Genomic DNA, 57,671 nt, shown 5'->3' with positions numbered 1-57,671 from the left:
CCCGGCAGCACGGCGAGCGGAATCCCGATCGTCAGGTAGCAGAGGAAGGTGAAAAAGACGACCGGAATGATCTGCAGGGTCGTCGACGCGGCTTTGCGCGGGGGCGCCAAATCAGCGGACATGGGGAAAATGCGGATGGAAAACGGCGGGAAAGGCGTGATTGTCCCATGGAACCGGTTTTTATGCAGAAGCTGAAAAGCCGTGCCGACAGGCGGAACACCCATTTTCTGCGCTTCTTACGGCCTTTTGTGTCCGGGAGCCGGGCTGCGGAGATCCAGTAATATTGCACGACGTTGACGGCCGTTCGCGCGCTAGCCGTGTCCTCGTCCGACCGTTCGTGCGTAGATAGGGGTGCATGAACGGCGGATTAGCTAGTCGAATACGTCCGATATTCGCAAATCGGCCCCGAAAACGCGCAATCGAGACACAGCAACATAAGCACAGCCGCACCGCAGCACGCCGATTTATCGATTCAACGATATATCGCCCATGCTCCTCTAGCTATGGGTTGCCAATTTTGGCAGTGATAGCTTTCGAACCGTCCACTCGAGCGGCACACGCCTTTTGCGAGCCGCAGCCAACGACGAGCCAGAAACCCATGAGCCAGCCGATCCGCTTTTACCACCGCAACGCGATTCGCGAAGTCAGCGACGCGGGCGTCACCCGCACCGTCCTCCAGCACCTGCGCGAAGACGCGCGTTGCACCGGCACCAAGGAAGGCTGCGCCGAAGGCGACTGCGGCGCCTGCACGGTCGTGGTGGGCGAGCGCAACGAGGCGGGCGGCGTGGACTTCAAGGCCGTCAACGCCTGCATCCAGTTCCTGCCGACGCTCGACGGCCGCGCGCTCTTCACCGTCGAAGACCTGCGCCAGCCCGACGGCTCGCTGCACCCCGTGCAGCAGGCCATGGTCGACTGCCACGGCTCGCAGTGCGGGTTTTGCACGCCGGGCTTCGTGATGTCGATGTGGGCGCTCTACGAAAAGCATGGCCACGAGCACGCGGGCCAGCCCAACCACGGCTGTGCCGCCAAGGGCGCGTGCAGTGTGCCGTCGCGCGACGAGATCGCCAATGCGCTCACGGGCAACCTGTGCCGCTGCACGGGCTACCGGCCGATCCTCGACGCCGCCGAGCAGATGTTCAAGGCCGATGCGCTGAAGCAGCCCATCGACGTGAAGGCGCTCGCCCAGACGCTCGCCACGCTCGAACGCACGGACACCTTTCACTACGAGAGCCGCGGCCAGCAGTACGACGCGCCGCGCACAGTCGACGCGCTCGCCGCGATCAAGGCCGCGCGCCCCGACACACGCATTCTCGCGGGCAGCACCGACATCGGCCTGTGGGTCACGAAGCAAATGCGCGAACTCGGCGACATCGTCTACGTGGGCCAGGTCGACGCGATGCGCCGCATCGACGTGAGGGACGCGTGGATAGAGATCGGCGCGGGCGTGAGCGTCGAGCGCGGTTATGCGGAACTCGCGAAGCATTACCCGGAACTCGAAGAGATGTGGCTGCGCTTCGCTTCGCTGCCCATCCGCAACGCGGGCACGATCGGCGGCAACATCGCGAACGGCTCGCCCATCGGCGACTCGATGCCGGGGCTCATTGCGCTCGGCGCGCGCGTGGTGCTGCGCGGGGGCGACACCGAGCGCGAAATGCCGCTCGAAGACCTCTACCTCGCCTACCAGAAGAAGGACATGGCCGAGCACGAGTTCGTGCTCGCGCTCAAGGTGCCCACGCGCACCGGCGCACGCGCGAACCTGCGTTTTCGCACCTACAAGGTCTCGAAGCGCTTCGACTCGGACATCTCGGCCGTGTGCGCCGCCTACGCCTATATCGCCGATGGCGACGTGGTCCGCGAGCCGCGCATTGCGTTCGGCGGCATGGCCGCAACACCCAAGCGCGCGACTCACGCGGAAGGCGTGCTCGCCGATGCGCAATGGCACGAAGCCACGGCCCAGGCCGCGATGATCGCGCTTGGCAAGGACTACGCGCCGCTATCCGACATGCGCGCGACGAGCGACTACCGCCTAGAAGCCGCGAAGAACACGCTGTACCGTTTCTGGCTCGAAACGCGTCCGCATAACCCGCTTGCGCCGCAAGCGCTCAATGTGCGCAACGTAGCGGCAGCCACGGCTTGAGACATTCAGGAACTGGAAGAGAAATACGGAGAACGAAACAATGAACCAGCAAGCCGAACCGTTCCTGGACGAGCTCAAGGCACGCGAGCCCTTCGCGCAAGTGCACGTTTCGCGCCCGCACGAGTCCGCGCATCTGCACGTGAGCGGCCGCGCCACCTATACCGACGACATCCCGGTCGTGGCCGGCACGCTGCACGCCGCGCTCGGGCTTTCGCAGAAGCCGCACGCCCGCATCGTTGCGATGAACCTCGCCAAAGTGCGCGCGACGCCTGGCGTCGTGGCGGTGCTCACGGCCGAGGACATTCCCGGCGTGAACGACTGCGGCCCGATCATCCACGACGATCCGGTGCTCGCCGATGGCGTCGTGCAGTACGTGGGCCAGCCCATGTTCATCGTGGTGGCGACGTCGCACGATACGGCGCGCCTGGCCGCCCGCCGCGCCGAAGTGCAGTACGAAGAGCTGCCCGCCGTGCTCACGGCGCAGCAGGCGCGCGCCGCGCAGCAGTCGGTGCTGCCGCCGATGAAACTTGCGCGCGGCGAGGCGTCCACGCGCGCCGCACGCGCCGCGCATCGGCATGAAGGCGAGATGCTGCTGGGCGGCCAGGAGCAGTTCTATCTGGAAGGCCAGATCGCCTACGCGGTGCCGAAAGACGACGATGGCATGCATGTGTGGTGCTCCACGCAGCACCCGAGCGAGATGCAGCACCTAGTCGCGCATGTGCTGGGCGTCGCCTCGCACAACGTGCTCGTGGAATGCCGCCGCATGGGCGGCGGCTTCGGCGGCAAGGAATCGCAGTCGGGCCTCTTTGCCTGCTGCGCGGCGCTCGCCGCCTGGAAGCTCCTGTGCCCCGTGAAGCTGCGCCCCGATCGCGACGACGACATGATGGTCACGGGCAAGCGCCACGATTTCCATTACACGTACGAAGTGGGCTACGACGATCAGGGCACGATCGAAGGCGTGTCGGTCGACATGACCTCGCGCTGCGGCTTTTCCGCCGACCTCTCCGGCCCGGTGATGACGCGCGCCGTTTGTCACTTCGACAACGCCTACTGGCTGCCCGACGTGTCGATCGCCGGTTTCTGCGGAAAGACCAACACACAGTCGAACACGGCGTTTCGCGGCTTCGGCGGCCCGCAGGGCGCGTTCGCGATCGAGTACATCATGGACGATGTGGCGCGCACGCTCGGCCTCGATTCGCTCGACGTGCGCCGCCGCAATCTCTACGGCAAGACGCGGAACAACGAAACGCCCTATGGCCAAATCGTCGAGGACAACGTCATTCACGAGCTGATCGACGAGCTGGTGGAAACGAGCGGCTATCACGCGCGGCGCGCCGCGATTCGCGAGTTCAACGCGAACAACGAGGTGCTCAAGAAGGGCATCGCGCTCACCCCGGTCAAGTTCGGCATTGCGTTCAACGTCACGCACTTCAACCAGGCGGGCGCGCTCGTTCACATCTATACCGACGGCTCGGTACTCGTGAACCACGGCGGCACCGAAATGGGCCAGGGCCTGAACACGAAGGTCGCGCAGGTCGTGGCGCACGAACTGGGCATCGAGTTCGGCCGCGTGCGCGTGAGCGCGACGGACACGAGCAAGGTCGCGAACACCTCCGCCACGGCGGCATCGACGGGCACCGACCTGAACGGCAAGGCGGCCCAGGACGCCGCACGCCAGCTGCGCCAGCGCCTCGCCGCGCTGGCGGCGACCACGTACGGCAAGGGCGAAATCAGCGCCGCCGACGTGGGCTTCGCCAATGACTCCGTGATCGTGGGCGAGACGATCGTGCCGTTCGAAACGCTGGTTTCGAAGGCGTATCTCGCGCGCGTCCAGCTCTGGTCCGATGGTTTTTACACCACGCCCAAGCTGTACTGGGATCAGGCGACGCTGCGCGGGCGGCCGTTCTACTACTACTCGTATGGCGCGGCGGTATCGGAAGTCGTCATCGACACGCTCACGGGCGAAATGCGCGTGCTGCGCGCCGATGCGCTGCACGACGTCGGCGCGTCGCTGAACCCGGCGCTCGACGTGGGCCAGGTGGAAGGCGGCTTCATCCAGGGCATGGGCTGGCTCACCACGGAAGAACTGTGGTGGAAGCCGGACGGCAAGCTCATGACGCACGCGCCGTCCACCTACAAGATCCCGACCGTGAACGACACGCCCGCTGAATTCAACGTGCGGCTCTTCAAGAACCGCAACGCGGAAGACAGCATCCACCGCTCGAAGGCCGTGGGCGAGCCGCCGCTGTTGCTGCCGTTCTCGGTGTTCTTCGCGATTCGCGACGCCGTGGCGAGCGTGGCCGACTACCGCTTCAATCCGCCTATGAATGCGCCGGCCACCGCCGAGGAAATCCTGAAGGGCGTGCGCGCGGTGCGGACGATGGCGCGCGAGGGGGCTGCGAAATGAATCGTCATCCTGAGCATTGCGTGCGCGTCGATGAAGCCGGGCGCGTGATCATCGGCCGCCGCAGCACGCCGGTGCCGCACTACGGGCCGATGCACATCGTGCTGTTCGGCGCGGGCCACGTGGGCCATGCGCTCGTCACGCTGCTCGGCATGCTGCCATGCGTCGTGCAGTGGGTGGACGAGCGCGACGAGCTGTTCCCCGACGAGGTGCCCGCCAACGTGCAGATCGAAGCGACGGACACGCCGGCCGCCATCGTCGACGAAGCACCTGCGGGCGCGTACTTCCTCGTGATGACGCACAATCACGCGCTCGACTTCGAGCTGACCGAGCGCATCATGCGGCGGCGCGATTTCGCGTGGTTCGGGCTCATCGGCTCGAAAACGAAGCGCGTGAAGTTCGAGCGGCGGCTCATGGAGCGCGGCGTGGAAGCCGAGCGGCTGGACGAGATGACATGCCCCATCGGCGTGACGGGGATCGTCGACAAGGCGCCTTCGTCGATTGCGGTGGCGGTCGCCGCGCAGCTCATGCAGATGCGGGTGGCGCAGCGCCCGGCGATGGTGAGAACGGTCGCGCTCGAGCGCGCCTGATTTCACGCTCCGCGCGAGCGGAACGGGCGCCTCGATGATGAGGGCGCCCGTTTGCGCTGAGTTTGCGTTATTTCAGGCGGCTTCGAGCGGCGGCGTGGGCGCCGCTTCGCTGGCCGCGCTCGCGGCCTTCCTCGCCCCGGCGCGCTTCGTCCCGCGCTCGGCGGTCAACGATCCCGATACCTCTTCGATCAACCCGCGCAACCATCCCACATCGCTCGGCCGGTCCGGCTGCGGATGCCACATCTGATAGCAGTGAATGCGCGGAAACGCAAACGGCGTCTCGACGACGGCAATGGGCATCAGCTTCGCGTAGTGCTGCGCGAAGCGCCTTGTCGTCGTGAAGATCAGATCCGATTGCAGCAAGACCTGCGGCACGAGCCCGAAATAGGGCAGCGTCGCGACGATGCGGCGCTCGGCTTTCGCCTTCGCAAACCCCAGATCGATCGCGCTCGCATGCGAGCCCGTATAGGGCGTGGGTGCGAGATGGGGAGCTGCGAGATAGGCGTCGCGCGTGAGTTCGCGGCGCGCGAGCGGATGGTCCGCGCGCATCATGCAGACGACCTTGTCGGAGAAGAGGTCGCTGCGCGCGAAACGCGGCTCGGGCTTCGGCCAGTTGCCGATCACGATGTCGAGTTCGCCCGCGTCCAGCGCGCCGTGATGATCGAGCGTGGGCGAGAGCGAGAGGATCTCTAGCCGCGCCGCTGGCGCCGTCTCCCGAAAGCGCGCGATCAGCGTTGGCATGAAGAAGTCGTTGAGGTAGTCGGGGGCGGCCAGGCGGAACGTGCGCTTCGAGCGCTCCGGATCGAAGTCGCCGTGCGGCGTGGCCACGAACTCCACGTCGCGCAGCACGCGCTGCGCGTGCTGCAGCAGCGACTCGCCGTACTCGGTCGGCACCATGCCGGTCTTGCCGCGCACGAGGATCGGATCGCCCAGGATCTCGCGCAGCCGGCGCAGCGCCGTGCTGATGGCGGGCTGGGTCTGGTTCAGGCGCAGCGCGGCCTGCGTGACGCTGCGCTCGACCAGCAGCGTGCGCAGCACGCGCACCAGCCAGATGTCGAGGGTGAGGGCGTTATCGTCGTCCATGGGGTGTGGCGGGCAAAGGCGCGTGCGCGGCGACGCACAGCGTTGCGCGCACGGATTCAGCCATAACCATATGCCTGCTCGCGCGCCACCGCCATAGGGCGCGCGGCATGACCGGCATCAGAAGGACGCGCGTTGCATGTTTCTGCGGCGCGTTGACGGTTACTCGGTAACCGGCTTCACGAGCCCCGAAGGCAGTGTGCTGATGCGCTTGACCTCGCGCGAGTCGAGCCAGTTCGGGCTGCGTGCGCAGTAGAGCACCATCGGCAAGGCGTCCTCGCCCCAGAAGAGCTGCTTGTTCATCCAGAACGTCGGCACGCCGAATACGCCCATCGCGATCGCGTCGTTGGTGTTGCGGCGCAACTGCGCGCGCACGGCTTCTTCCTCGATCAGCGATTCGCCGTGCGCAATGCCCACGCGCTCGCAAAGCTGCTCGAAGCCCTCGTCGCTCGACGGGTCGCGTCCCTCGCGCCAGATGAAGCGGAAGATCTCGCGCACGCACGCGAACTCGCCGCCCGCCGCGATGGCGAGCAGCATCGGCCTGACCGAGTCGAACGGGTGAGCGGGCGGCATCTTGAACGGAATGCCGAGCTGCTCGGCGCGAAAGAGCGCGTGCCGGTACGTGAAGACGCGCTTGGCCGGAACCGCGGAGCTGAACGGCTGGCCCCAGTGACGGTACAGCTCGGAAAGCAGCACGGGCGTCGGCACGAAATCGAAGCCGGGCCACTTGTCCTGCTGTTCCAGCAACAGATACGAAAACGGCGAAACGAAGTCGTAGAACCAGGCCGGCTGGCTGGCATCGATGCCGTCGATCATGCTGTTCCTCCGCTCTAAGGCGATATCCGGGCCATTGCTTGCATGGCCCATTGTTCGGTTCAAAATGCGTGCAGCGGCGCTAATGCGTGCGCTCGCCTGTTTCATTGCTGCCGCCTTCGTTTGCATGGCTCGCCTCTGTACCCGCTGTGCCTGCGTCGTTGCTACTGCCTTGCGGCGCCTCTGCTTCTTCGGCGCCTTCCGCTGCCTGCTCTTCTTCGGCCCCGACACCTGCGTCCGGCGCTTCGCGCGTGCCGGACAGGCGCGCGCGCACGAAGCCGATATGCTCGCGCAGCACGTAGAACTGCTCCGCATAGGCGAGCGGCATTTTCATGCCGTTCACCGATTCCTCGATCTTGTCGAGCTGGCGGATCAGCGCCCGGCGCTCGGTGGGCGGGTTGTCGGCCATCGCGGCGCGCTCGAGTGCGATGAGCGATCCGTACCAGCGATAGATGCGCGATTTTACCCGCCAGGCGTAGAGCGAAGGCACGATCCGCAGGCCCGGAATCAGCACGACGATGATCGGCACGAGCAGCACCACGAGTCGGTCGGCGAGGCTCGCCACCCAGAAGGGCAGCACGCGGTAGAGGAAGCTCTTGCCCGACTTGTAGTAGCGCGCGGCGTCGGCGCTGATCGGGAAGTCCTGGGCGCGCGGCGCGGGGAATTCTCCGGCGCGCTGCAGCAGTGTGGAGCGGCCGTGCACTTCCTTGGCCGCTTCGATCAGCAGGTCGGAGAGCGCGGGATGCAGCGAGTCGCGCGCGACCAGCTCGGCCGTGGGCGCGATGAAATGCAGGGGCGCTGCCGGCAGGTTGCGGCCGAAGTCGAACGCGCCCATCGGGATCGTGATGGCCGTGAGGAACGGAAAGCGCCGCGCGTAGGCGTCGGCCTGGACGAAGTCGAAGAAGCGCACGCCCGGCATGCGCATGAGGCGGCCCATGACGGGCGGCTGCGCGGAGTCGCCCGCGAGAATCGCGACGTCGATCTTGCCGGCCACGAGTTCGCGCGCGGCGTCGTCGCCGGAAAGCGGCACGAGCCTGGTCGGGCCGCCGGGCTCGATGCCGTTCGCCTTGAGCAGCGTGAGCGCGAGTTCGCGCGTGCCGCTGCCCTCGGCGCCGATGGCGATGCGCTGGCCTTCGAACTGCGAGAGCCGCGTGGCGACGGGGCCGTGATAGAACACCACGAGCGGCACATAAGCCACGCTGCCGAGCGAGACGAGGCCGCCTGGCACCTTGCCCGCGAGGCCGTCCTGCACGAACGCGACGTCGACGTTCGACTTCGGGTCGGCGAGACGCTGCAGGTTCTGCGCCGAGCCTTCCGATTCGAGCACGATCAGCGTGATGTTGTTGCGCGCGAGGATGGTCTTGTACTTTTCCGCGGCGTTCCAGAAGGTGCTGCCCTTGGGCCCGGCGCTCATGGTCAGCGTGCTGGGCGGCGCGGGCTGGATGAGGCGCACCGCGAGCCAGATGGCCGCCGCGCTCACGAGCAGGATGGGACCGAACGTGACGGCCAGGTCGCGCCACGAGATCGCCACGAAGCGCGCGACGAGACGGGGAGGAGGTTTGCGGCCGGTACGGGACTTCATCGGGGTGGGGCGGGCCTCGGGTGGTTCGGGAGAGTGCGGGTCGGGTCCGCGTCGGGTCCGGCGCTGGCGCCGGGTCGGCTCAGGCACGCGTGTCGCGCGGGCTCTGTGGAGCCGATGGTACATGAGAATCGGCGTTGCGGCGGCATGCCCGCATGCCTCGCGGGACACCTTAAGCGCATGCCGCATGCCCCTGAGCTAAACTCTTTGCGCTCGCGCCACAGCCAGGCTAAATTGTGATTCGCCTGCTGCGCCTGGCATGGCGGGCTCGCATGAGCACCAATGCACCAACGCATGAGCAAACGCATAAGCAATGCATAACAAACAGGAAACGGGCGCAGACCTGTCCGGGTGGGCGTACCAAGCGGTGTAATTCGCCGTCCTTTCATCCTTGCCTCTCGCATCGCGTCCAGACCCTGGCCGTGCACACGCGCATTGCGCGCTGTGCGCTGTCCTCGGTAGTGGTACGAAGCCGTCAGACCGTGGCTGACGGGCGGCCTTCGAGCCGTCCGCCGGCAAGGCCGACGGTCCTATTCCAGGCAACACCCCGCAACAACGCGAAGACACAAGGAGAAAACATGAAATCAGTCGCTATTCTGAAGACGCTGGGCGCGGCACTCTGCCTGTCGGTGGCTTGCAGCGCGTCGTACGCGCAAGACAACTCGGCGAGCGCACCCGCGGCGACGACCTCGGCCGCTCCTGCGACGTCGGCCAAGAAGGCCGACCGCAAGCTGGGCTACTCGGTGCGCAAGGCGCTCTCGAAGAGCCAGGACCTCGACGTTTCGAAGATCAACGTGCGCTCCCACGGCGGCGCGGTCACGCTGACCGGCACGGTGCCGGATCAGGGCCAGATTGACAAGGCTGGCGAGGTCGCGCAAGGCGTGGCCGGCGTGACGTCGGTGTCGAACAAGCTGACGGTCAGAGTGCCGCAATAAGCGCTGCGCGCGCCCGGGAAACGGGGCGTCTACTGCAAGCGATAGCAAAAAGCCCGGCCTCTACAGGCCGGGCTTTTTTATGCGCGTATGGCGGGCAGGGGCCCAGTGGCGGGTGTTCGGGGCCTGTTCTCGCTCCGGGCCGCCAGCTTGTACGCGTCGCGCGTGAACCTGCGGGGCGGACCGCTCCCCGCATGCGGCTTCGCCATGTTGCACTGCAGCCGCCAAAGTGTAGTTTGACACACAGTCTTCCCGCGGTTCGGGGTATACCGTGGGTATCGCGCGTCTTTCCCGAGGTCGAGCGCGGCCTCATCGCTGGAAAGCAGGAAATCGCCATGACCATTCATACCTACACCGACTTGCCGCTCGTCGACCGGGCGGCCTTCGAGCTGGCCTGTGCGCGGCACGGCTTTGCGCCCATGCAGTTCGACATACGCGGCGAAGCCGATCCCAACGACCCGGAGCACGGCGACATGCTGATCGTGCGGCGCGGCGCCTGGGCGCAGGCTTACCGCATCGACGCCCGCGGCCAATGGCTGCGCCAGTTCGAGGTCGATCTCAACGGGAGATTTTTCCGCCAGGCACCCCACGTCTGAAGCGCACAAGGTGCGCGGCGAGCGTGGCGTGCGCCGCGTTCAGGAGAGCACGAGCCGCACGCCCACGAGGGTGAGCGTTGCGGCGAGCAGCACGCGCAGCAGCTTTTCGGGCGCCCTGGAGGAGAGCAGGCTACCGATCGCGATGCCGGGCAGCGAGCCGCACAGGAGCGAAAGCAGCATGTGCCAGTCGATCGAGCCGAGCAGCCAGTGGCCGGCGCCCGCCAGGAGCGTGAGCGGCACGGCGTGCGCGACATCGGAGCCGACGATGCGCACCGTGGGCAGCGCCGGATAGAGCAGCAGCAGCACGGTGACGCCGATGGCGCCCGCGCCCACCGAGGTGAGCGAAACGAGCACGCCGAGCACCGCGCCCGTGAGAATCGTGAAAAAGAGCGTGCGCGCTTCGCCCGGCCCGTGGCGGTGGCGCGAGGCGAACGCAGCGAGCTGCGGGCGGAAAATGAGCGCCACGGCCGTGATGAGGAGCGCGACGCCCAGCACGGCCTGGATCAGATGCCCCGCGCGCGGCGTATCCATGCCATAGCGGTGCAGCAGAATCAGCGTGATCGTCGCCGCGGGCACGCTGCCGGCCGCGAGCCGTAGCGTCACGCGCCAGTCCACCGAACCCTTTAGCCCGTGCACGAGCGTGCCCGCGGACTTGGTCGCGGCCGCGTAGAGCAGGTCGGTGCCGACTGCCGTGGCTGGATGCACGTTGAAGACGAGGACCAGGATCGGCGTCATCAGCGAGCCGCCACCCACGCCGGTCAGGCCGACCAGAAATCCGACAAACAGGCCGGACAGCGAATACAGCAGATCGATATGGGGGAAGGACATCGCGCGCGAGGAGGCCGGTTCAGGGGGGGGCTACGCCGTCGCCTGCCGCGTCGAGAACAGCGCGCGCCGTAAGCGGCGCGTCAGGCTGGACAACGGCCAGGGCTGGCGGCGAAAATCCGCATTGTCGCAAAACCCGCGGCTTGGCGCAGGGTTAAGCGAAATCGGCCGCGCTGTGCCTGGCTTTCAATTGCCTTCGCACGCTCCCATAGGCAGCATGCGGGCCAGATGTCGGCTCGCACTCACGCGCCTTCAGCGCCACTTCGCGCGCAGGCACGTGCCGAACAGCGCCGCGCGGCACTGGCGCCACCATAACCAGAACCCGACATGAATCCCGGCATCCTCTACGCGTTCGCTGCATTCGTTCTCTGGGGGCTCTTCCCCATCTACTTTAAGACGCTGCATCAGATCCCCGCACTCGAAATGCTCGCGCACCGCATGGCGTGGTCGCTCGTGTTCGTGGTCGCCGTGCTCGTCGTGCGCCGTCACTGGCGCTGGCTTGGGCCCACGCTGCGCGACCGTCGCCTGCTCGCGCGCTTCGTGGCGAGCGCCGTGCTGCTCTCGGCCAACTGGGGCATCTATATCTGGTCCGTCAATGCCGGGCACATCGTCGAGGCGAGCCTCGGCTACTTCATCAATCCGCTCATCAACGTGCTGTTCGGCTATGCGTTCCTGCGCGAACGACTGCGCCCCCTGCAATGGGCCGCCGTGGCGCTGGCCACCGCAGGCGTCGCGTGGCTTACCTGGCAGAACGGTGCGCCGCCCTGGATCAGTCTCGCGCTCGCAGTGACTTTCGGCGGCTACGGGCTTTTGCGCAAGACCGCGCAGCTCGGGGCGCTCGAAGGCCTCGCGCTCGAAACCGTGCTGCTCTTTCCCGTTGCGGTCGTTTATCTGACGATCGTTGGCCTTGCCGGCGCGAGCCACTTCACGCATGCCTCGCGCGGGCTGCAACTGCTGCTCGCGGCCTCCGGCCCGATCACGGCGGTCCCGCTGCTCCTCTTCGGCGCGGCCGCGCGGCGCATTCCGCTGTCGATGCTCGGTCTGATCCAGTACGTCACGCCCACGCTGCAGTTGCTCACCGGCGTGCTCATTTACGGGGAGCCGTTCGGCGCGGTTAGCGCCGTCGGTTACGGCGCGATCTGGGTCGCACTAGGCGTGTATTCGCTCGAAGGCGTGCGCAGCCTCGTGGCTACGCGCGAGCGCCGCGCGGCGTGAGGGGGCTGGGCGGCGCTGCGCTGTCGGCCATTGGCTGACCAGCCGGCGGCGCGGTAGGATGCCAGGACGATGGCCGCACGGTCGTTAGCAGCAGATTTGCGTGGATCGGATGCGCGAGTCAGTGGCGACCGGCGATGCCTTAACCCTCTGTCAATCCTCAGTGGAGTGCCCCGCGCATGAGTATCGAAGCCGTTCGCCGGTTCGAGGAAGAATTCGCGCCGCGTATCGCGGCGAAGCTGGCGAAACAATTCGGCCCTTCTGTGCACGTCGATGTCGTGCCCAACGCCGGGCACGGCCATCCCACGCGCGTGCGCCTGCGCGGCGTCGCGAACGAGCACCGCCATCCCTATGTGTATCCGCTTAACGTCTCGCTGACCTGGGACACCGAGGAGATCGAGCGCCTCATGGAGCGCGGCGGCGAAGCGCGCTTCGAGCACTACCTCGAAGCGACCGGGAGGAAGCTGGCGTCATGGGAGTCGGCGCGCTCTGTCGATTTCGCTTCGCGCACGCAAGGCGAGCCCGAAGTGCTGCTAGGCGGGCTCGATTTCGAGGGCTAAGAGCACCCATGGCGCTCAAGTGTCCTCAACCGCGCGCAGCCCGCGTGAGCCACTCGCGGCCCTTGAGCATGCCCCACCAGTAGAAGCTCGGCAGCACGCTCGCCTTGAGCAGCCACATGAGGCGGCGCGGGCGCGTGGGGTCGAGCGGGAAGGTGGGCAAGAGGCGCCCGCCATAACCGAACTCGGCCAGCACGACCTTGCCCTTTTCCACGGTGAGCGGGCACGAACCGTAACCATCGTAGCGATACGCCAGAAGCGCGCCCGCACGCGCGGCGAGCAGGTTCTCGGCCACGATCACGGCCTGCTTGCGCGCGGCCGCGCCGGTCTTGGCGTTCGGCGCCGAGCACACGTCGCCGAGCGAGAACACGTTGGGATAGCGCGGATGCTGGAGCGTGGCGTGATCCACTTCGCACCAGCCGGCTTTGTCGGCGAGCTGGCTGTCGCGAATGAAGTCGGGCGCGACCTGCGGCGGCACGGCGTGCAGCATGTCGAAGCGCTTTTCCACACGCGTGACGTTGCCGTTCGCATCCTTTACTTCGAAGGTGGCGATGCGCGCCGGGCCATTTACGGCCACGAGATTCGACGAGAACGCGAGGTTCGCGTTATAGCGCTTCACGTACTCCATGAGCGGCGGCACGAAGGTCGCCACGCCGAACAGCACGGCGCCCGCGAGATTGAACTCCACGTTGACCTGGCCGATCACACCCTGGCGTTGCCAGTGGTCGCAGGCGAGATACATGGCTTTTTGCGGCGCGCCCGCGCACTTGATCGGCATGCCGGGCTGGCTGAAGAGCGCCGTGCCGCCCTTCATCTGCTGCACGAGCTGCCAGGTGTAGGGCGCGAGGTCGTAGCGATAGTTCGAGGTCACGCCGTTCTTGCCGAGCGTTTCCGTGAGGCCTGCAATGCGCTCCCACGCGAGCCGCAGTCCCGGCGCCACGATGAGCTGACGGTAGGCCACGCGCACGCCGCTGTCGAGCTGCACGACGTTCGCGTCCGGCTCGACGCGCGTGGCGGCCGCGCGAAACCACTTCACGCCCGCGGGCATCACGCTCGCCATGGGCCGGCGCGTTTTCGCCACGTCGTATGCGCCGCCGCCGACTAGCGTCCACGCGGGCTGATAGTCGTGGTGATCGCTCGGCTCGACGATGGCGATCTTCAGGCTCGGCTCGCGGCGCAACAGGCTCGCGGTGACGGCGATGCCCGCAGTGCCGCCGCCGATCACGACGACGTCCCAGGTTTCGCCTTCCCACGCGCAAGCCGCCGTCGCGGCGCGCGCGGCGTTCGTGGTTTGCGCGGCCTGGGTGGGCGCGCCTTGCTGCGCGAGCCGATAGAGGCTCGTGGCGCGGTTGCCGCTGCGGCAGTACGCGAGCACGGGGCCGGGCAGGTCGATCAGCAACTGGCCGAAACGCGCAGCGTCGTCGGCGGTGATCTGGCTGGGCTTCACCGGCAGATACGCGAACTGCAGGCCGAGCTGCGAGGCCGCGGCGCGCAGCGCCTGCGACGTGGGTTGCGAGTCGCCGCCCTCGCCATCGGGCCGGTTGCAGATGATCGAGCGATAGCCCGCCGCCTGGATGGCGGCAAGGTCGTCGGGCGTGAGCTGGTCGGCGCTCGCGAAGCGGGCGTCGTGTTGCGTGATTTGCATGTGGTTTGGGTCCCGAGGCTGGTGCGGCATCGTGCTGCCGTCGTACTTTTTAATGCGGTTTAGTGCTGATCGATGCGGCTTCTTGCGAGCGGCGGCGCTGCTCCAGCACGGCGAAAATTGCCATGCCCGCGAGCATGGCGGCGACGAAGAGCCAGGCGCGCGGCTGGCCGCCGCCCGCGGCGACGAGCGCGGGGCCGGGGCAGAAGCCCGCGAGTCCCCAGCCCGCGCCGAACAGCAAGGCGCCGCCAACCAGCCGTGCGTCGATGCGCCGTGACGTGGGCAGCTGAATCGGCGCGCCGACGAGGCTCGACGCTCGCTTGCGCGCAAGCCAGAAGGCGGGCGCGGCGAGCGCGATGGCCCCCGCCATCACGAAGGCGAGCGAGGGGTCCCAGTTGCCGGCGAGATCGAGAAAGCCGAGCACTTTCGCCGGGTTGGCCATGCCCGAGACGAGCAGGCCGATACCGAACAGCACACCGCACGCGAACGCGCTAATTTTTCGCATTTCAGCCTCCGCTCAGGTGACGCACCGCGAACACAGTGGCGAAGCCCGCCGCCATGAACGCGCCCGTGGCGACGAACGAGCGTCGCGAGCCGCGCGCGATCCCGCACACGCCGTGGCCGCTCGTGCAGCCCGAGCCGTAACGGGTGCCGATGCCGACCAGCAGACCCGCCGCGACGAGCGTGAGCATCGACGCATCGATCTGCATTGCCGGAAGCGCCGAGTGCAGTCGCCACAGCAATGGGGCGGCAACGAGGCCAATGACGAACGCGGCATTCACGCCGCGCTCGCCGCCCGAGCCCGGCAACGATCTGCCCAACAAGCCACCCAGCAAGCCGCTGATACCGGCGATGCGGCCGTTCACGAGCACGAAGAGCGCGGCCGCCGCGCCGATCATCAGGCCGCCCGCGAACGAGGCGTAGGGCGTGAAGTGGACGAGGTCGAGGCTCATGCCGGATGGACCTTGAGCCGCCCGCAATAGAGGCTCGAGAGCGTCTGCATGACCTGGATGACCTCGGGGCTCGCGAGGCGGTAGTAGATGTATTTGCCTTCGCGACGCGTATCGACGAGGCCTTCGTCGCGCAGCTTGCCGAGGTGCTGCGAAAGGCTCGGCTGATGCACTCCCACCAGCTCCTCGAGCTCGCCGACGTTGCGCTCGCCTTCGGTGAGCTGGCAAAGCAGCAGGAGACGGTCTTCGTGGGCAAGCGCCTTGAGCAGTGCGCAGCACTTTTCGGCGGATTCGCGCAGGGCCGCGAGCGCTTCGGGAGTGAGTGGTGAGTTCATGGGTCGCCCCGTCGGACGAGGTAGCAGGTCAATGCGCCAGATTATACTTTGTCTAAATACATTATATAAATTTATAATATGTGTTTCAATAGAGGGTCACCCGTGTGGAGTCCTCGATGTCCAACCCAACCCAGCTACAAACACCCGAACCAGGCGTCGAGCCCTTTTTCGACCCCGTCACGGCCACGGTAACCTACGTCGTGCACGCCGGGCGCGGCACCGCCTGCGCGATCGTCGACCCTGTGCTCGACTACGATCCGAAATCGGGCCGCACCTCCACGGAATCGGCCGAGCGCGTGATCGCGTTCGTGCGTGAATACGGGCTTCGCGTCGAGTGGCTGCTGGAAACCCACGCGCACGCCGATCATCTTTCGGCGGCGCCGTATCTGAAGGCGCAACTGGGCGGGCGCATTGCGATTGGCGAGCACATTCGCGACGTGCAGGGCGTGTTCCGCGCGGTGTTCAATCTGGGCGAGACGCTCAGCGCGGACGGCAGCCAGTTCGACGTGCTGTTCCAGGACGGCGAGACGTTCCAGGTCGGCGCATTGGAGGCGCGCGCGCTGCACGTGCCAGGCCATACGCCCGCCGACCTCGCGTACCAGATCGGCAATGCCGTGTTCGTGGGCGACACGCTCTTCATGCCCGACGTGGGCTCGGCGCGCTGCGACTTCCCGGGCGGCGACGCGCACACGCTTTACCGTTCGGCGCGCAAGCTGCTCGAGCTGCCGGGCGACACGCGGCTCTTCATGTGCCACGACTATCCGCCGGCTTCTCGCGGGCCGTGTTTCGAGACCACGGTGAGCGCGCAGCGCAGCGGCAATATCCACCTGAACGAGACCGTGAGCGAAGAGGCGTTCGTGCAGATGCGCACCGCGCGCGACCGCACACTCGCCATGCCGAACCTGATCCTGCCGTCGATCCAGGTGAACATTCGCGCGGGCCGCATGCCGGAGCCCGAAGCCAACGGCGTGCGATATCTGAAGATACCGATCGACGCGCTTTGAATATGTGCGGCGTGAGCTCCGCAACGTGCGTCCGGAAGCGCGGGAAAATGTCTTTGATCGATTGCTGTCTGCGCACTTCGCTGTTCAGTTAGCAGTTAGCAGCTAGCAGTCACAGTTGGCGTCCTCGTTGACTGGCACGTCGCGGGCCGGTTCCTCCTGCGAGCCCGTGCGAGTATCGGCCGCGCCGGCAGTGCGCGATCTGCGCAAGCGTATCGCTGGGACAGCGTGCAACAGACGACGCGCGCGCTTGTGCAGCGGCCAGTCGACGAACTGGTAGAGCGCGGCGCCCATCGCCGTGGCCGCGATCATCGTGAACGCTACACCGAGCGGCGCGGTCGGATCAAAGCCGCCGATAGCGTCCGGCAGCAGCTTGCGCGCAGCTTCCACACAGTATGGATGGCTCAGATAGATGGCATAACTCGCATTGCCGATGAATATGGCTGCGCGTGTCAACGAGCCCGAACCCATCGCCGGTTCCAGGCTCAGTGTGCTGCCGATCAGTACGAAAGCAGGCAGGCCGTAATAAAGCAGCGGCGCGTTGGAAAGGTTGTGCCAGTTGATGTAGGCCATCCACGCGTAGGCCGCAACCGCGATGCACCCCGCAATCGGCAGCTTGATTCGGACTCCCGATTTCCAGATCTGGTAGGCGATGAAGCCAAGCGGGAACTCGAATAAACGCTGATTCGTATAGAACGCGGTGAATACGCCATGCGAGTTCGATGCCTTCGCCGCGCAAAAGATCGCAAGGATCAGCGCAGAAGTGAACAGCAGGCGGCGACGGCGCACCAGCATCAACGCAACGGCTGTGACCACGTAAAACAACATTTCGTAGTTCAGCGTCCAGCCGACGAACAACATCGGGAATATCTGACCACTTTCCTTGCGATAGGGAATGAAAAACAGCGACTTCAGCAGATTCCCCAAGTCGGCCGTCGTCGAATTCAACAACGCGGGAGCGGCGAGCGCACCGAGGAATACGCCAAACGTCAGGACCCAGTACAGCGGCACGATCCGGGCAATGCGGTCCACGAGGAAGCGCTGGGTGGTCAATTCCGGGTTGTCCAGCACGAGGGCGATGACGAAACCGCTTATCACGAAGAAAATGTCGACGCCGAATTCACCGAGCGTATGTCCAGTCGGCGACATGATGTGAAAGAAGATGACCGTTGTCGCCGCAACAGCGCGCAGCACGGTAAGGGACTTTAGCTTTTGCATGGTGGAGGCGCGGTCGGCGCGTTCGCCAATGGCGGGCGGGACGGATGCTCTGCGTTTGATCGCCGCTATTCTGACATCCCCGAAAGTCACGCGAATGTGTACTTTTGTGTGTGACCGTACAGAAGGCAGCAATTAGTTAAAGGGTTACCTTGTCCGAAAATCGAAAGCATCTGTCCACACAACCTGGCTTCAGCAAATTACATTGGGACCCAGTTCGATACCCGCCTTCGCGCAAGCCGTTGCGCGAAACCTGAACCCACGGAGTCCCGCCATGAAAGCCATCCAGTTCAAGACCTTCGGCAAGCCCGAGGTGCTCGAGTACGTCGATCTGCCCACGCCCGCACCCGATGCCGACAGCGCACTCGTGCAGGTGCGCGCCGCTTCCGTCAACCCGAGCGACGTGAAGAACGTCTCCGGCCATTTCGAGCACACGGTGCCCCCGCGGGTGCCGGGGCGCGACTTCAGCGGCGTGGTGGTGGCGGGCCCCGCGGAGTGGCTCGGCGCAGAAGTCTGGGGGACGGGCGGAGACATCGGTTTCACGCGCGACGGCACGCACGCCGAGTTCATCGAGGTGCCTGTGGCCGCGCTGACGCGCAAGCCCGCGGCGCTCTCGCACGCACAGGCCGCGTCGATCGGTGTGAACTTCGTGGTGGCGTGGCTGGGCACCGTCGACTACGCGCGCCTCACCAAGGGCGAAACGATCGCCGTGATCGGCGTGTCGGGCGGCGTGGGCGGCGCGGTCGCGCAGATCGCGAAGGCGCGCGGCGCACGCGTGATCGGCGTGGGCCGCGAGGCGCCGCTTGCCGGTTCGCCGGCCGCGCGTCTCATCGATGCCTTCGTTCCCATGAACGAGCACACGGCAGAACGCGTACGCGAACTGACTGGGGGAACTGGCGCGGACGTGGTCTACGACGCAGTGGGCGGCGTGGCGTTCGAACTGGCGCTCTCGCTTGCGAAGCGGCGTGGCCGCGTGGTCGAAATCAGCGCGACGGGCAAGCGGCGCGTCGATTTCGATCTCATCGACTTCTATCACAACGAGACGCAGTTGCTCGGCGCCGATAGCGCGAAGCTCGGCGTGGCCGAATCCGCGCCGCTCATGCGCGCGATTGCCGAAGCGTTCGCCGCGGGTCAGTTCGAGCCGCCCGTCGTGGCCGCGCAATTTCCGCTCGCGCGGGCACGCGAAGCCTACGAGGCCGTCGCCGCGGGCACGGCTGGCCGCGTCGTGATCGACATGGCGTGAGCGCGCGACGACGAACGGGAGACGGAGATGAAGGGCTATCTAGTGTCGTTCGCGGTCGGCGCGCTCGCAGGGCTGCTGTACAACGTGCTGCAGGTGAGATCGCCAGCGCCGCCGACCATCGCGCTCGTCGGGCTGCTCGGCATGCTGGCGGGCGAGAACGTCATCGGCGTCGTGCGCGCATGCGTCGCGCCTCTGGCGGGGTGAGCGAGGCGAGCGGGGCGAGCGGGGCAAGCCTCGCTCACCGCGCCGGATATCGCCCCGCGCGGACTGTGCCGACGGGCTGGCTCACGCCTCGGCCCGCACGAGCCGTTCAGGCAGACGCGTGCGCAGTTCGCGCGCGTCGAGCGCCGCAAGATCCTTGTCGAGCTCGAGCGTGACGAGGCTGCGCGTTTGCGCGTCGATCGCCTTGCGCAGCGCGCCGAGGAACGCGGGCGGCGCCGCGAGGACGAGCGTGCCGTAGCGCGCGTCGTTGCGGGCCTTCGCAAGCGTCGTCGCGATCTCGGCCGCGAACACGGTGGCTTCGTGGTCGTGCTGGCTGGTGTCGGGATCGGTCGCGCTGCGGCCGAAGCCGACGCGGTCGGTGGTGCGCCCCGGCTTGTCGGTCACGAGGTTCTCGTCCGACATGCGGCCTTGCAGATGGAGCAGCGTCTCGACCTCGTCGATGGCGCCCAGCGGGCTTTCGGCGGCGAAAATGCGCGCGGTCACACGGTTGGCGACGACAATCCAGATCGTTTTCGACATGTTCGACTCCCTGTCATGGCGCCCGGCGCATACGGCCGCCGAGCGGTTGAGTGGACTCGCGCCACGCGGCGTGAACACCAAGGGTAGCGCGCTTCGGGCCGCACGGCGCGGGAAATGCCGCCGCGCTCGTCGGCGCGCCCGTGGCGCTCGCGCGAGGCGCGAAAGTGTCGGAACAGCCAGCCGCGTGCCCGCTGGCGGCTTGCCCTTCCGTAATTCGGGAGGATGATTCTTGCCGGCGGTGGATTATCTTTTTCCGCGCAAGCGCCTAGCCTTTAGGCTCCGCAGCGCGCTGCACAGGAGTCTGACATGAGCCCGAACGACTCGACCGCCTCGACCCCCTCGACCACCGATCGCATCCTCCGTTATCCGAGCGACGTCGCCTTCACGCCGACGGTCAAGGCGATGCAGGAGCGCCTGGGTGCGCGCGAGCTCTATGCGAGCGTGGAGCGCGATCACGCCTGGGGCGTGGCGCTCACGCCCAAAATCCAGCAATTCATCGCCGCGCAGACGAGCGTTTTTCTGGGCACCGCGAATACCGAAGGGCAGCCGTACATCCAGCATCGCGGCGGTCCGGCGGGCTTTCTGCATGTGGTGGACGAACACACGATTGCGTTCGCCGATTTTATCGGCAACCAGCAATACATCACGCTCGGCAACCTCGCCGACAACCCGAAGGCTCACCTGTTCGTCATCGATTATGCGCGCCGGCGGCGCGTGAAGATCTGGGGCCGCGCGCGCGTCGTCGAAGACCCGGCGCTGGTCGAGGAACTGATGCCCGCGGGTTACAAGGCGCGCGCCGAACGGGTGATCGTCTTCACGGTGCACGCGTGGGACATGAACTGCCCGCAGCACATTCCGCAGCGCTTCGAGGCGGCGGACGTGCAGTCGGCACTAGACGAGCGCGAGGCGCGCATACGCGAACTGGAGGAGGCCGCCGCGCACCGCGAGGCCCGCGTACGGGAACTGGAAACGGAAGTCGCGCGGCTGCGCGAAGGCGCGGCGGCGTAAGCGGGCGCTCGCATCACGACCCGCCCGCAACCGGCTTACCTGGCCTTTTCCGCCGAGTTGGCGATGGCCTGACCGCCCTTAGAAAGGTCCTCGCCCGCGCGTGCGATGGTGTTGCAGGCGGCGAGTGTCACGGCGAACAGTGCAAGCGCAAACGCGAGATAACGGCTCATAGCGGCTCTGCCTGAACCGAACAGACGTCAAATTAGCGTCGAATGAGGCATGCGCGCCGTCGTTCCTTTCAATTTTACGCACGAAGCGGGGACACATGCGCCCAGGCTGCGCGCCGGCGCATCCGTAACATAGAGCCGTTTTCAGCGCTTGCGCGTCCTGCGCACGACGAGCCACTTCGGTGAGCGAAAGCGCACGATGCTCACGTACAACCACACGTAGGTGAGCGCGAACAGCACGACGAAGCAGAACAGGTGCAGCGTGTGCCGCCAGAACAGCGTGGCCGGAATCACGGCGATCAGGCAAAGCAGCCACAGGTAGGGCGACGTGAGCGAATTGCGCCGCGTGAGCTCGCGGGCGTTGCGCGCGCCCACCACCCAGCGCATGAGGCGCTTGTAGACGAGCATGTGCAGGTGCACGCCGTCGGGAATGCCGGGCGACATGCCGCGCACGAACTTCTTCCGGTAGATCGAGAAGCAGGTCTCGAAGATCGGATACATGAAGAGCAACACCGGATACCACGCCGACACGTCGCGGTTGCGCATGACGAGCAGGATCGACAGCTCGGCGAGCATGAAGCCGATGAAATACGCGCCGCCGTCGCCGAGGAAGATCAGGCCCGCCGGGAAATTCCACATGAAAAAGCCCAGCACGGCGCCCATCATGATGAACGACGCGGAGAGCACCACCGGGTCGTGCACCTGGAAGGCCACGTAGGCGAGCGAGGCGAACATCATGAAGGCAACCATCGAGGCGAGGCCGTTGAAGCCGTCGATGATGTTGATCGCGTTGGCGAGCGCCGCGACCGCCAGCACGGTGATGACGAAGGAAATCGCCGCGTAGGAAAGCAGAAAATCGAGCGGCGGCACGCTGATACGCGTGACCGCGATGCCGAGGAACCAGAATGCGAGCGCGGCGGCGGCCATCGTGCAGAGCAGGCGCGCAAGCGGCGAGACGCGCTTGGTTAGGTCTTCGATGAGCCCCGAGCCGAACGCGGGCAGCCCGCACGCGACGATGCCGAGTATGCCGCCCGAGACGGCCGGATACGCCCCGTGCAACTGCGCGGCCGCCACGATGAGCCCCGCGAGGATGCCCGTTCCGCCGATGCGCGGCACCGGTCGCACGTGAAATTTCTGCACGCCCACGAGATCGGAGTCGACGGAGAACCTTTCATGCAGATGCGCATAACGCACGATCAGCAGCGTAACCAGCAATGAAACGAGAAAGCCGAGGGCAAAACTGAGCATGAAAGGAAACCGCGACCGGAAGGAGGAATGCGCGATTATACAAAGGCGGGCACGGAGCAGGCCCGAACCTCCTGCGGTGGCGCGATGCGCCCGCTCCGGCCAGGAAATGCCTTGCCTGACAGCGCGCTCAGGATCCCGGCGTGTTCGCCGGTGTGATCTCGAGCAGGATGACGTGGTCGGGTACGTCCACGGTGAGTTGGCGCAGGTCTTGATGGCTCTCGATCGGCTGTGCCGAAGCGAGCGGATCATAAAGGTCGACACGCTTGGCCTTTTCGCCGAAGTCGAGATTGACACGCGCGGGTGGGCTGGCGAGCGGCGTACCCGTCGCCCGGTTCCAGATGAGCGTTTCGTTCCAGAGTACCAGCACGAAGCGGCCGTCCTTCTTCTGCAGCAGCAGGCTGTTTGCCGACTCCGGCATATCTGAAAGCGTATAGCCGAGCGTGTTGCGCGCCGCTGCGCTTGCGCGTCGCGCGGTGTTGGCGTTCAGGATCGACGTGAGATTGCGAATGGCGTAGGCCACCGGCTTGGGACTATTGTCGTTGCGAAAGAGCCCGTAATGCATTTCGTCGTTCTTGCGTGCCGGATCGGGTTTTTCGTCGAGCAGTTCATAGACATAGAGCCGCCTCACACCCGCCGCCGCCGCATCCATATAACCGTTGAGGACGCCCTTCGCCTGTGTGCGCTCGTCGACGCCGAGCATGTACCAGCCCGCCTGCGGCAATGAGAAGTAGCCGAACTCGGTGATGACGAGCGGCAACTGAAATCGCTGGCCGAGATGAATGGCCGCAAGCATCCACTTGTCGCCGTTCGCATTCCAGAGCGGCTGTTCGCCGTTTTGGGGGTAGACGTGCTGATTCGCGTAGTCGGCCGAAGCCGCACGCGTCTGGACTGACTTGGGGTCGAAGCCAGTCGCGTCGTAGACGGGCACGTCCTTAAGCTCCGGCATGCCGTGCACACGCTCGTAGAGGTCGCGTTGCACGGCGAGCCCGGCTGCCGCGCCGGTAAGCCCCTGGTAAGCGACTGGAAAGTTATTGAGTTCGTTGGGACCTTCGATGGCCGCAACGCTGCCGGGCACCTCGGTGTTCAGCAGCGCAACCTGTCCGATCTGCTTCTCGAAGTCCGCGCCCATCAGAAAGTTGAATCTCACGCCGCGCTGCGCGAGATAGACGTAGCTCGAGAATGGAATGGAGGAGCCCGGCGCGTAGTCGCGAACGTGGTGGATGCCGAGCCACGCCATATCGTCAGCGACGTTGTGCACATTGACGTACGCGCCGTCGGTGTAGCTGACGTGGGTGACGACGGCGAGCGTCTGGAGGAATGCCTCGGCCGGCATAGCATGCGTAGCGTCGCCGGCTTGTACCGCCGTTGCGCACACGAGCGCGCAAATACCTGCCGCCAGGCTTTCAATGGTACGCATGCCGAACGGCCGGGTCCGTTTCGCGTGGCTCGCGTGCCGCGAACTCGCGGTATCGGGGAGCGGGCGATGGGTGATTGCTACGGAATGCATCACGGCGTATTCCTCGCGTGGAGCGGTTGCCGGCCAGCGATTACGCGCGCTTGCTCGCTCCACGCCGGCATTTTCAATTGGCTTACCCACACCAGAGGCGCAGCCAGGAAGCATTTTGCCGCGTCACTGGCTACATCATGTGTGCGACGGCGAACGGATAGACATTCCGCGGGAGACTAGATTCCGTCTACCACAAATGTCGCGATCAAATAATGAAAATAGCGTCGATCCTCGCGATTTCCAGGGTAAACATTCAGGAATCCTTCATATCAATCAGCCGAACCGGGCGTTGCGAGGGACGTTGCGTTATGTGCGTTTGCGCACATAACGCAACGCTCGCATTGTGGCTTGCAGGGCGCCTCCCATGTAGCTGGGATCATCGAGCAGCGACGATCGGAAATTGTTGGTGGGATTGCGCACGGTTCCTGCGTCGCTCGCGCCGTAATGTGTTGTCGTGGGTTATCGGGGCAGCGCGACGGACGTATGGATCGCCTGAGACGGGGATTTCCGTTCGTTCGCCGGTGGCGGACGAGCGCGCCAGCCCATGAACGTCTGACGAACACGACACGCACTGGGGTAGGGAAATGTCAGAGTTAACGCAACGGTCAGAGTTTGCGCAACGTACGGTCGATATCGTGCTGCAACGTACGGTCGATGTCGTGCTGATCGTGGTGGGCGCCGTATGCGCCGTGCACCTGAATTTAAATTCCGGACAGGTCGCCGAGGTGCATCACCCCGATCCCACGCTGGTGGCGTTTTGCGCGGCGCTCGCCCTATCGGTCTTTCCCGCCTGCGGGACCTATGGCACACGTGGCAGCCGGTCGCTTTTCAGCGTCGCGGGCCGCACGGCGTTCGCCTGGCTCGCGGTGCAGCTTTGCGGACTCGTGCTGCTTTATGCGATTCACCACGATCATCTGCTGGCGTTGCCCTGGTTCATGTACTGGACATTGACGACGGGTATTTCCCTGCTGCTGTCGCACACGCTGTTCTTTTCTGAATTCAGCGTTCTGCGACTGACCCGTGAATGGTGGCACCGGGAAGCTTACGAGGTCGCCGCGCGCGACACGGTCCGCAGCGCCGTCATTGGGCATGCCTTGAAGCGCCTCTTTGACATCGTGGCGGCAGTGAGCGCGATCGCCGTGCTCTCGCCACTGCTCGTCGTGCTTGCGCTGCTGGTCAAGCGCGATGGCGGTCCGGCGTTATACGGCCATACGCGCGTAGGCCGTCATGGCAAGAAGTTCCGCTGCCTCAAGTTCCGGTCGATGGTAGTGAACTCGGAACAGGTGCTCAAGGAACTGCTCGAGCGGGACCCCGAAGCCCGCGCCGAATGGGAGCGTGAATTCAAGCTGAAGAACGACGTGCGCGTCACGCGGATCGGCCACTTTCTGCGCCGCTCGAGCCTCGATGAACTGCCGCAGCTCTGGAACGTCCTGCGCGGCCAGATGAGTTTTGTCGGCCCGCGGCCGATCATCGACCAGGAACTGGAGCGCTATGGCGAGGCGAGAAAGTACTACCTGATGGCCACGCCGGGTATCACTGGCCTCTGGCAGGTGAGCGGGCGCAACGACATCGACTACGCAACGCGCGTTTTGCTCGACGTTTCCTATGTGGAGAACTGGACCTTCCGCAAGGACATCGGGATTCTGTTCAAGACGTTTTTTGTCGTGATTCGCGGAACTGGCGCGTATTGAGTAGAAAACGGAGCGGGCGAGAGCGACTGGCATTTCGGGTATCCGGGCCACACGGCATGGTCTGGAACGCGTGTAAAGCGATTGGGGGTATTTGCGATGGGAAAAAACGCGATGGAAACGATCGAGGCCGCGTCCGGGCGTCTCGGGCAGAATTTCGGCGTGGCGAGAGCGCTGCGCCGCGGGGCCGCCTGTGCGGCGTGGCTGGCACTCGCCGCGTTGGGCGGCTGTGCGCTCGCACCGGGCATGTCGTACACGGCGTCGAACACGGGCGCCGGGTCGGCAGCGGGTACGACAGCTGGCGCGTCGGTGCCGGATAGCGTGGCAGCCAAGGGGTTCTCGGGCGCACCCTCCGGCACGCTCGTGGAGATCACCCGGGAACTGGTCGACAAGGAAGCCGCACAGCGGCCCAAGGGCATTCCCTCAGACGTGGAAAAGCTCTTTGCCAAGGCCATGCCGTACCAGATCGGTCCCGGCGATATTCTCACCATCGTGGTCTGGGACCACCCCGAGCTCAACCTTCCAGCGGGCGGCGGCGGCGGCGACGGCGCATCAAGCTCGGTCTCGGCCGGCTACACGGTCGATACCAACGGGTTTATTCAGTATGCGTATATCGGTCCGCTGAAGGTCGCGGGTCTTTCGGAGATGGGCGTGCGCGACATCCTTGCAGAGAAGCTCGCGAAATACGTACGTCAGCCGCAGATCACCGTGCGCATTCAGACGTACCGCAGCAAGCGCGTATATCTCGACGGCGAGGTCAAGACGCCCGGCGTACAGGTGCTCAATGACAGGCCGATGACGTTGCCCGAGGCGATTAACCGCGCCGGCGGCTTCACCGCCAATGCCGACCGCTCGCACGTTGCGCTCACGCGTGGTGACTCCACCGTCGATATCGACATGCCGGCGATGATCCGCAAGGGCTTCAATCCGGACCGGATCATTCTGGACGACGGCGACCTCGTGCGGGTCTTTGCGCAGACTGACAGCAAGGTGTTCGTCGTCGGCGAAGTCGAGCATCCCGGTGGCGTGATGTTCAACAACGGACATATGACGCTCAACGAGGCGCTTGGCAATGCTGGCGGGATCAGCCAGTCGTCGGGCGACGCCTCGCAGGTGTACGTCGTGCGCGGACGCGATACCAGCCAGCCGGTCGTGTTCCATCTCGACGCCAGCAGCGCCGCGGCGATGGCCACGGCCGATTCGTTCGATCTCAAGCCCAACGATGTCGTATTTGTCGATACGTCTACTCTCGTGAAGTGGAGTCGTGTCATCAGCCTGATTTTGCCGACTACCCAGGCCGCGGCGGCCAGCCGTGCAATTGGATACTGATGCCCACATGAACACGAACCACGTCAGTCGAACTGCTCGCTCTCGAGAGGACAAGATGAATCATCGCGACTACCTGCTTGAAGGGCCTCCCGCCGAGACGATCATGCCGATCGCCCCCGACGGCGGACATATGGGCAATCTGCTGGATACGCTGTACGCGGGCCGCAAGACGATCCTGATCGTCACGATTATCTTTACGCTGGTGGGCTGCGCCTATGCGCTCCTCGCGTCTCCTGTCTATCAATCGGACATGCTCATTCAGGTCGAGGAGAGCCCGAACGCCGCAAAATCGGCGCTGGCCGATCTGTCCCAGTTCGCGGTCAAGACCCAGGCTTCGGCAGAAATGGAGGTGCTGCGCTCGCGCATGGTCGTGTCGTCCGCCGTGGACGCGACGAAGCTGTATATCAAGGCGACGCCGCGCTATTTCCCCGTAGTGGGTCGCTGGGCCGCTCGCCACTTGAACCTTGGTAACTGGTCGGGATGGGGTGGCTACGCCTGGGGCGACGAAGCGATAGAGGTGGCGAAATTCGACGTGCCGGCTCGCCTGCAAGGCAGACCGTTCGTCTTGACCTACAGGGGTGGCGGCGCCTACACGCTCGAGGGCGGCGGTGTCACGCTCGAAGGCCATGTGGGCGAAACGCTGCACTCGCCGACCGTGGGCGGCGCGATCGATCTCGTTGTGAACCGCGTCGATGGGCGCCCCGGTACGGTCTTCAACTTGATGCGCCTGTCCGAACTGAGTGCAATCCAGGGGCTGCAGGCCGCGATCGCAATCACGGAAAAAGGCAAGGAATCGGATGTCATCGGTGTTTCGCTGGATGGCGAAGACCCGGTTCTCACCAGCACCATTCTCAATGCGATTGGCAACGAGTACATTCGACAGAACGCCCAGCGCACGCAGGAAGAAGCACAAAAGCAGATCACCTTTCTCGACCAGCAGCTGCCGCTGCTCAAGGCGCAGCTCGAAAAGGCCGAGAACGAGTACAACATGTTTCGCTCGGAGCACGGCGCGGTGAATCTCGGCGCCGAAGCCTCGGCGCTGCTGCAGAGTTCGGCGCTGGCGCAGCAGCGTATCTCGGATCTGCAACAGCAGCGTGCACAATTGATGGCTCGTTTCACCGACGACAATCCAGCCCTTGTCGCTGTAAACGGGCAACTGGCCGAGGCGGAGAAATCGCTGGAACACCTGGCTGGTCAGACCCGCGCGCTCCCGCCGGTGGAGCAGCAGGTAGTGCGCCTGCAGCGGGAAGTGACGGTCGACACGAACATCTACACGAATCTTCTGAACAGCCGCGAGCAACTGCGTCTGCTCAAGGCCGGCCGCGTTTCGAATGTACGCATGATCGACGCGGCGGTGCCCCCGGAGGGTCCGATTCGGCCGAAGCGCGCAGTTGCGGTGATTGCGGCGGTATTCACAGGTTTGTTTGCCGGCGCTGCGCTAGTGCTGCTGCGTCGTAAGCTGAATCGCGGCGTTTCCGTGGTGGAGGAGATCGAGGCAGGCACAGGGCTGGCTGTCTTCGCAGCGGTGCCACGCAGCCGCATCCAGCATGGGATTACGCGTCGCTTGCCGCACGGCGCACCGGGCACGAATACAGTGCTTGCGCATACAGCCGTGTTTGATCCGGCGGTCGAGAGCCTGCGCAGCTTCCGTAGTGCACTCGAGCATTCGCTGGAGAACGCAGCCAATCGTGTAGTGCTGCTGGCCGGGCCGACACCGATGGTAGGCAAGTCGTTTGTCTCGGTCAATCTGGCGGCGGTGTTCGGCGCGTCGGGCAAGCGCGTGCTCCTGATCGACGCGGATCTGCGGCGCGGCTCCCTGAACCTGCATATGGCAGTGCCGAGTATGCCCGGCGTGACGAACATCTTCGACCGCTGCCAAAGCTATGACCACGTGGTGAACCGCGACGTGATGCCGGGCGTCGACTTCGTCGCGACCGGAGGCTATGTGACTAATGCCAGCGAGCTGCTGAGAAAAGACGCTTTCACGAACTTCGTGGGCTGGGCCAATTCGACGTATGACCTCGTGCTGATCGACGCGCCGCCGGTGTTGCCGGTAGCCGACGCCGGAATCATCGGGAAACTGGCTGGCACGGTGTTCGTGATCGCGCGCCAGGGCGCGACGAGCGTGGCTGACCTGCGTGAGTCGGTGCGCCGCTTCGAGCAGGTTGGGGTGCCGATTCACGGTGTGATCTTCAACGACATGACTTCGCGGCCGGGACGTTACGGCGACGAGTACGCCGCGTACGGCTATACGAGCTACGGCTTCGCGAAGGACGCGAGAAGCGCGGGAACGGATTAGCGGGCTACTGCCAGCGGCCGTCTCCGCCAGTTCGCAGTCTTCCGGGATATGCGAAAAATGAACACTCTACGCGACATTCAAATCGTTGCAACAGCGAAAATTTTTCAGGCCTTCGGCAGGAGTGGCTATGGTCGCCGGCTGATAGAAGGCACGGGAAGCACTCGATTCGGAGCCGCGACGTTGGGATTGCTGCTGGGATATCGACGTAGCTTCCAGACCCTTCGAGAAGCCGAAAGGGCAGTAAAGCCTTACGGGAAAGGCGGACACGAGAGCAGCGAAAATGTGGACCTTCATATCAGTTTCCCGGCCAGACTGAGCGACTATGCCGCCTTCTATTACCTCCGGGATCGGTTGCCTGGCATTCAAAAGGTATTCGACCTCGGCGGGAATGTCGGCATTCTTTACTATTGCTATAAAGACTACCTGCCCCTGAGAGGGGACGTGAGCTGGACGGTTTACGATCTGCCCGAAACGATTTCGCGCGGACGAGCGCTGGCGAGCAGCAGGAACGTGAAGAATCTCCAGTTCACCGATGATTTCCGGCAAATCGACGGAACAGATTTATTTATTGCCAGCGGATCCCTTCATTACTTCGACAAGCCGGTGCCGGAACTGTTGACACAGGCGGCTCGACTTCCCGAATACGTCTTGATTAACCGGACTCCGCTTACCGAGGGGCAGGATTTCGCGGTCGTTCAAGACGGCGGGCACATCCGCGTTGCTTGCATGCTCTACAACCGCTCGAAGCTCATTGCCGATTTCCAGCGCCTGGGCTACCAGGTGTTGGGTGAATGGCAGTCGGCTGACTTCCGGGTTCCGGTGCTGGACCGGCCTTCCTCCAGCGTCGGTGCCTTTACGGGCCTATGGCTCGAACTGCGTTAGAGCGAATTTCACCCGATCCGTTTTCTCGATGGCCACGCTGTGCGCCATGTCGCCCGTCAACCGAAAGCATTCGGCAAACGCTGCGGCAGCTACTGTCCTGCGCAATCTGCAATCGACTGTTCAAAATCGACTTTGGTCGCGAGAGTTGGCATGACATGAGCGACGCCGAACATTCGTCGGTGCGAAGAGACGCCACACTGCAAGAAATATGAACGACATAGCGTGGCGCGTCAAATTCGGCCACGAGTGACGCCTTGGACTTTGGGATGAACAACGTGCATGCCCCGAATCTGATGATCAACGGCCGCTTCCTCGGTCGCCGAGCGACGGGTGTCGATCGCTTTGCGTTCGAGACCATCCGCGCGCTCGATCAATTGATCGAGTCGCGCGATCCGCGCGTCGCCGGATTGCGGACCGAGATCATCGTGCCCGAGGCGTTGGCCGAGATGTCGAACCCATTTCGTCACGTCGGCTTGCGCGCGAGTGGAAAGGGCGGCGGCCTGCGCTGGGAACAACTCGCGTTACCGCAGGCGGCACGTGGGCGCTTGCTGCTCAATCTTTGCAACTCCGGTCCGCTGTGGTATCGCCGCCAGATTACGGTGCTGCACGACGCGGCGCCCGCGCGCGTGCCCGAGAGCTACAGCCGCTCCTTCGTTGCCTGGTATCGCCTGATGGCGCCCCGGCTTGGCCGCATATCGCAACGTGTGATTACCGTGTCCGAATTCTCGCGGCGCGAGTTGTGCGATGCCTACCGGATTCCGGCGGAGAAGATCGGCGTCGTGCCGGAGAGCGGCGAGCACATGTTGCGTGTGCAGCAGGACGGCAGCGCAACGGGCGCAGTCACGCTCGACGAACGTCCATTCGTGCTTGCGGTGGGCAGTCTTAACCGTCACAAGAATTTTCAGCTCGTGGCCGAGGCCGCGCGTCTTATACGCGAAGCGCAGTTCGACATCATCGTGGTGGGCGGCGGCGATGCAAGAGTCTACGGAACGGGCCCGGATGCGTTACCCGCCTTTGTGAAGCATCTCGGCTACGTGAGCGATAGCGAACTCGCTGCGCTTTATCGGCGCGCGGCGTGCTTCGTTTATCCGTCACGCTACGAGGGCTTCGGATTACCGCCGGTCGAGGCGCTGGCGCTTGGCTGCCCGGTGATCGCTTCGCGGCTGCCCGCCGTGCAGGAGGCCTGCAGCGACGCGGTGCTCTACACGTCGCCGGACGATCCTGCGGAGCTGGCGAGCTTGCTCGAACGAATCACGAGCGACGCCGCGTTGCGCGAGAGTTTGCGCGAACGGGGCCGCTCGCGGACTGCGGAACTCACCTGGCGAGCGACTGCCACCAAGTTGATCGAGGAGATCTCGCCGTGGCTAATGTGACACTTGCATCCAATCTTGCGAACGATACTCGCCGTTTCGGCCGTGTTGCGCTCGTGCATGAGTGGCTTGTCACCTACGCGGGATCGGAGAAAGTCGTGGAGCAGATTCTTCAGCTCTTTCCACAGGCCGATCTATACAGCGTTGTCGACTTCTTCCCGGAGTCGCAGCGGCGGGTGCTGGGCGGCAGGCATGCAACGACTTCGTTCATTCAGCATCTGCCGCGGGCGCGCAAGTCGTTCCGCACTTACCTCCCGCTTATGCCGCTGGCGATCGAGCAGTTCGATCTTTCGTCCTACGACCTTGTGATTTCCTCGAGCCACGCCGTGGCCAAGGGCGTTTTGACCGGTCCGAACCAGGTGCATGTCAGTTATGTGCACTCGCCGATCCGGTACGCGTGGGATCTGCAGCATCAATATCTGTGCGAAGCCGGGCTGCAGCGCGGCATGAAAAGCTGGATCGTGCGTGCGTTGCTTCACTACATGCGTATCTGGGACCAGCGCACGGCGCATGGGGTGGATGCTTTTGTCGCCAATTCTGCATTCGTGGGGCGACGCATTCGCAAAGCCTACGGCAGCGAGGCCACGGTAGTTTACCCGCCGGTCGATGTGGAGCGGTTCGAGCTGGGTGAGCAGCACGAAGAGTTCTATTTGATTGCCTCGCGCATGGTGCCATACAAGCGGATACCGCTCATCGTCGAGGCATTTGCCGCGATGCCCGCGCGGCGTCTCGTGGTGATCGGTGACGGCGCCGACTTTGCACGTGTCAAGGCGTGTGCCACGCCCAATGTGACGTTGCTTGGCTATCAGCCCGATGAGGTCCTGGTGGACTACATGCAGCGTGCGCGAGCGTTCGTCGTCGCCGCGGAAGAAGACTTCGGCATTTCGGTTGTCGAGGCACAGGCCTGCGGCACGCCGGTCATCGCGCTGGGCCGCGGTGGATCGCGGGAGATCGTGGTGGATTCGCCGGACCCCGAGCGCGGCACGGGGCTCTTCTTCAGCGAGCAGAGCGTGGAGTCGATCGTCGATGCGGTGGAGCGCTTCGAGCGGCAGCCCCCGCTCAAAGCGGAAGTCTGTCGCCGCAACGCCATGCGCTTTACGGAAGAGCGATTCAAGCAGGAGTTCCTCAATGTAGTGGAACGCGCGATGGATGCAGACAAAGTGCATGCCGACACGCCGCCTCTGGTGCGGCGTTGGCACTCAGCCTGAGTTGGCGAAATAACGAGACCGTTCACGCGCGAATGCTGGATGAACGGGATGGGGGCTTACGCAAGTGGAATTGACGATATTCGGAGTCATCGTGTTCGTCACCGGGCTGGCGACGCTCTACGCGTCGTATCGCGGTGTGATTTACGCTATGGCGGCGTTTTCGCTGTTCGGCTGCACGCTTGCGATCAGCCTGGGCGGCATCGGCATATTGCCGGCGCAGTTCTTTCTCGCGTTCTTCGCCCTGAGGGCATTCAATCTCACAGGCGGAAAGGGGCTCGCCGAGGCGGTCAGGCAAGACAAGCCCGGGTTCTGGCTGCTATGCACCTGTTTATGGGGGGTGGCGGGAGCGATCCTGCTGCCGCGTGTGCTGAGCGGGGCGACACTCGTATTTCCGGTCGATCGCAGCAGCCAGTACATCATGTTGCAGCCGCTCGGCCCTGTTTCCGGCAATCTGTCCCAGACGGTCTACTGTATTAGCGATCTGGTGGTGTATTGCTCCATGTTTGCGTTCCTGAGATATCGTGGCGTTTACCGAACGCTCGCAAATGCCATCCTTTTTCTCGCCTCGCTCGACGTGCTAGCCGGGATGATCGACATCGTCACACACGCCGCGGGCATCGATGCGCTCTCGATCATCAAGACGGCGCAGTTCGCCGATTTGACAGGCGAGGAGATGGGCGGACTGGTTCGCATCAGCGGCACATTCAGCGAGACTTCGGGTTTTTCGGCCTTTACACTGCCGCTCTTCGTCTTTTGTCTGAATCTCTGGCTCGTGGGCTATCGTCCGAAGGTCGCCGGTCCGCTTGCGATCACGACGGCGATTCTCCTGCTGTTGTCGACTTCGGGTACGGCGTATGTCGGGTTAGGTGCGTATCAGTTAGTACTGCTGGTGAGCCGGCCTGGTCTTATCTCACGTGGGGCGAAAGTACGCAAACAGCGCATGTGGGTTATGTCGGCATGTGCTGGCTTGCTGGGCGTGCTCTACGTGATCCTTTTTCTGCCCGGGGTGGTGAAAGTGCTCGGGGATTTCGTCGACGCCGCGATCCTGAGCAAGGCGGGTAGTGACTCCGGCGTCGAACGAATGGGGTGGAATGCCCAAGGTATTACGAATTTCTTCGATACTTACGGAATAGGCGTTGGACTGGGCAGTATTCGCGCGTCGAGTTTTCTGGTCGTGCTGGTGGGAAGCCTTGGTGTCGTCGGAGTGGTGTGCTACGGGACGTTCCTTGGGAAGTCACTGCTGTTGCCGGTGCCTGCCCATTACCCGTTCTCGGAACGGGCCGTCTGTTATGCGGCGCGGCACGCCATGATCGCTACGTTGATCGTGGCGTCGGCTTCGCTTAGCGTGTTCGAGCTAGGTACTTGTTTCTATATATTTGCGGCCGCAGCAGGCGCGCTCTCGGCGCGTGTGCCGCGACGTGTGCCCGCGCGCGCCGCATGGGCTGTCAGGGGGGCTCATGAATAAAGTTCACGCGTCGTTTTCAAAATTCGAATTACTGGCGGTTTATTTCTCTTACGTGGTGCGCTACATCTATCCACTCATCCTGGTTCCTTATTACGGAAGAGTGCTGGGTTCCAGCGGCTACGCCGTGGTGCTAGCGGGGATGTCGCTGTCCAGCACGATCTGGCTGTGCGTCGATTTCGGCTTTTCCACCATCGGGGGACGGGATATCGTCCATACCGAACACATGAGTGAACGCGATTCCATTTTTCGGGATCAGTTCACGGCCCGGCTGCTGCTGTGTGTGCCGGGCTTGATCCTGGGCGCGATTGCGGCTTGCAGGTCGCAAATCATTTCCGGCGTTCCCGGGGTGAGCTTTTTTGTCGTTGTCGGGGGTCTGCTGAACGCTTTCAATCTGGGCTGGTATTTCACCAGCACGGGACGCCCGAGAACGAGTGTGATGATCGAAATGCTGGGGCTCCTCCTTTCGCTTACTCTGCTGTTTTCCTTCATTCGAAAACCGGCTGACATCGACCGCGTTTTCCCGGTGATTTTCGCTTCCAATCTGGCCCAGACCATACTGGCCTATTGGCTTGTTCGAAAGGAATACACCGGAGTGATTGCGTCTGTGCGGGCGGCCATCAATTTGATCAAGCGATCGGCCACGATCTTTATCTACAGTGGGACGGCGGTCCTGGTGCTCGTAGCGTCCACCTATATATTGTCGCTGTTGGCCTCGCCTGCGGAGGTAAGTGCCTTCGGTCTGTCGGAGCGCCTGGTTTCCGCCGGGCTGAGCATCATGGCGCCCGCGAGCCAGATTGTGGCGCCCAAGGTCATGTATCTGGTTACCCGTAATGAGGCGCGAGCTAATCTGATTGCTCGACGGACATTTGCGATCTTTCTCCTCGGAGCGATAGCCGGGGTGATCATCACGAAATCGCTTGCCGATTGGCTCGTACCGCTCCTGTTTGGGGCGGAATTCGCCCACGCGGTGCCCATTCTGAAAATCATGGTGCTCGTGATGCCACTCGCCGTTTGCACGCGGGTATTGGGCATGTATTTCCTGATTCCGCGCAAACTCGAGAAACTGCTTGCCTTGAGCGGTGTAACTGCCGCGCTGGTGAATCTGGCCGCGGCCATTCCCCTTGCCGGCAACTGGGGCGCGACAGGCATGGTGTTGGCGCGTTTGCTGGCGGAGGGTTCCTTGCTGCTTATGCTGGTCGTCGGCACCTGGCGAGCCGGACTGATCCGCGATATTTTTGGAATCGGGGAAGGGGTCTCGTGGCAGGCGAGATTCAGCAGATGGCTCGAGTAACGGCGGCTACGGTGCGCAAGACCTCCTGCAATGATCGACGAGGCGCCTGATGGATTCGAGCGTCAGTTCACGAATAACCAAGGTGACGCAAATGAGCCAGCCTTCCTTAAACGAAGAACCGCGAATCTGCCTGATCTTCGCCACGCGTGGCCGCGCGGAGATTCTTAAACACGTTGTCGCCTTCGTCGATCTGCAAACGGTAAGGCCCGATCTGATTATCGTGTCGTGCGTAACCGACGAGGACGTTGGCGATCTGGCGGTCCAGCCCGGATTGGTCGTGCTTAAAGGGAAGCCTGGGCTCACCGCGCAACGCAATCATGCCTTGAACCACGTGCCCGACGACGTCGACGTCGTGATTTTCCTGGACGACGACTTTCTGATGCATGGCGCGTGGATTTCGGAAGTGTTGAAAGCGCTGGACAGGGATCCCGCCATTGCCTGTGTTACCGGGACAGTCATCGCCGACGGCATCCATGGGCCGGGTTACTCCTTTGAGGAGGGGCGAACCATGGTGACCAGGATCGGCGAACTTCCGGAAGCCCTGGTCGTGACGCCGACAGGCGGTCCCTACGGATGCAATATGGCGTTCCGGGCCAGCAGCATCGCTGGCCTTCGCTTTGACGAGCGCCTCGTCCTTTATGGCTGGCAGGAGGATCGCGACTTCGGAGGACAGATCTGGAATCGCGGTGGGCTGGTCGTCCGAATCAATACGGCGCTTGGCGTGCACCTGGGCATCAAGCGCGGCCGGGTGTCCGGATGCAAACTCGGCTATTCGCAGGTTATCAATCCGCTCTACCTGGTGAAAAAGAAAACAATGCCTTTGCGTCCCGCACTCGATCACGTCGTGCGCAACGTCGCGAGCAATATTGTTCGAAGCGTTGCGCCGGAGCCGTGGATCGACCGGCGCGGACGTCTAATAGGCAATTTGATCGGCTTATGGGACTTTTTGCGAGGAAGGCTGACGCCTGAGCGACCCGAGACTCTATAGAAACTGCCGGGCGACTGCGATGAACAAACATTCCCATTTGGCGGTGCCCGATTGCCTGCGCGGCGTTGCAGCCATATCGGTCCTGCTCTTTCATCTCAATCACTGGCTTGGGATTCCCTGGTTGGCGCCCAACGCGGGCATTGCTGTCGACTTCTTTTTCGGTCTCTCGGGTTACGTCCTGTGTGTGGCCTACCGCGGCCGATTCGAAAGAGGGATGGGCGGCGCGCTCTTCGCGCGTATCAGACTCATCCGGCTGATGCCGATGATAGGCATCGGAACCCTGTTGAGTGCATCGTATCTGGCGGCGAGGCTGGTTCTGCTTCATGACGCCGACATTCATCCGGGTTGGCTTGCGGCCGCCACGCTCTTCGGTCTTTCGTGTATCCCGACGTTTGGTGCTCCCCACGCAATTGGCGGGCCGCAGGTGTTCCCGCTTAACGGCCCCGAATACACGCTATTTCTCGAACTCGTCGTCAATCTCTTCTGGATGCTCACGCGCCGGTTCGACGCAATGAAGTTCGCACTCGTCGTGGCGTTCACCGGCTATGCGCTTACCGCGGTGTTCGGAATGGGAGGTGACACGCCGCAGACTTTCCTCTCCGGCTTCCCGCGCGTATTTGGCGCCTACTATCTGGGCGTCCTGCTTTATCACACGGATGTGAAGTTCGGGTTGCTCTCGTTGAAGATCTGGAAATCACTTTTCCTGCCGGCATCCGTCGCGACCCTCGTGATCATGGGATGGAATGGTCAGGTCCCTTTCTTCGTACAGTGGCTGTGGGCTGCCGCGGTGATGCCGTTGCTGATCCTCGGCGGGTCCTCGTTTGCGCTAGCGGGGCCGGTGCGGACCGCCGCACTCGTATTGGGCGAACTGTCCTATCCGGTGTACGCGTTGCATTACCCGCTATTTGTCTGGCTCAATGGAATTTATCAGGAGTTGATGCACCGGAAGGATCCGCTTCTCGAGGCCGCCCTGTTCGTCCCGCTGATCCTGCTGGGCAGCTACCTCATCATGCGTTTCGTCGATACGCCCCTGCGAGCTTTTTTCGTCTCCCGGTTTGGCCGCTCCGCAGTCAAACCGATTCTCGAGAGTACGGCGGCTGATACCCCTATATGAGCCGATGTGCAGGAATTACCTGTTGCAAGATCGAGGCGGGGCAGGGGGTGTGAATTGGCTTCGACATCATATGATCGCCGGCGCGGGCCTGCGCAGCGAGCGTGCGGTAGCCAGCAGTGCCGCGCTCGCTGTGCCGATAGCATACCGGCTGGAGGTGCGTTGCCGCGCGTAACGCCGGCAGCGGCCTCGCTGAAGGACTCGCGGCGGCCGTTCTAGCAATAGTCCGACGGGCCAGCGGGACTTCATGTGAGAAAGACTGACGCTTGCGTGCACGGGAATGGTATGAAAAGGATCGCGTCGAAAACGATAGCGTTCAACGGCAAGTTCTTCGGGGCAGGGCCGACGGGCGTACACAAAGTGGCCGAGGAGCTCATCGCAGCGACCGACGCCTTGATCGCCGGGCAAGCCGCAAATGGCATGGATTACGCTGTCGTCGCCAGAGATGGCGTGCAGGTGCCGGCCTATCGCCATATTTCCTGCGTTCGCGAGAGCCCGTGGGCCCGCAGGATGCACAAGATCGCGTGGGAACAGTTTTATCTACCCTTAGCGAGCAGAAAGGGTTTCATTCTGAATCTCTGCAATCTCGGACCGCTGCTTCATCGCAATTCGGCGACGCTGATACACGATGCTCAAGTCTATTCCGCGCCCGAATCGTACTCCCTGTCTTTTCGGCTCTGGTACAAATTTCTGTTCTTTTTTATCGGGAAGCGGCACAAGATCATCTTCACCGTTTCTGAGTATTCCAAAAGAGAACTCGTGCACTATGGCGTTGCGCGCGCCGACAAGATTGTTGTCGTGCACAACGGCTGCGATCACGTCTTGCAAATCCGACCGGACGATAGGCGAATTGCGGTGTTGGGCCTCGATCCGAAGCGCTATGTTGTTGCGCTCGCGAACACCCAGAAGCACAAGAACATTGGCGTACTGCTCAAGGCTTTCGCGGGCGAACAGCTGAGACACGTCCCTCTCGTGCTGTTCGGCGGCGCGACGCGAGCTGATTTCGAGAGTCTCGGACATGACGTGCCGCCCAACGTTCGATTTACGGGGCGGATTACCGATGCGGAGCTCGTCGGACTGTTGACTAGTGCCGGCGCGCTCGCATTTCCCTCGCTAACCGAAGGGTTTGGCTTGCCGCCGCTGGAAGCGATGGCGCTCGGCTGTCCCGTAGTGGCCGCACCTTTCGGCGCGCTTCCGGAAGTTTGCGGAAACGCTGCGCTTTATGCCGACCCTCATAGCCCAGATGCGTGGCGAATGAATATTCTCTCTGTGCTCGACGACGAAGCAGTCCGGCAATCCTTGGTATCCGCCGGGCGCCGCCAGGCGGGCGGTTTCACGTGGAAGCGCGCGGCGTGCGACTTGTTCGAGACAGTGAAAGCCGTGACCGGCTGATTTCACGAAAGAAAGCGATTTGGGGGGCAAGCAATGTCTATAGATGTCGACTTCTCATTGGCGCTCAATGATCGAACCGGCAAACTATTTCTGGGCAGAGATATTATCTCGACGCTTGGCAGCAGGGTCGCGAGTATCCACTATGGACGATTCCACGAATTTCCAAGAAATGATCTGATGCGCCGTATCGCGGGCAGGCTGACCCACGAGGAAACCATTGCAAGGGTAAATAGCTCGCCGTTGGTTTCACTTTTGCCGGTCATCCGCGATCCACGTCCTACACTACATCTCGATCCGTTAAGCGTCGTTCGCCATCGTCTGGAAGCGCAGGACGTCGTGCTTTGCCACGATGTGGGGCCGATCACGCACCCCCAATATTTCGCGCCGGGTGTGGAGGATTTATACCTTCGGGCTTATGACCAGATCCGCAAGGTGAAGCCTCACATGGTATTTGTCAGCAAGACCTCTCAGAAGGAATTTCACGAGCTGTATGGTGATGACTTTGCCTCGTCGACCGTCATCTATATTCCAACCCGTTTGGGAGTCAAGGAGGGGGAAGGGCGTCCGGTGAAGGGCGTTTCGCCCCGTTTTCTTTTGACAGTGGGGAGTATCGGAAACCGTAAGAATCAGGCCCGTTGTATCGAGGCGTTCTCGGCAAGCGGGCTTGTGGAGAAGGGGTGGCAGTATGTCATTGTCGGCGGGCGCGAGCCTGGTGCCGAGGTCGCTATTGAACTCGCGAGGCAATCTGCCGGTGTCGTGATGCCGGGATATACGCAGGATGACGAACTTCGTTGGCTCTACCGCAACGCATCCGGCTTTGTGCTGATGAGTCTGCTGGAGGGGTTCGGAATGCCAGTGATAGAGGCGATCGAGTATGACTTGCCGTGTCTGGTTTCCCGCGCGAGTATCCTCACGGAAGTGGGGGGAGACGCAATGCTGTGCGCTGATCCGCTAGCCCGGGAATCCATCGCGTATGGTATGCGTTTGCTAGCCGAACTGTCTGGCGAGGAGCGTAGTCGGCGAATTTCCCAAGCGCGCGCGCATCTCCGCACTTTTGCGCGCGAGCCCATACTCGCTAGCTGGAGAGAACTGGTGGAGCGAATCGGCTGAGTCGGTGGTTCGTGCTCGGTAAGGCGCGGGGCGCAAGGCTGCGGCCCGCTTTCAGCGGGCCTGCTACGGCCAAAGATCTATTTGCCGACATGGGAAAACGTGTAAAGCCAGGCCGTCGTTCCCTTTAGCGGTACCCAGCCAGGATCGGACGGCGTTTTCGGCATCGAAAGCGACACGACTGCTCGCGCTCCGCTTCGAGAAAACGCGTTCATCACCTGCTCACGCTGTTGCGGCGTAAGTTGCATCCAAAACATTTCACTGTAATCCGGCCAGAGGGCTTCGTCCTTACGATCGAAGCGATTACGGTCTTCCGGTTCGATACGGTACGGTAGAGCGCCGAACTCGGCGACGATGCGCAGGCGCGAAACATAGGCCCAACTGACCCTGACGGCAGGAGCGCTGTCCCGGATGACGGCCACTGCGTCGCCCGGTTGTAGCCCTGAGGCCGCCAGCGCGTTCGCAATCTGCCATCGCGGGTCGTCGTGAAAGTCCGCACGGCGAAACGCCGCATTGAACGAAGGCCCATCGGTCAGCACAAGTTCGCCGAGGGCGCCCGCACCATAGATGATGACGAGAGCGGTAGTGAGCTGGCGACGCGAAGGTAGCTTCAGGTCCATTAACGGCGCACAGGACAGAAGCGCCATGACCATCACAAACGCACTGAGATAGCGGTCTTCGACGTGAACGAGAAAATATGTGCCAAAGCCTGCGACAGCCGGCAACAGCAATGGCCACATTCGGGTCATTGCATTGAGGAGTGACGCTCGCCACGACCGCCTTGCGAGGCAGAGCGCGAAAGCCGCGACCACGGCAAGTACGCTCGGATGTTGCCGGAGTATCTGCTGCAAGCTCCACAGCGATCGGCCCATCGCGATGACTTCCAGCTTCAGACTGAAGAATGATCGAAAGCCCTGGTACCAGTATGCGATGTCGTTATAGGGAGGGTAAGTCGTATGGAAAGGTGTTGCAAAGCCGAAAGCTGGCAGGCCCGCTACGAGTTGACTGGTCGGGTGGATCGGCCGGCCGAACTGCTCTGGTCCACCTTGCCAATTAGTCAGATGAGGCAGCTCGTTGACATGCCACGGGACATTCAAGGCACCGGAGGCGCCAAGCGTAAATTCGCCATAGGACCAGGAGATCCCTGCGATATAGGTGGCAAAGAAAAGACCGAAAACGCCCGCAACCACACCGAAGGGTCGCCACAGGCGGCCTCGCGCGCAGCAATAGACAAGGAGCGTGAAAAGAAACAGACAAGCGAACGGAGTGAATACGCCCTTTACCCAGACACCGATACCAAGAACCAGACCGAGCAAGGACGCTGACAAAAGGTCTCCACGACGGATCAGCGCGAGAAGTAGACTCGAACCAAGAAGGAAACCTGTGGTTACGAGCATGTCCGGACACACGGCCGAAACAGTGTCGAGCCCGAGGCAGGCACCTAGAAAAATGCAAACTCCGATCCAGATCGTAAAGGGATGCTGGATCAGCGCAAGCGAACCAGGCCAATACAGCGCGAGGGCATTGCGGATCAGACCACGCCAGGACGCGTAAGCGATCAGGTAGATGAGCCAGTTTGCGACCGTGATCGCATACCATTCCCCCTCCGGAGTCGGCGCGGCCAACGCCCGCGCTCCGGCAACTACGGCGGGATAGCCGGGGTTCCAGAAAGGGTTGAAGATCTCTCGCCAGTCGACGTGCGTGACGGCCCAGCTGACATTGAGATAGGAGATCCAGTCGCCGTAATACTGCGTCCGACCGTAAATTCCTTCTACGATCCCGAGTATGCCAATGACGATCCAGGAAAGGACGAGATGAACATTCCCCGGCGGCCATTTTATTGTCATGAAAGCACCTCCGCGCTCGCGGCCAGAAGATCAATAGACGAGGGAGCTAACGGCCCTGCGGTCCGAACTGCAAAATGAGCCCTTAACGCCAAATATCCGTCGAGGTATCGTTCCTCGTTCGACGTCGTTCCGGCCATTACTTGAAGGGTCCGGACGGCTTGCGTGCGTCCGTGTAGCTACGCGACGAATGTATCTGGTGAACGCCCAATCCCTCTGTGCGTTGGACAACGCCGTTTTCGATCGAGTGACGATGCAATGGTTGGGCAGTGTTCAGGAAGAGGGTGCGTCGTCGTGCGCCGGGATCTTGCTGAACGGGGTGGTTTTAGACGCACTGCGGGACGTACCGGAAAAGCGGCCCGCTTCATTGAACGTCCACGCCGAGTTGAACAGATAGGTCATGCCTAGAACGAGGGCGGTCGTTAGCATCTGCGCGATCAGATAGTTCACCCCAAGAATCGTTGCGAAGAACTTCATGCACACGCCATTTGCCATTACGCCGAGCAAGGCGATGACGGCGAACTTCGGTGCGGTCGACAGGGGGTTGGTGTTGCTTCTGAACGTGATCCGGCGGTTGAGGCTGTAATTGACGACTGCGCCGACGGCCGCCCCGGCCATCGAACTGATGGCTGGCGAAGCGCAACCGGAGCGAACCATCGCAATCAGGATCGCGTACTGCGCACCCGTCCCGATTGCGCCGACGCCAGCATAGAGCGCAAACCTTCTCGCCATGCGCAGATCAAGCATCGTTGGCGCCTGCAGATTGATACCGGCTGCGGATCAGATAGACCGGTCGCTTCTTCGATTCGTAGTAGATGCGGCCGATATATTCCCCAAGTACGCCTATTCCGATCAATTGAACGCCGCCGAGCAAGAGCACGGCCGAGATCAGTGAGGCGTAGCCTGGTACAGCGACCCCTTGAATCAGGGTCCGCACGATAAGGAATGACGCATATAGAATGGCGCCAAACGCCACGAAGCTTCCGACGTAAGTCCATACACGAAGCGGCAGCGTGCTGAAACTGGTAAAGCCTTCCAGAGCGAAGTTCCAGAGTTTCCAGCCCGAAAATTTCGACCTGCCGGCAACGCGAGGCTCGCGTACGTATTCAACAACTGCAGTCCGGTAACCTACCCAGGCGAACAGGCCCTTCATGAAGCGGCGTGTTTCGGGGAGTAGTTTGAGCGCGTCCACGACCTCCCTTGTAATCAAGCGAAAATCACCCACGTTTTCCGGGATCTTCGTGTCGCACACCGCATTGTGGATCCGGTAAAAGATGGCCGCGGTCTGACGCTTCAGGAAGGAGTCAGTGAGTCGGTTGACGCGTTTGGCGACGACCACATCGTAGCCTTCGCGCCATTTCTCTACCAACGAAGGAATGATTTTAGGCGGGTCCTGCAGGTCGGCGTCGAAAGGGATCACGATGGTGCCGCGCGCCTCGTCAAGGCCTGCCGAAAGCGCTGCTTCCTTGCCGAAATTGCGCGTCAGGTCGATGACACGGATGCGAGCATCTTCCTGCGACATGCCGACTAGCAAGCGCAGTGTCTCGTCGCGGCTGCCGTCGTTGACGCAGACGATTTCGAACTGCGTTCCGTCGATCGCTTCGAGCACGGGAATGACCGCGCTAAAGAACGCCCCGATCATCTCCTCTTCGTTATAGAACGGCACGACGAGCGACAGCAGGCAGGGTTCGCCAGCCGAGGGGGCCTGCGCTAGCGCAGGACTGGACCGGGCAGTCGTCTCACGCGCGCCTGCCGGCGAGCTTGGCGCTTCCCTCAGAAGCGTTTCCGGAACCAGAAAGTGAGGGCGGCCGACGTAGTCCATGGTTACCTCGCGCAGATGCCGCGGTTATCCGACTGGCGTAACGATTTAATCGCGAGCATTCAGCGTTTGACCAGCCGCCGAACCGCATTCAGCGGGGACTTCAATCGGGTCACCGGCGAGTGAACGACTTCCGCGAACGTTTTAGGGTGGCGGTGCTCCAGCGTCGAGATGACCTTTCTTTTCAAGCTGTCGCGCAACGGTGAAACGCCGGGCGGCAACGGCTTCAGCCCCATCATGCGCAGAACGTAATTGGCCTGATAAACCCGCGCACGTCGCTCGAGCGACCTCATGCAGTAATTGATGCTGATACTCACCGAAACGTTGTCGTCATTCCTAACCCAATGCGGCGCCAATGAGGGGTGATGCACCACTTCGCCAGGGTTGAGCCGGAAGACGGTGCCGCGACTCTGCAGTTGACGACGATACCGCGCGGCCTCGAAGTTGCCGGCGTAGTACCGCTCCACCTCCTGGTCGGGCACCAGCTCGCGATCGGTAGCCGGGAAAAGACAGACGTCCTTTGAACCCTGCAACTGAAAAAGGAAGTTGGTTTCGTGATCGATATGGAAGGGCGTCGAGATCTTTGGCGAGGAGACCAACAGTGTCATCGTCACCAGGGTGATGTCGCTGCGCAGCGGGTAATCGGACAGCTCCTCGAGCTCGGCTGTAATCGAGTCGAGGATATGGGCGTAGTCCGCGTCGTAAAGGTGTGCCTGAGTCAGCTTGATCCAGGAGTCGTTTTCGTGAACGCTCGCAAACGCCTCTTTCAGCCGCGTGCTATGCGGCATGGCGCTGAATCGGGATTCCAGCGAACTATTCTTGAAGTTGATCGCACGGACGTTCCCATTCTTTTCAAGCATCCGCTGCGCGAGCTCGGCGATCCTGGGAATCTCGAACAAGCCGCTTTCATGCAACAGATGATTGAATTTGAACGGATGCAGATTGAAGTTGCTTTTGAATTCCTGATTGCAAGCGTGCAGGATTTTTCCGTCTGAGGTCAGGTGGGGTGGTGCTTCGGCCAACACTGCACCATTGCTAGTCACAGACATGGCACACCTTTGCAGGTTAGAGGGTAGTGCTTGCAGGCTACTATCGTGCTTATCGACCAGATGTGCGCTGACGAACATCCAGGTACGTTTGGGCGTTTACCCGGAATGAACGGTATCTTTGACCGGTTCACGGCCAGTCGCCGGGGTGGTATCGGAGGCTCTGAAGCTTGGCCTGAGGAAGTCGATCACTTCGGCATCCGTGATCGGAGTGATGTGCAGCCCGAATGCGGCGTTCAGCGAAACGACAAGGTGCTGCGTCCAAAGCGTATTCCAGACTACGCCCGCATGCGTGTCCGCGAGGACTGCATTGTGCGGGTCATCGCCGGAGGTATTGGTAATGGCCCAGCCAGGCCCTAGATGCACCGTCTTGTAGTTCGGGCGGCCGTGATCGTCACGGTGGCCCCACAGGCTTCTGAACCACGCACCATCTTCCATAACGTAGACATGGCGGTCCGCCGCGGCGAGCGCGCGCAAGCCGTTGTTGAAGCGATCAATGCCAGCATCGATATTGGCGATCTCTTTCGCAGATTGCCAGCTGTCGAACTCGCCCGACCAGTCTGCGTTGCTGCCTGCAGCCGAGAGTACGATGTAAGTGTCCGGGTGAGATTTGCGGATCAGCGCCACGGCCTGGTCGACTGCCTGGATGCAGGCGTTGATCGCGGCCATTGGGCGCGGCGCGGCCGGATCGCGGGACAACTGGTCAAGAAACTCGTGGCTGCCGAGATCGTTTGCACTGGTCCGGATGAATACGATACCGCCCCGCCAGGCTTGGGGTTCGGTGTCCATCAAATCGACGAGACGAATCGCCTGGCGCTGCGAGTGCCCCATGAGTTCGTCGCACGTCGCACCGCTAATCGCGAAGTTGTAGCGGTAATCCTCCTTCGCGGGCGTGCGCGCGAGGGCGCCGAAGGCTTCACCAAGAACGGCGCGATACTTCCCGGTTCCCCAAACGCCCCATTTTCCCTGGTCGATCTGGTCTCCCCGCAACTGGTCGAGAACCTCGGTCCACTGCCAGGTGGTCGCGCGCCAGTGGCCCCCTCGCGCGCGAGGATCGCCCAACATGAGTGTGTCGTGGTACGACTGGCTGTCGGAGTCTCCGAGCACTGCGAATCGTATCCTTGCAGATGGTAGTTCCGTCGCAGTTGCCACCGCGACTGGCGCACGGCGAAACAGGCCTGGGACAGCCAGTCTCACGAAAAGGCCGGTGACGGACAGTGCGCCGAAAAGTGCGACCAGCAAAACTCTACGCGAACGAGACATAGGCGGCCCTGGCGTGACGCTTCGAGATCATGACTCTTCAAGGGCGCTTTCTTGTCTGTGATGCGTAGTTTCGACGAAGCGCTCAAGCAGTTGCTTGCCCATGACCGCCGCGCCGGCCGCGCGGAACATCTGGTTGTGCATGCCGGGAACCTCGGTGACGACCAGTTTGCCGCTGACCACTTCGCCCCAGCCCATGTCGTGCGCAAACAGGCGGCCCTTGAGCACCTGCCCGCTGCGGAAGATCTGGACATTGCCGTCGTAGGACTTCGGACGATATCGGACCTGCTGCTCGCGCAGATAGCCGATATTGCGGCCATACCAGAGGTTGTCGTCGATCATGTTGTTCGCGCTATCGTTCTTCAGGAAACCGAACTTTACGGCGAGCTGTGTGAGACGAAGCCAGCGCACGGTCCGAAACTGCTGGAGGAACGCAATCATGGACATCTCGCCACGTCTCGCGAGGCGGAAGTCGCGCGGGATGTCGTCCATGCGCACCTGCAGCTTGCGCAACAGGCGATCGTACCAGGGCATCGTCTCCCGATACCCCGGGCACCAGGAGTCGGTGAGGACGACGAGCTCCACTGTTTCGCCCTCGCGGCGCAACTGGTGGGCCGCCTCCAGCGCCATCGCGCCGAGCACGCAGTAACCCATGAGGATGTACGGGCCTTTTGGCTGGATCAGTCTGATGAGTCGCACGGCATCCGCGGCGAGATCCTCGAAAGCGCGCAACGGAAAGTTGGGCTGAGGCGTCTTCGGCACCATCGGAACATCGACGATGGGCCGCTCCTCGCCGACCTGTTTGGCCAGCTCATAGAGGACCGCGATGTTGTTGAGCACGATGATGGGCGTTTGCGAACCCTCGTCGTTGAAGCGCACGATATTGTGCGCTTTCGCCTCCAGCTCGGCCCGGCTCATAAAACCACTGACGCCGACGCCCCCCGCGACTTGAGCCGTGTCGTTACCGGCGGCAGCTTGCTCCAGCGCTCGCTGCGGCGCGACTTCGGCGGTTTCGAGCACCTCGCGCCAATTCGCCAGATACCGGTCGATCGTCTCGATGTCGTAGAGGTCCGTGTCGCCTTCACAGGAGATGCGCCAGCCTTCCGGGCGTCGCACCATGAAGAAGTTGAGATCGTAGAGCGCGCCCGCGTTGAAGGAGGGCGAAGTCGTCGCGGCGAAATCCTGGCGGCGCACCTCGTCGCCCATGCCGACGAAGCTTTGCTGCAGAGCGAAGTTGACCGAGCATAGCGGCGGCCGGTTCATAACCGACACTTCGCCGGCCATTTCCATCATCTCTTCGAACGGCAGGTGCAGATGCTCGATGGCGTCGCTGAGCTTGGCGCCGCACTGTGCGGTGACATCGGCAAGCGTGCTGCCCTGGGTCACATCGAGGCGCAGGATCACCGTGTTGATGAGCGGCCCGATTACGCCTTCGAGTTCTTGCTGATCGCGCACGGACATCTGCGTGCCCATGGCGACCTTGGGCTGCCCAGTCGTCTTCTGGAGCGACATCGCGAGGCCCGCGGCCGCCACGCTGAAGAGCGTCACGCCTTGCGCCTTGGCGGCAGCGATTAGACGCTCGCTCATCTCGCCGGGCAACAGAATTGAGCGAATGACGCCCTGGAAGCGCCGCTCCGGTGGCCGGGGGCGGTCGCCCTTCACGTCGAAGCGGCTGAACCCTTTAAGCTCCTGGCGCCAATGGACGCGAGCGCGATCGATTGCGCCGCTGGCCAGGAACTCGCCCTTCCATAGCGCGTAATCGCCATGGTGCAGGTCGACGTCGGCGTAATCGGGATCGTGGCCCGCGTGAAGCGCCGCGAGTCCTTCCACGAGTTCGCGCACGAGGATCGCGAAGGACCAGCCGTCCATCACGAGCGAATGGAAGGTCAGCTGCAACTCGCCTTGCGTGGCCGACCGTGGCAACCACACAGCCCGGAAGAAGGACGCGGACGACAACTCGAAAGGCGTACGTGCCTGCTCTTGACCCACGCGCTGGGCCTCGGCCAGCGCGGCCTGTTCGTCCAGACCGCGGAGATCCACCACCTCGAGCCGGAAGGGAGCGCGGCTCCAGACCTGCTGGCGCAGCCCCGCGCCGGTCATCAGGAAGCCGGTGCGCAAGATCTCGTGCCGCGCGACCAGTTCGCCGAGCACCTGTTCGATGCTCGCGGCAGTGAGCGGCCCCGACAATTGCAGCCGGAAGGCGATGTTGAGCGCGGAGGCCTTCGGCGACGCCTTCTGCTCGTGCCAGTAGCGTACCTGGCAGGCGGTCGCCGGGAACAGGGCGTGGCCCGCCTCGACCTCCTGCACAGGCGCGATATTCAAGGCTATCGAGTTCATCGATCAGGCTCCTTCGGCAATCCTGCGCTTGAAGTTGAGGATCGAGGGACGTGCAACGGGAGGAGCCTCAACCAGCTCTTCAGCCACTGCACCATCGAGGCTTGCCGCCAACTGCTCGATCGTGACGTTCTTCATGAGCTGACGTGCATCCACGCCCAGCCCGCGTTCGTTCATTCGCGCGACGATGCGAAAGAGCTGCAGGCTGTCTGCGCCGAGGCTGAAGAACTTCTGGTCGATACCGATCTGCTGGAGGCCGAGCACCTCGCCCCAGATCGCGGCGATGGTGGACTGCGTCGGCGTCATGGCCACGGGTTCGGCTGCGGTGACCACGATTTGCGCGGGTTCGCTCGCCTCGGCGTCGCTCGCTGCGGATTCGACCGGCGCCGGCGCTTGCGGCACGACCTTGAGCGCAGCATGCGGCTGGCGCACCGGCACGGCCACCATGTCCGCGGTCGGTACGGGCAGGGCCTTGCGGTCGAGCTTGCCGTTGCTGGTCTGCGGCAGGGCTTCGAGCGTCATCCACAGCGTCGGCACCATGTAGGACGGCAGTTGAGCGGAGACGTGCGCCGCGACCGCGCTCTGATCGAGCTTGTCGGAGCCGGCGCCGACTACGTAGCCTACGAGCCGCGGACTGTCGCCCACGGTATGCAGGGCGACGGCGGCTGCGGCCACGCCCGGAGCCTTGCGCAGGGTGGCCTCGATATCCTCGATCTCGATGCGGAAGCCGCGCAGCTTGATCTGCTGATCGCGACGGCCCAGGTGCTGGAGCGAGCCGTCGGCGAGCCGCTTCGCAAGATCGCCGGTACGGTAGAGCCGGCGCGGCGCAGCGCCTTCGATGGCAACCGACTTGAAGGCGGCATCGGTCAGGTCGGGGCGGTTGAAATAGCCCTTCGCGAGGCCCTCACCGCCAATCCACAGTTCGCCGCTCACGCCCTCCGGCGCCAGACGCAGGTCGTCGGTCAGCACGTGCAGGTCGGTATTGGCGAGCGGCGCGCCGATCATCACCGGTGCGTTCGCAACGACACGCGAGGCGGAAGACCAGATCGTCGTCTCGGTCGGGCCGTAGAGGTTCCACACCTCCGCGCCGGTCGCGAGCAGGTCGTCGGCGAGGTCGCGCGGCAACGGCTCACCGCCGCACAGGATCTTGAAGCCCTTCGGCGCCTTGAAGCCGGCCTCGAGCAGCATGCGCCACAGCGAAGGCGTCGCCTGGAGCACGGTGGCGGCTTCTTCCTTCAGGCGCGTGACCAGCTCGAAACCGGTGCGCACTTCCGCGTGGCCGGCGATGAAGGTCCGCCCGCCGGCGATGAGCGGCAGGAACAGCTCGAGACCCGAAATATCGAAGGAGAACGTCGTCACCGCGACAATGCTGTCCCTGACCGTAAAGCCCGGCGCGCGCGCCATCGAGAGCAGGAAGTTGCTCAGCGCGCGATGGCCGATCTCCACGCCCTTGGGCTGACCCGTCGAGCCCGACGTGAAGATCACGTAGGCCGAATCCGCGTCCGTTACGGTGGGCAGCGCCACAGTTTCGTCGTCGTCCTGCGCGAGGAGCGCCTCGACGTCGAGCACGCGATGCGCGCCCGGTTCCAGCACCGTGAGGCTTGCCTCATCGCTGAGGATCGCGGCGATGCCGGCGCCATCGAGAATCTGGCGCAGGCGTGCGGGCGGCATCGTCATGTCGAGCGGCACGTAGGCGCAGCCCGCGCGCCACACGCCGATCATGGCCGCCACGATCAAGGCGCTGCGTTCCATCGCGAGGGCGACGCGTGAGCCTGACGCGACACCCGCCGCCATGAGCCGGCGGGCGATCTGGCTGGCGCGCGCATCGAGTTCGCCATAGGTCAGGCTCGTCGAGTCGTCAGATACGGCTGTCGTATCCGGGGCTTGCCAGGCTTGCGCGGCGATCAGCGCCGGGGTCGTCTGCGAGAGATCGAAGTCGCGCTGAGAGGCGTTCAGCTCGTCACGAAGACGGTGGATTTCGGCATCGCTGAGCAGCGGCAGGGCTGCGATCGGCGTCTCGGCGTCGCGTGCGATCGCCGTCAGCAGGGTTTCGTAGTAGCCGAGCCAGCGCTGGATCGTCGTTTCGTCATAGACGTCGGTGTTGAAGTCGCAATCGAGACGCAGGCCCTGCGCCGATTCGATCACGTTCAGGAACAGATCGAAGTTGCTGTAGGCCTTCGCGTTCGGCGCGAAGTGCGTGGTGACGCCCGCCATGTCGAGTTCGCCGTCGACCTTTTCCAGGTTGAACTGCAGATCGGTCAGCGGCAGCCGGTTGAGATCGCGCTTGATGCCGAGGTCGCGCACGAGCGCGCCGTAGGTGTAGTTCTGCCGGTCGCCTGCGTCGTACAGGTGGTCGCGCACCGCTTTCATGTGCGTGGCAAAAGGCTTCTCACGATCGAACTTCACGCGCAGCGGCAGGAAGTTCACGCAGTGCCCGACCAGCAGCGCTTCACCCGCTTGCGACTGGCCAGCCATCGGCGCGGCGATCACGACATCGTCATTGCCGGACAGACGGCCGAACAGCACCTGGGCCGCGCCGAACAACGTGGCGAACAGCGAGCAGCCCTGCTTTGAGGAGGCGGTCTTGACCTGCTTGAGCAGGTCGGCGCCCAGATGGCGGGTCGTCGAGGCGCCATTGAAGCTCTTGCGCTCAGGGCGCGGGCGATCGCCGGGCAAATCGGCTTGCGGCGCCGGGTCGCGATGGACATTCATCCAGAATTCACGCGTTTCTTTATCGACGCCGATTTCGTCCTGCGCCTTGGCGAAGGCGAGGAAGCTCTGCACTTCGTCGAGTTCGGGCTGCGTGCCCCAGACTTCTGCGGCGTAGAGCGCAGCCAGATCGCGCAGGATGATGTTGATCGACCAGCCGTCGCAGACGATGTGATGCGCCGTGAACACGAACGCCCACTTCTGCGCTTCGAGGCGCACCAGCGCGGCGCGCGCGAGCGGCGCCCGGGTGAGGTCGAAGACCTCGCGGGCTTCGGCGTCGATAATGGCCTTCAGCTCGGCCGCCGGATCCGCGTGGGTGGAAAGGTCGATGGGGACCAGCGCAACGGTCGTCGTCGGTTCCGCGAACATCGTGTCGCCAACGCGTGAGAAGTGCACGCGCAGCGCATCGTGACGGGCGACAGTCGCGGCGAAGGCGCGTTCGAAAGCGGCCTCGTTCAGCTTGCCATTGAGTTCGAGCGTGAACGACTCATTGAACGCGAGCGAGGCCTCGTGGCCCTGCTGGGCCGACATCCAGATTTCCTTCTGCGGCTCGGTGAGCGCGGACTGCGTGAGCGCCGGTTCGGCTTGCGCAGTCGAAGCGGCTGCGTCCTGCGCGCCGCCGAGAATACCGACGCGCTGGAGCGCGTCGATGCTCGCGACGAAGGCGTCGCCGATCTTGCGGATGTCCTCGTCCGAATGGCTCGTCGTCAGGAAGCAGGGGAAGCCTTCCATGATATGCACGCCGAGATAGCGCATATACGGATAGAAGAGGCTGCCGAGGCGATCCTCGCCCGCGAGATTCACGTAGAACCAGCTCGAGAACGACTCCGCCCGCGTGGCGATGCCGACCTTCTCCAGATGCGCGTTGACGCGTTGCACGAGACCGTTCATGCGTTCGCCGAGCCCTTCCTGCAGTGCCGGGCCGGCTTCCTTGAGGTGCAGGAGCACCGCCTTCATTGCGGCCAGCACCACCGGATGGCGCACGAACGTGCCCGCGAAGAACGTAGGCGGAACTTCGGGCACCGAAGCATCGCCGAATTGCCACTGACCGCCGTCGAGCGCATCCATGTACTGCGTGGTGCCTGCAAGCACGCCTATGGGCAGGCCGCCGCCGACCACCTTGCCGTAGGTCGCCATGTCGCCCTGGATGCCCCACAGGCCTTGCATGCCGGCCGGATGGACGCGAAAGCCCGTCACGACCTCGTCGAAAATCAGCGCCGACTCATTGGCCGCCGTGACGTCGCGCAACTGCTGCACGAACTCCCTCGGACGCAAATTCGGATGGCGCGACTGCACCGGCTCGATCAGGACCGCTGCGATGTCGTCGATGTTGGCCTTGATCCATTCGAGGCTTTCCGGACGGGCATACGGCAGCACGACCATGTTGCCCACGGAGGTCTGCGGGATTCCGGGCGCGAGCGGGAATGCGCGCGGCACGCCCGCTTCGCTGCCCGGCTTCACGAGCACTTCGTCGAACTGGCCGTGATAGTCGCCGTCGAAGCAGACCACCTTGTCCTTGCCGGTCACCGTGCGCGCGAGGCGCATTGCCGCCATCACGGCTTCCGAGCCGGTATTGCAGAACGTGACGCGCTGATGGCCCGTCATCTCGGAGAACATCTGCGCGACTTCGCCCGCGAGCGGCGACTGCGGTCCGATCGCGAAGCCTTCCGCCAATTGCGCGTTGACCGCCTCGACCACGAAATCGGGCGTGTGGCCGAACGCGGTCTGGCCGTAGCCGTTGACCACGTCGATGTACTCATTGCCGTCCACGTCCCAGATCTTCGAGCCCTTCGAGCGCTGCGCGACGATCGGATAGACGAGTTCCTTCCATTCCTCGCGGAAGCCGCTGGCGGTGCGCGGATCGGCAAGCACCGCCCGGTACGACTGCGTGCGAGCCTTGGAGGTGGCGGTTTTCGCCGAGTAGCGCGCGGCGAGGTCGGTGATGAATGACTTCTGGGCGTCGGTTATCTGGGCCGAGTGCGCGGCGCCCGGCTTGTACGCGGTGAAGCGCGACGGGCGGTTCTCCTCGAACTTGATCTCGGGGCCGGCGGAGCGCGCGGGCGCGGCGGCAGGTGCGGGCGCTGCCGCTGCAACGACCGGGGCGGCTGCGACGGCTGCGGGCACCACGATCTGGGCCGCGGCGGGCTGCGGCACGGCCAGCGGCGCGCCTTGCAGCACCTCGAGCTGGCGCGCCATCACCGACTGCATCGCGGCGAGCTGGTCGCGGATCACCGACTGGAGGTCGCCCGTGGCCGGCGCAACGGCCATCTGTACAGCCACAGGCGCACCCACCGGTGCGGCGGCAACGGCGACAGGCGCGGCCGCTGTTTGAACGGCGACCGGCGCAGCGGCAGGTGCTGCAACCGGCGCGGCCTCTGCGGGCACTTCCGGATCGGGCGGCATGGCGCCGTCGAGGAACTGCGCGAGAGCTGGCAGCGTCGGATAGTCGCTCATGATCTGCCGGAAGCTGATCGTGACGTCGTAGCGGCGGCGCAACTGCCGGGACACTTGCCCCATGAACAGCGAGTCGTAACCGAGATCCCAGAAGGTCACGTCCGGATTGGAAGTATCCGGCGCCTCGCCGGACATTTCGGCGAGCAGCGACGCCAGTTCGGCAATGAGACGCGGTTTGCGGTCGATTTGGACGGTTTGGGTCATGGCGGTCTGAGGAATATCGTTTAGGGCTTCGGACGAGGCTTGCGCGGCAATCGCTGGGGCAACGGTCGTTGGCTGACTTGAAGAGGCGGTTGCCGGGGCATCAATCCAGTGCCGTTCCGGCTCGAAGGGATAGGTCGGGAGCGATACGCGGCGGCCAGTTTCAGTCCGCAGCGTTTTCCAGTTCGGCTTGACGCCGTTCAGCCACAGGCGCCCGGTTGCCTCGGCGAGGACGGCAAGCTCGCGCTCGCGCGTCGCGAAATCGGGCAGCGAGGCAATCGCGCCCTGATGCCGGTCCTTGGGCAAGCCCTGCAGGACGAAGGTCGAGAGCGTGCGGCCGGGGCCGATTTCGAGCAGCAGCGGTTTGCCCTCTGCGGTGACCGTGGCCAGCGCGTCGCTAAAGCGCACGACATTGCGGCAATGGCTTGCCCAGTACTGTCCCGAGACCGGCTGGTCCATCGCCGCCCATTGCCCGGTCACGGAGGACACGTACGGAATTTTCGGCCTAGCGAAAGTCAGGCGGTTCGCGACCTGGGCCAGATCGTCGACGACGCCCGACATCATGCGCGAGTGGAACGCGTGCGATGTGTGCAGACGTCGATGTTCGATATCGCGTGCCTTGAGCGTGGCCTCGAATGCCTCGATGGCTGCGAAGGGGCCGGCCACGACGCTCAGCGTCGGCGCATTGATCGCGGCGAGATCGACGTCGCCGGGCAGCATGGGGCTGAGTTCGGCCTCCGACAGGCGCACGACCAGCATCGCGCCCGGTTCGGCCGACTGCATGAGCGCGCCGCGTTGCGCGATGAGGCACAGCGCATCCTCGAAGGCAATTGCCTCCGCCACGCAAGCCGCGACCAGCTCGCCGACGCTATGGCCGATCATGGCTGCCGGCTTGATGCCGCGCGAGATCCACAATTGCGCCAGCGCGTATTCAACCAGGAAGAGTGCCGGCTGCGCGTAGATCGTCGAGCGGATGGGATGCGGAGTGTCGTCGCCCTCCGGGGCTTCGCTCAGCAGCATCGTGCGGATGTCCAGGCCGAGATGGGGCGCGAGCGCCTCGGCGCCCTTGTCGATCCACTCGCGATAGACCGGCTCGGTGCGATAGAGCGCGGCTCCCATGCCGGGATACTGGGCGCCCTGGCCGGGGAACATGAAAACGACCGCAGGCGCTGCCTGTGGCGCTTGCGCTTCGATCGCGCCTTTCTGGAGCTTGGCCTGGGCCTGCTCCACGCTCTCGGCCACGACGACGGCGCGGTGCGCGAAATCGCGGCGTCCCGTTTGCAGCGTCGCGGCCACGTCGGCGAGCGCGATCTCCGGATGGCTAGCGAGATGCGTGGCGAGATTCGCCTTCGCGCGTTCGAGCGCCGGCGTGCTGCGAGCCGACAGCGGCAGGATCTGGAGCCCTTCGCTTTGCCCGGCGCAGGCGTTATGGCACGGCGCTTCCTCCAGCACCACATGCACGTTCGTCCCGCCGACGCCGAGCGAACTCACGCCAGCGCGGCGCGGCGTGGCGCCATCAGCCCAGGCACGTACGGTCGTATTGAAGAAAAACGGACTGCTGGTCAGGTCGATGCCAGGATTGGGCGAACGAAAATGGGTGAGCGGCGGCAAGGTGCGGTTGCGCAGGGCGAGCGACGCGGCGATGAAACCCGTCACGCCCGCGGCCGCGTCGAGGTGCCCGACATTGGCCTTCGCCGAGCCTAGCGCGCAGAACTGGCCGCCCTCGGCGCCGCCCAGGCGAAACGCCTGCACGAGGCCCGCGAATTCGATCGGATCTCCGAGTGGTGTTGCCGTGCCATGGGCCTCGACATAGCCAATCGATGATGGATCGATGCCGGCCTCGGCATGCGCGATGGCGATCGCGCGTGCCTGGGCGTCGACGCTCGGCGCTGTGAAGCCGACCTTGTCGGAGCCGTCGTTGTTGATGCCCACGCCGCGGATCACGGCATAGATCGGATCTTCGTCGGCGATGGCGTCTTCGAGACGCTTGAGCAGGACGACGCCCGCGCCGCTGCCGAACACCGTGCCCTTCGCATCGGCGTCGAACGGACGGCACACGCCGTCGGGCGCGCCCATGCCGCCTTCTTCATAGAAGTAGCCGCGCTTTTGCGGGAAGGTGATCGAGACGCCGCCGGCCAGCGCCATGTCGCAGCGTCCCGCCCGCAGGTTCTCGACGGCGAGGCTGATCGCGGTGAGCGAGGTCGAGCATGCCGTTTGCACGGAGATGGCCGGCCCCGTGAGCCCAAGCTTGTAAGCGGTGCGGGTGGCGACGAAGTCCCCAGCGCCCACGAGCTTTTGGTACTCGCCGATCTGGAACTGGCTCGTAAACTCGTCGATGACCGCGCGATCGGACAGGATGTGCTTGAGGAAGTAAGTGTTCATCGACGTGCCGGCGAACACCCCGACGGCACCGGCGATCGTCGCCGGGTCGTAGCCGGCATCTTCGAACGCTTCCCAGGCGATCTGGAGGAACAGCCGCTGCTGCGGGTCGGTCAGCGCGGACTCGCGCGCGAGCATGCCAAAAAAGCCGGCGTCGAAGTGATCGACATCGGCCAGTATCGGCCGCGCCTTGACATAACTCGCGTCGCGGCGCGACTTGTCGTCGAAACTGTCCTCCAGTTCCGCCACGTCGAAATGCGTGATGCAGTCGCGCCCCGCGAGGATGTTCGCCCACAGTTCGGAGACATTGCGCGCGCCCGGAAACCGCCCGGACATGCCGACGACTGCGATGGCTCCCCCTTGCGCGCCTCGGCGCTGGAGGATTGCGTCTTTGCTCGCTGCGGGGAGCGTCGTACGCAGCTGCGCAGCCAGCGCCTCGACGTTGGGGTGACGGAACAGATCCACCAGCGCGACCTTGGCCGCGACGTCGCGCGCGATGATGGCGTGGGCGCGCATCAGATCGAGCGAGCGCAAGCCGAGGTCAAAGAAGTTCGCGCGGCGATCGACGGGTTTGCCGAGGAGCCCTTCGAATACGCTCGCGAGCTTGTCGGCAACACCATCGTCCACGGGCGAGGTCCCTGCAGATGCTTCGGATTGCGTATCGATTTCCGCAAGCAGCGCTTTGCGGTTGATCTTGCCATTGGGCGTCAGCGGAAAGTCCGGCAGGACACGCAGTTCCGACGGCACCATGTAATCGGGCAGGGCGGACCTGAGATGAGCGCGAATTTCGCTCAGCAGGCCTGCTGCATCCGCCGCGTCGGCCTTAACGAAGCCCGCAATGGCCTTGCCCATGCGGCCGTCGAATGCTGCGACGGCGGCGTCGGCCACGCCGGGCGACACGCGCAGCGCATGTTCGATTTCGTCGAGTTCGATACGTTTGCCTGCAATCTTGATCTGCCGGTCGTTGCGGCCCAGAAATTCGATCGCCCCGTCCTCGCGGCGGCGCACGAGGTCGCCAGTGCGGTAGAGCCTGGCGCCGGGAGCGAAAACGTCGTCGACGAACTTCTCGGCCGTCAGTTCGGGCCGGTTGAGATAGCCGAGCGCGACGCCGTCGCCACCCGTGACCAGTTCGCCGACTTCTCCATCGGCAACAGGCGCGAGCTTGTCGTCGACGATGTAGGCGCTCGTGCCAGCGATGGCGTAGCCGATGGGAATGGCGTCGCCATTCGCGAGTGCCTCGCCGTCGCGCGGGATACGGTAGCAGCAGGTAAAGGTCGTGTTCTCGGTCGGACCGTAGCCATTGATGATCTGCAGACCCGGATGAGCCTCCATGACCTTGCGTACATGGACGGGGGACAACACGTCCCCGCCCGTCAGCGCCTCCTTGAGCGGAAGAAAGGCTTCCAGCCGGTAGTCGGCGAGCGCATTGAAGAGGCCAGCCGTGAACCAGGCGCTGGTAACGCCGAGTCGCGCTATCTCGGACGCGATCGTGTCGAGAGAGGGCTGGACCTCGTTGACGATGGCGGCACAGCCGCCGTTCAGGAGCGGTCCCCAGATCTCAAGCGTGCTCGCATCGAAGGCGAGCGGCGCGAGATTGAGGAAGCGCGTGTGGGGCGAAAGCTCGGTGAAGGTCTGGCCCTGCACGAGGCGCAGAATCGCGCGCTGCGGCACGACCACGCCCTTGGGCTTGCCGGTCGAGCCGGAGGTGTACAT

Annotated in this window: 44 protein-coding genes (2 of these 44 cut by a window edge); 23 read left to right on the top strand and 21 right to left on the bottom strand. The window is 63.7% G+C overall.

The window, feature by feature from the left end; genetic code table 11:
* Window positions 1-122, bottom strand: partial view of an MFS transporter gene (locus M3I53_RS24495; RefSeq protein WP_254318430.1) — the 5' end (the start) only. The gene continues 1,132 nt to the left of window position 1, outside the view; the window shows 122 of its 1,254 coding nt (coding positions 1-122); it begins with the start codon at window positions 120-122; its stop codon lies beyond the left edge, outside the window.
* A 476-nt stretch (window positions 123-598) separates the two neighbouring features.
* Between M3I53_RS24495 and xdhA the strand changes: the two genes are divergently transcribed.
* The 3 genes from xdhA to xdhC are packed head-to-tail and all read left to right on the top strand — an operon-like array spanning window position 599 to window position 5,131.
* Window positions 599-2,137 carry a xanthine dehydrogenase small subunit gene (gene xdhA / locus M3I53_RS24490; protein ID WP_254318429.1) on the top strand — a complete coding sequence of 513 codons (1,539 nt, stop codon included), beginning with the start codon at window positions 599-601 and terminating at the stop codon, window positions 2,135-2,137.
* A gap of 40 nt (window positions 2,138-2,177) precedes the next feature.
* Window positions 2,178-4,544 (top strand): xanthine dehydrogenase molybdopterin binding subunit, encoded by a 2,367-nt coding sequence (xdhB, locus tag M3I53_RS24485; protein ID WP_254318428.1) that lies wholly within the window; start codon window positions 2,178-2,180, stop codon window positions 4,542-4,544.
* A complete protein-coding gene (xdhC, locus tag M3I53_RS24480) occupies window positions 4,541-5,131 on the top strand; it encodes a xanthine dehydrogenase accessory protein XdhC (protein ID WP_254318427.1) in 591 nt (196 codons plus the stop codon). The genes xdhB and xdhC overlap by 4 nt, the downstream gene beginning before the upstream one ends.
* Window positions 5,132-5,203: 72 nt before the next feature.
* Here the strand turns inward: xdhC and M3I53_RS24475 are convergent, their stop codons facing one another.
* The 3 genes from M3I53_RS24475 to M3I53_RS24465 form a co-directional block, all read right to left on the bottom strand.
* Window positions 5,204-6,214: a LysR family transcriptional regulator gene (locus M3I53_RS24475; RefSeq protein ID WP_254318426.1), complete on the bottom strand. Its 1,011-nt coding sequence runs from the start codon at window positions 6,212-6,214 to the stop codon at window positions 5,204-5,206.
* 159 nt (window positions 6,215-6,373) lie between these two features.
* Complete coding sequence (locus tag M3I53_RS24470; RefSeq protein WP_254318425.1) at window positions 6,374-7,027, bottom strand: 2-hydroxychromene-2-carboxylate isomerase; 654 nt, start codon at window positions 7,025-7,027, stop codon at window positions 6,374-6,376.
* A 79-nt stretch (window positions 7,028-7,106) separates the two neighbouring features.
* The gene (locus tag M3I53_RS24465) at window positions 7,107-8,606 is read right to left on the bottom strand and encodes a TAXI family TRAP transporter solute-binding subunit (RefSeq protein ID WP_254318424.1); all 1,500 of its coding nucleotides are present in this window, start codon (window positions 8,604-8,606) and stop codon (window positions 7,107-7,109) included.
* Between the two features lie 575 nt (window positions 8,607-9,181).
* Here M3I53_RS24465 and M3I53_RS24460 point away from each other — a divergent pair.
* Window positions 9,182-9,538 carry a BON domain-containing protein gene (locus tag M3I53_RS24460; RefSeq protein ID WP_254318423.1) on the top strand — a complete coding sequence of 119 codons (357 nt, stop codon included), beginning with the start codon at window positions 9,182-9,184 and terminating at the stop codon, window positions 9,536-9,538.
* A gap of 332 nt (window positions 9,539-9,870) precedes the next feature.
* Window positions 9,871-10,131, top strand: coding sequence for a hypothetical protein (locus M3I53_RS24455; protein ID WP_254318422.1), 261 nt, complete (start codon window positions 9,871-9,873; stop codon window positions 10,129-10,131).
* A gap of 39 nt (window positions 10,132-10,170) precedes the next feature.
* On the opposite strand, the gene M3I53_RS24450 is transcribed toward M3I53_RS24455, so the two are convergent.
* The gene (locus M3I53_RS24450; RefSeq protein ID WP_254318421.1) at window positions 10,171-10,959 is read right to left on the bottom strand and encodes a sulfite exporter TauE/SafE family protein; all 789 of its coding nucleotides are present in this window, start codon (window positions 10,957-10,959) and stop codon (window positions 10,171-10,173) included.
* A gap of 324 nt (window positions 10,960-11,283) precedes the next feature.
* Between M3I53_RS24450 and rarD the strand changes: the two genes are divergently transcribed.
* Together rarD and M3I53_RS24440 are read left to right on the top strand one after the other, a co-directional pair.
* A complete protein-coding gene (gene rarD / locus M3I53_RS24445; RefSeq protein WP_254318420.1) occupies window positions 11,284-12,171 on the top strand; it encodes an EamA family transporter RarD in 888 nt (295 codons plus the stop codon).
* A gap of 176 nt (window positions 12,172-12,347) precedes the next feature.
* On the top strand, window positions 12,348-12,728 hold the full coding sequence (locus M3I53_RS24440) for a DUF5594 family protein (protein WP_254318419.1): 381 nt from the start codon (window positions 12,348-12,350) through the stop codon (window positions 12,726-12,728).
* A 25-nt stretch (window positions 12,729-12,753) separates the two neighbouring features.
* Here M3I53_RS24440 and M3I53_RS24435 read toward each other — a convergent pair whose 3' ends face one another.
* Genes M3I53_RS24435 through M3I53_RS24420 form a run of 4 tightly spaced genes read right to left on the bottom strand, consistent with a single transcriptional unit; the run spans window position 12,754 to window position 15,652 of the window.
* Window positions 12,754-14,370 (bottom strand): bifunctional protein tyrosine phosphatase family protein/NAD(P)/FAD-dependent oxidoreductase, encoded by a 1,617-nt coding sequence (locus M3I53_RS24435; RefSeq protein ID WP_254318418.1) that lies wholly within the window; start codon window positions 14,368-14,370, stop codon window positions 12,754-12,756.
* Window positions 14,371-14,419: 49 nt separating this feature from the next.
* The gene (locus tag M3I53_RS24430) at window positions 14,420-14,872 is read right to left on the bottom strand and encodes a DUF6691 family protein (protein WP_254318417.1); all 453 of its coding nucleotides are present in this window, start codon (window positions 14,870-14,872) and stop codon (window positions 14,420-14,422) included.
* Between the two features lies 1 nt (window position 14,873).
* Window positions 14,874-15,320 carry a YeeE/YedE family protein gene (locus M3I53_RS24425; protein WP_254318416.1) on the bottom strand — a complete coding sequence of 149 codons (447 nt, stop codon included), beginning with the start codon at window positions 15,318-15,320 and terminating at the stop codon, window positions 14,874-14,876.
* Window positions 15,317-15,652 (bottom strand): metalloregulator ArsR/SmtB family transcription factor, encoded by a 336-nt coding sequence (locus M3I53_RS24420; protein ID WP_028202089.1) that lies wholly within the window; start codon window positions 15,650-15,652, stop codon window positions 15,317-15,319. Before M3I53_RS24420 ends, M3I53_RS24425 begins: the two co-directional genes overlap by 4 nt.
* 116 nt (window positions 15,653-15,768) lie before the next feature.
* Between M3I53_RS24420 and M3I53_RS24415 the strand changes: the two genes are divergently transcribed.
* Window positions 15,769-16,656 (top strand): MBL fold metallo-hydrolase, encoded by an 888-nt coding sequence (locus M3I53_RS24415; RefSeq protein WP_254318415.1) that lies wholly within the window; start codon window positions 15,769-15,771, stop codon window positions 16,654-16,656.
* A 102-nt stretch (window positions 16,657-16,758) separates the two neighbouring features.
* Here the strand turns inward: M3I53_RS24415 and M3I53_RS24410 are convergent, their stop codons facing one another.
* Window positions 16,759-17,961 (bottom strand): acyltransferase, encoded by a 1,203-nt coding sequence (locus M3I53_RS24410; RefSeq protein WP_254318414.1) that lies wholly within the window; start codon window positions 17,959-17,961, stop codon window positions 16,759-16,761.
* A 181-nt stretch (window positions 17,962-18,142) separates the two neighbouring features.
* Here M3I53_RS24410 and M3I53_RS24405 point away from each other — a divergent pair, with 181 nt between their 5' ends.
* Window positions 18,143-19,111: a zinc-binding alcohol dehydrogenase family protein gene (locus M3I53_RS24405; protein WP_254318413.1), complete on the top strand. Its 969-nt coding sequence runs from the start codon at window positions 18,143-18,145 to the stop codon at window positions 19,109-19,111.
* Between the two features lie 27 nt (window positions 19,112-19,138).
* Entirely contained in the window at window positions 19,139-19,315 is a 177-nt protein-coding gene (locus M3I53_RS24400; protein WP_254318412.1) for a DUF1427 family protein, read from the top strand.
* 81 nt (window positions 19,316-19,396) lie between these two features.
* On the opposite strand, the gene M3I53_RS24395 is transcribed toward M3I53_RS24400, so the two are convergent.
* Complete coding sequence (locus M3I53_RS24395; RefSeq protein ID WP_254318411.1) at window positions 19,397-19,852, bottom strand: host attachment protein; 456 nt, start codon at window positions 19,850-19,852, stop codon at window positions 19,397-19,399.
* Window positions 19,853-20,158: 306 nt separating this feature from the next.
* Between M3I53_RS24395 and M3I53_RS24390 the strand changes: the two genes are divergently transcribed.
* Window positions 20,159-20,860, top strand: a complete 702-nt coding sequence (locus tag M3I53_RS24390; RefSeq protein WP_254318410.1) for a pyridoxamine 5'-phosphate oxidase family protein — start codon at window positions 20,159-20,161, stop codon at window positions 20,858-20,860.
* Between the two features lie 35 nt (window positions 20,861-20,895).
* Here the strand turns inward: M3I53_RS24390 and M3I53_RS24385 are convergent, their stop codons facing one another.
* The 3 genes from M3I53_RS24385 to M3I53_RS24375 form a co-directional block, all read right to left on the bottom strand.
* Window positions 20,896-21,030: an entericidin gene (locus M3I53_RS24385; RefSeq protein ID WP_254318409.1), complete on the bottom strand. Its 135-nt coding sequence runs from the start codon at window positions 21,028-21,030 to the stop codon at window positions 20,896-20,898.
* Window positions 21,031-21,171: 141 nt separating this feature from the next.
* Window positions 21,172-22,275 carry a glycosyltransferase gene (locus M3I53_RS24380; protein ID WP_069267713.1) on the bottom strand — a complete coding sequence of 368 codons (1,104 nt, stop codon included), beginning with the start codon at window positions 22,273-22,275 and terminating at the stop codon, window positions 21,172-21,174.
* A 127-nt stretch (window positions 22,276-22,402) separates the two neighbouring features.
* Window positions 22,403-23,692 carry a calcium-binding protein gene (locus M3I53_RS24375; RefSeq protein ID WP_254318408.1) on the bottom strand — a complete coding sequence of 430 codons (1,290 nt, stop codon included), beginning with the start codon at window positions 23,690-23,692 and terminating at the stop codon, window positions 22,403-22,405.
* A 674-nt stretch (window positions 23,693-24,366) separates the two neighbouring features.
* On the opposite strand from M3I53_RS24375, the gene M3I53_RS24370 reads away from it, so the two are divergent.
* The 12 genes from M3I53_RS24370 (at window position 24,367) to M3I53_RS24315 (ending at window position 39,915) form a co-directional block, all read left to right on the top strand.
* On the top strand, window positions 24,367-25,473 hold the full coding sequence (locus M3I53_RS24370) for a sugar transferase (protein WP_254318407.1): 1,107 nt from the start codon (window positions 24,367-24,369) through the stop codon (window positions 25,471-25,473).
* 111 nt (window positions 25,474-25,584) lie between these two features.
* Window positions 25,585-26,799, top strand: a complete 1,215-nt coding sequence (locus M3I53_RS24365; RefSeq protein ID WP_375542573.1) for a polysaccharide biosynthesis/export family protein — start codon at window positions 25,585-25,587, stop codon at window positions 26,797-26,799.
* 55 nt (window positions 26,800-26,854) lie between these two features.
* A complete protein-coding gene (locus tag M3I53_RS24360) occupies window positions 26,855-29,098 on the top strand; it encodes a GNVR domain-containing protein (RefSeq protein ID WP_254318406.1) in 2,244 nt (747 codons plus the stop codon).
* A gap of 57 nt (window positions 29,099-29,155) precedes the next feature.
* Entirely contained in the window at window positions 29,156-29,980 is an 825-nt protein-coding gene (locus tag M3I53_RS24355) for a methyltransferase, TIGR04325 family (protein ID WP_254318405.1), read from the top strand.
* Window positions 29,981-30,246: 266 nt separating this feature from the next.
* The gene (locus M3I53_RS24350) at window positions 30,247-31,353 is read left to right on the top strand and encodes a glycosyltransferase family 1 protein (protein ID WP_254318404.1); all 1,107 of its coding nucleotides are present in this window, start codon (window positions 30,247-30,249) and stop codon (window positions 31,351-31,353) included.
* Complete coding sequence (locus M3I53_RS24345) at window positions 31,341-32,558, top strand: glycosyltransferase family 4 protein (protein WP_254318403.1); 1,218 nt, start codon at window positions 31,341-31,343, stop codon at window positions 32,556-32,558. Before M3I53_RS24350 ends, M3I53_RS24345 begins: the two co-directional genes overlap by 13 nt.
* Window positions 32,559-32,622: 64 nt before the next feature.
* The gene (locus tag M3I53_RS24340) at window positions 32,623-34,023 is read left to right on the top strand and encodes a hypothetical protein (RefSeq protein WP_254318402.1); all 1,401 of its coding nucleotides are present in this window, start codon (window positions 32,623-32,625) and stop codon (window positions 34,021-34,023) included.
* The gene (locus M3I53_RS24335) at window positions 34,016-35,314 is read left to right on the top strand and encodes a lipopolysaccharide biosynthesis protein (RefSeq protein WP_254318401.1); all 1,299 of its coding nucleotides are present in this window, start codon (window positions 34,016-34,018) and stop codon (window positions 35,312-35,314) included. The genes M3I53_RS24340 and M3I53_RS24335 overlap by 8 nt, the downstream gene beginning before the upstream one ends.
* Window positions 35,315-35,363: 49 nt before the next feature.
* Window positions 35,364-36,302 (top strand): glycosyltransferase family 2 protein, encoded by a 939-nt coding sequence (locus tag M3I53_RS24330; RefSeq protein WP_254318400.1) that lies wholly within the window; start codon window positions 35,364-35,366, stop codon window positions 36,300-36,302.
* Between the two features lie 19 nt (window positions 36,303-36,321).
* Window positions 36,322-37,416: an acyltransferase gene (locus M3I53_RS24325; RefSeq protein WP_254318399.1), complete on the top strand. Its 1,095-nt coding sequence runs from the start codon at window positions 36,322-36,324 to the stop codon at window positions 37,414-37,416.
* A 282-nt stretch (window positions 37,417-37,698) separates the two neighbouring features.
* A complete protein-coding gene (locus tag M3I53_RS24320; RefSeq protein ID WP_254318398.1) occupies window positions 37,699-38,805 on the top strand; it encodes a glycosyltransferase family 1 protein in 1,107 nt (368 codons plus the stop codon).
* A 33-nt stretch (window positions 38,806-38,838) separates the two neighbouring features.
* Window positions 38,839-39,915: a glycosyltransferase gene (locus M3I53_RS24315; protein ID WP_254318397.1), complete on the top strand. Its 1,077-nt coding sequence runs from the start codon at window positions 38,839-38,841 to the stop codon at window positions 39,913-39,915.
* Window positions 39,916-39,992: 77 nt separating this feature from the next.
* On the opposite strand, the gene M3I53_RS24310 is transcribed toward M3I53_RS24315, so the two are convergent.
* From M3I53_RS24310 to M3I53_RS24280, 7 genes are all read right to left on the bottom strand, one after another.
* Window positions 39,993-41,759, bottom strand: a complete 1,767-nt coding sequence (locus M3I53_RS24310; RefSeq protein WP_254318396.1) for a hypothetical protein — start codon at window positions 41,757-41,759, stop codon at window positions 39,993-39,995.
* A 270-nt stretch (window positions 41,760-42,029) separates the two neighbouring features.
* Window positions 42,030-42,503, bottom strand: a complete 474-nt coding sequence (locus M3I53_RS24305) for a GtrA family protein (RefSeq protein ID WP_254318395.1) — start codon at window positions 42,501-42,503, stop codon at window positions 42,030-42,032.
* A complete protein-coding gene (locus M3I53_RS24300) occupies window positions 42,496-43,578 on the bottom strand; it encodes a glycosyltransferase family 2 protein (protein ID WP_302057823.1) in 1,083 nt (360 codons plus the stop codon). Before M3I53_RS24300 ends, M3I53_RS24305 begins: the two co-directional genes overlap by 8 nt.
* Window positions 43,579-43,637: 59 nt before the next feature.
* On the bottom strand, window positions 43,638-44,624 hold the full coding sequence (locus M3I53_RS24295) for a cupin-like domain-containing protein (protein WP_254318394.1): 987 nt from the start codon (window positions 44,622-44,624) through the stop codon (window positions 43,638-43,640).
* 96 nt (window positions 44,625-44,720) lie between these two features.
* Entirely contained in the window at window positions 44,721-45,686 is a 966-nt protein-coding gene (locus M3I53_RS24290; protein ID WP_254318393.1) for an SGNH/GDSL hydrolase family protein, read from the bottom strand.
* A 225-nt stretch (window positions 45,687-45,911) separates the two neighbouring features.
* Window positions 45,912-48,218: a condensation domain-containing protein gene (locus M3I53_RS24285; RefSeq protein WP_254318392.1), complete on the bottom strand. Its 2,307-nt coding sequence runs from the start codon at window positions 48,216-48,218 to the stop codon at window positions 45,912-45,914.
* 3 nt (window positions 48,219-48,221) lie between these two features.
* Window positions 48,222-57,671 carry the 3' portion of a non-ribosomal peptide synthetase/type I polyketide synthase gene (locus M3I53_RS24280; protein WP_254318391.1) on the bottom strand. 438 nt of this gene lie beyond the right edge of the window, so the window shows 9,450 of its 9,888 coding nt (coding positions 439-9,888); the start codon falls outside the window, past its right edge; its stop codon occupies window positions 48,222-48,224.

The sequence above is a fragment of the Paraburkholderia sp. CNPSo 3272 genome, assembly GCF_024206495.1.
Taxonomy (GTDB): domain Bacteria; phylum Pseudomonadota; class Gammaproteobacteria; order Burkholderiales; family Burkholderiaceae; genus Paraburkholderia.
Note: the sequence above shows the minus strand (reverse complement) of the source record. Positions and strands in the feature narration are given on the sequence as shown.

Bases quoted from the DNA above. Each gene is read 5' to 3' on its own strand.
- M3I53_RS24475 (WP_254318426.1), bottom strand. From the start codon at position 6,214: ATGGACGACGATAACGCCCTCACCCTCGACATCTGGCTGGTGCGCGTG.
- M3I53_RS24300 (WP_302057823.1), bottom strand. From the start codon at position 43,578: ATGGACTACGTCGGCCGCCCTCACTTTCTGGTTCCGGAAACGCTTCTG.
- xdhA (WP_254318429.1), top strand. From the start codon at position 599: ATGAGCCAGCCGATCCGCTTTTACCACCGCAACGCGATTCGCGAAGTC.
- M3I53_RS24290 (WP_254318393.1), bottom strand. From the start codon at position 45,686: ATGTTGGGCGATCCTCGCGCGCGAGGGGGCCACTGGCGCGCGACCACC.
- M3I53_RS24390 (WP_254318410.1), top strand. From the start codon at position 20,159: ATGAGCCCGAACGACTCGACCGCCTCGACCCCCTCGACCACCGATCGC.
- M3I53_RS24315 (WP_254318397.1), top strand. From the start codon at position 38,839: ATGTCTATAGATGTCGACTTCTCATTGGCGCTCAATGATCGAACCGGC.
- M3I53_RS24420 (WP_028202089.1), bottom strand. From the start codon at position 15,652: ATGAACTCACCACTCACTCCCGAAGCGCTCGCGGCCCTGCGCGAATCC.
- M3I53_RS24465 (WP_254318424.1), bottom strand. From the start codon at position 8,606: ATGAAGTCCCGTACCGGCCGCAAACCTCCTCCCCGTCTCGTCGCGCGC.
- M3I53_RS24455 (WP_254318422.1), top strand. From the start codon at position 9,871: ATGACCATTCATACCTACACCGACTTGCCGCTCGTCGACCGGGCGGCC.
- M3I53_RS24285 (WP_254318392.1), bottom strand. From the start codon at position 48,218: ATGAACTCGATAGCCTTGAATATCGCGCCTGTGCAGGAGGTCGAGGCG.
- xdhB (WP_254318428.1), top strand. From the start codon at position 2,178: ATGAACCAGCAAGCCGAACCGTTCCTGGACGAGCTCAAGGCACGCGAG.
- M3I53_RS24365 (WP_375542573.1), top strand. From the start codon at position 25,585: ATGGAAACGATCGAGGCCGCGTCCGGGCGTCTCGGGCAGAATTTCGGC.
- M3I53_RS24415 (WP_254318415.1), top strand. From the start codon at position 15,769: ATGTCCAACCCAACCCAGCTACAAACACCCGAACCAGGCGTCGAGCCC.
- M3I53_RS24425 (WP_254318416.1), bottom strand. From the start codon at position 15,320: ATGAGCCTCGACCTCGTCCACTTCACGCCCTACGCCTCGTTCGCGGGC.
- M3I53_RS24375 (WP_254318408.1), bottom strand. From the start codon at position 23,692: ATGCGTACCATTGAAAGCCTGGCGGCAGGTATTTGCGCGCTCGTGTGC.
- M3I53_RS24360 (WP_254318406.1), top strand. From the start codon at position 26,855: ATGAATCATCGCGACTACCTGCTTGAAGGGCCTCCCGCCGAGACGATC.
- M3I53_RS24325 (WP_254318399.1), top strand. From the start codon at position 36,322: ATGAACAAACATTCCCATTTGGCGGTGCCCGATTGCCTGCGCGGCGTT.
- M3I53_RS24395 (WP_254318411.1), bottom strand. From the start codon at position 19,852: ATGTCGAAAACGATCTGGATTGTCGTCGCCAACCGTGTGACCGCGCGC.
- M3I53_RS24335 (WP_254318401.1), top strand. From the start codon at position 34,016: ATGAATAAAGTTCACGCGTCGTTTTCAAAATTCGAATTACTGGCGGTT.
- M3I53_RS24330 (WP_254318400.1), top strand. From the start codon at position 35,364: ATGGATTCGAGCGTCAGTTCACGAATAACCAAGGTGACGCAAATGAGC.
- M3I53_RS24435 (WP_254318418.1), bottom strand. From the start codon at position 14,370: ATGCAAATCACGCAACACGACGCCCGCTTCGCGAGCGCCGACCAGCTC.
- M3I53_RS24405 (WP_254318413.1), top strand. From the start codon at position 18,143: ATGAAAGCCATCCAGTTCAAGACCTTCGGCAAGCCCGAGGTGCTCGAG.
- rarD (WP_254318420.1), top strand. From the start codon at position 11,284: ATGAATCCCGGCATCCTCTACGCGTTCGCTGCATTCGTTCTCTGGGGG.
- M3I53_RS24450 (WP_254318421.1), bottom strand. From the start codon at position 10,959: ATGTCCTTCCCCCATATCGATCTGCTGTATTCGCTGTCCGGCCTGTTT.
- M3I53_RS24380 (WP_069267713.1), bottom strand. From the start codon at position 22,275: ATGCTCAGTTTTGCCCTCGGCTTTCTCGTTTCATTGCTGGTTACGCTG.
- M3I53_RS24305 (WP_254318395.1), bottom strand. From the start codon at position 42,503: ATGCTTGATCTGCGCATGGCGAGAAGGTTTGCGCTCTATGCTGGCGTC.
- M3I53_RS24310 (WP_254318396.1), bottom strand. From the start codon at position 41,759: ATGACAATAAAATGGCCGCCGGGGAATGTTCATCTCGTCCTTTCCTGG.
- M3I53_RS24295 (WP_254318394.1), bottom strand. From the start codon at position 44,624: ATGTCTGTGACTAGCAATGGTGCAGTGTTGGCCGAAGCACCACCCCAC.
- M3I53_RS24355 (WP_254318405.1), top strand. From the start codon at position 29,156: ATGAACACTCTACGCGACATTCAAATCGTTGCAACAGCGAAAATTTTT.
- M3I53_RS24460 (WP_254318423.1), top strand. From the start codon at position 9,182: ATGAAATCAGTCGCTATTCTGAAGACGCTGGGCGCGGCACTCTGCCTG.
- M3I53_RS24385 (WP_254318409.1), bottom strand. From the start codon at position 21,030: ATGAGCCGTTATCTCGCGTTTGCGCTTGCACTGTTCGCCGTGACACTC.
- M3I53_RS24350 (WP_254318404.1), top strand. From the start codon at position 30,247: ATGAACAACGTGCATGCCCCGAATCTGATGATCAACGGCCGCTTCCTC.
- xdhC (WP_254318427.1), top strand. From the start codon at position 4,541: ATGAATCGTCATCCTGAGCATTGCGTGCGCGTCGATGAAGCCGGGCGC.
- M3I53_RS24400 (WP_254318412.1), top strand. From the start codon at position 19,139: ATGAAGGGCTATCTAGTGTCGTTCGCGGTCGGCGCGCTCGCAGGGCTG.
- M3I53_RS24430 (WP_254318417.1), bottom strand. From the start codon at position 14,872: ATGCGAAAAATTAGCGCGTTCGCGTGCGGTGTGCTGTTCGGTATCGGC.
- M3I53_RS24470 (WP_254318425.1), bottom strand. From the start codon at position 7,027: ATGATCGACGGCATCGATGCCAGCCAGCCGGCCTGGTTCTACGACTTC.
- M3I53_RS24440 (WP_254318419.1), top strand. From the start codon at position 12,348: ATGAGTATCGAAGCCGTTCGCCGGTTCGAGGAAGAATTCGCGCCGCGT.
- M3I53_RS24320 (WP_254318398.1), top strand. From the start codon at position 37,699: ATGAAAAGGATCGCGTCGAAAACGATAGCGTTCAACGGCAAGTTCTTC.
- M3I53_RS24370 (WP_254318407.1), top strand. From the start codon at position 24,367: ATGTCAGAGTTAACGCAACGGTCAGAGTTTGCGCAACGTACGGTCGAT.